Genomic DNA, 57671 nt, shown 5'->3' with positions numbered 1-57671 from the left:
GACTGACGCTCGATGAGCAAAAAAATGCCCTTGAGAATATTCTCATGGAAGAGGACTTGACGCAGTATGGCCTGATGAATGCGTTCACGGCGACGGCGAAGCAGGTTCACTCCTACGCTAGAGCCTCTGAACTCGAAGCGATGGGCTCTAAAATCCTCAACCTCTCTCGCTTTTGATTCTTCGCTCTCATTTTGTCAAAGGTTGCGCTACTCCCCTCGGAGACGCTGTCGTCCTGTCTCCTTAAGAATTTACGCCTGTGCAACCAAATGGTTCATTTTATTGAGGATTTGGCTGATAATTAAAAAACCAAAAAAGAAAGAAAGTATTTATGGAAATTTTTTTTAGAGAAATAAAATATTTTTTTTATCGCATATTACATAATAATCATCAAGCAAATCCAGCAGAAATACTTATTCAGACTATCCAAAATTCAGAGTCTCAAAATGTAATCGCGAGAATTGCAGAGGTAGGTATAGACTCTTGCATGCAAAACGGAGTATATAGAGATATTCCTGTTCTAAGCTCTTTGATTGGGCCAATAAGAGTTTTTATTTCAATTCGAGATTATTTCTTTATCAAAAAATTAATGATATTCTTGACTAGCTATGAATCAATCGATTCGCAATCAAAGGAAACTTTTACTAAAAAGCTTAATTCTGACTCAAGCTATAGACAATTTATCGGAGAACATTTAGTTTCAGCATTAGACAGATATTCTCAAACTGAAAAAGCAGAAGCTTTATCAAAACTTTTTAGTGAATATATTAATGGAAATATCTGTAGAAATGATTTTCTAAGATATTCTTATATCATTGAAACTGTGGATTGGAATTTAGTCCCATATCTTCAATACTTTTACGTCACAAGATCTATTCATGACTGGCACTTTTATAACTCATTGTATGGTGAATGGGTTGATATAAGACTTGTAGATTACTATGAAAAAACTAAACTTTTTGATTATCTCGGATTGCCAGTCGAATTAGATAGTTTTGGTAGAGCTGTAGAGAATTTTGTAAATATACAGAGTTTTGTTTTTACAGGACTAATATCTATGGATTTAGGAAAAGTTGAACGTGGTAGAAGTGATATTGAAAATGGCTATTTTGCTTCTGATATTGTCACACCTGCATCTTATTCTACTAATGACTTTGGAAAAGTTTTTTTGAGTATACTTAAACTTCATATAGATCCTAATAGAATAAAAAACTATTTTGAAAGTAAGAATTTTTGTCTCGAACTCAATGAAAGTCCTGGTTTAATATTCAAGGACTTAAAAAAAATTTGGATAGTAAAAAAATCTGAAAATATGCAAGATTTGTAATTTATTAAGACTATCTTAAAAGTAATCCTAAATGTCGCCTTGAATACACTGAAAATAAGCAGCTTGTAGTCTACTCGAATTGATAGTCATCGGTTGCCATGCCTGCAAAAACTCTATCGTATTCTGCTTCTAGTTCTACCGCCGCTAGGTTTAATAAATTTGATCCATACACGTCTGAACTAGCCCAACCCTCAACAAAAGAGTTCTTTTAGTTGAGAGTTAAACCTGTTTGAAAAGTTTTTGGAAACCCTTATCAAAGCTAGCTTTCAGCGATTTTGACTATTCTGGCTAAAATCCATGTCAGATAAGGCTTCTGGAGAACTTTGCAAACAGGTTCTAAAAGTATGAATTCATCAAAATTGGAGAACAATTATTTTAAAACTTGAAATCATACCTATTGTTCTGAAATCGTTATATAAGTCAAGCTAGTTTTACCTTCATTACTCATAATTTGGATCTTGGGGTCAATTGTATGATCTTTATTATGTAATTTTCTATCATTTATAAGCTAATGATTACATAAGACAACAAAATGTCCCCTCTTAGCCTCACCCAGCTAAAACCCACGATGGCAAAGCTCTCCCCAAACAAAAAACAGCGGTTGCTTCAATGGCTACAGTCTGTGATCGAGAAAGATGGTCTCAACAACAAAACCCCATTAAAGTGCAACCTCAAGAAATGTGCTCAATAAATTCTATTTGTTTAGGCAGAATCGGCCTATTTCTTCCATCAAAGCATTTGTTGGCATAGATACTCATACTTCTTCCGTAAAGCTTAGCGTAAAGGTAGAATAATGCAGGAGCTAAATATTTGTCATCATCTATAGAATGGCTCCAAAATTTCACAATTTTTGGCACTAATGCATTACTAAGTATTTGGAAAATTTCCTCATTGAAACTCTCCCTATATCCATTGCAGATATCTTCAAGAATTTCAGGCATTCTCAGATAGTTATGATTTCCAATTTCTTGGCTTAGGAAAGCAGATTCCCTGACCAGCATGGCATAAGGGCCTGCATGGAAAGACTGTCTTGCTTTTAGATTGTAAAGGTAGTTGCTAAAGCCCTCATTTTTCATTCTTTCCAATCTTGGAAGGTGATGTGTACCTGAGAAAACTCGAAAAACAATATCCCATAGCTTGTCGAGGGAGTCTGTGAGCGGAAGAATACCTTCAGAGAAGTCTTCCTCTAGCAATGTTCTGGTGAGATGAAACCAGTAGACTCGATCAATTGACTGAGGTAATGAACCCATGTACTGCTGAAAAGCTCGAAGGAGTTCTCGATCAGGGGAATCTAGCAGATAATTTTCTTCGTAGTGTTTATCCAAATCAAAATCCTGCAAAAACATTCGGATCTGATCAACTTTAATTTGATAGAGCTTTGAAATTGAAGTAATTGTGGTATTGACATTGGAACAGTCGAGAGGAAACATAAGGGCAACCAAGAGCTTGGGACATATCGATCCAGGCAATAAAACGGTGATTCAGGCACTGGTGAGACCGCAATCCACTTCAACAATTTTGAGCAAAGGTTATAATTATGTACGTAATTCTGTACGCTCAGGATTCCCTGAGACAAATGACAATGACTGACTCTACGATCCTCTCTGTGACTGAAGCGCGACAAACGCTGTTTGGTTTGGTGGATCAGGTCAATGAGTCTCATGAACCGGTGACGATTACGGGTAAAAGGGGGAATGCCGTTTTAGTCAGTGAACAGGATTGGAAGGCGATTCAAGAAACGCTCTATCTCAAGTCGATTCCTGGGGTCTGGGAGTCGATTGAGGAGGGGATTCAGGAGCCTCTCGATGAATGCGCGGATGAGCTGGATTGGTAGTCTCATATGTGGACAATCAAGTATACGAAGCAGGCCCAGAAGGATGCTTTGAAGCTGGCTGCTGCCAATTTAAAGGGACAAGCACAAAAGCTTTTGGATATCTTGGCTGTTAATCCCTACCAATCGCCACCTGCGTTTGAAAAGCTGAAGGGGACGTCTGAACCAACTTTTTCGCGACGAATCAATATTCAGCATCGATTAGTTTATCAAGTCCTTGATGATCAGCAGATCGTTAAAGTCTTGCGGATGTGAACCCACTATGGGGATTAGGGGTTGAGACTTGTTGTGCTAGAAAAGGAGAATACACATAATATCCACTGGTTTTGCTAAAGTTGGGTCTTTGACCAATATTGTCACTTAGGATTATTTCGTCTATCTTGAATTAGTTTAGATTCATTCATTTCACAACTCAATAATTAACGCAATCAATTGTTCCACATGTCAAACAAACAGGAAGATATCAGTGGAAATCAATTTTTCGACTGACGCAGATGGCTTTCTGTCACAAGAGTGCCCTTCTTGCTATCAGCAATTCAAGATTATTTTCGGTGAGGGAAGTGACGATCCAATCTCTTTTTGCCCTTATTGTGGTTATAACGGTCAGCAATGCTGGTGGACCTCTGAACAAGCAACTTACATAGAGTCAGTTGCTGTGAATGAGTTACTAGGCTCAGGATCGAGTTTATCTCAACCTTCAGCCACTCTCATAGAGACTGATGATTCATACGATATCCTACGCTTCTCATGCTGCAATGAAACCATAAAAGCAGCTAAATATCAAAAACTCTTTTGTGTTATTTGTGGTAAAGAGATAGATATGCAAATAAATAGTTCAAACAAAGTATTCCTTAGCCATAAAGGAGTTGATAAAAAGAAGGTCATCGACTTCAAAGAAACATTGAAATTACTTGGATACGATCCGTGGATTGACGATGATGCAATGCCTGCTGGTACAACTCTTGAACGCGCTCTTCTCCAGGGAATGCAAGATTCATGTGGTGTAGTTTTCTTTATAACTCCTGACTTCAAAGATGAAGGTTTTCTGGAGACCGAGGTGAATTATGCAATACAGGAGAAACGTAAAAAGAAAGAAAAATTCGCCATCATTGCTCTACTTTTTCAAGATAAAGAAGGAAAAAAAGGTGAGATACCTGAACTACTAAAATCATATGTTTGGAAGAAACCGAAATCATCTCTTGAAGCATTTCGTGAAATTATCCGAGCTTTACCCATTAAACCAAAACATATTGATTGGCGTGATGAAATTCCTGGTGTAGTTACTACACCATTAGCTAAATCTAATAAAACGGAACTCTCTGATGAAGCAAAAATAATTCTCAAAGAAGCCGCTAAAGGTAATACTGATATTTTTTATTTGAAAGACTTAAACCATATATCGTTATCAACTAATGGCAAGGAGTTTTTTACTGATCAAGATAATAGAACACGGGCACTTTGGGAAGGTGGACTAGAAGATTTAAAGCGTCGAAGACTAATTATTGAAAAACCGAATACAAATGGTCAATATTTAACATTAACCCGTGAGGGTTTTAAAGCTGCTGATGAATTAGCTAAAGACAATGTTTAGATCATTGACAAGCTCACAAACTCCTGGATATCTTGACGGATCCATATTCAGTATCAACTGGTGTATCAGCCTAAACCTGCCAAGAACAGCTCTCTCAAACATCCTACTCTTGTACCCAAACTACTCTTCCAGTGAGATCGGGCTTCCTATCTACTGGGGATACCTCTTGAGATGCTCTCAAAGCACTCTCTGAGCACTACAGCCCATCCATGACAAATAAATCAAGAAGTGTGTCAAATAACTTGATTAACGACAGGTAAACTTTCAACTATCACTGGGGAAACCTAATATCTAGAAACTCCTTTCCAAGATATCGGTCATGTCACTTTTTAAGAATGCTATTGAATCAATACAGATAGGTGTTGAAGACTACAATACTGAGGATAATAGAAGACATGGATCTGCAACAAGAAATATTTACGCTGGAATACTCTTACTTTATAAGGAGAAACTCCGACAGCTATCGCCTTCAGATAGTAACGAAGTCCTAATCAAAAAAGATATTATACCTGTATTTAATAAAGATAAAAATGTAGTTTTTATTGGCAGAGGTAAAAACACTGTTGATGTTCATGACATAAAGAAAAGACTTAATAAACTAGAAATTGAAATTGACTGGAATAGCTTTAGTAATATACAAAGTCTACGCAATAATATTGAGCATTACTATGTGGAAGAATCTTCTGATGCAGTTCTTGAAATTGTTGGAAAATCATTTATCTTAATTCGAGATTTTATACATCACTACTTAGATAAAGATCCTCATGAAATCCTCGGTGAAGAATGTTGACAGAGTCTGTTAAGCACTTCAGAAATATTGAAGACTGAGCAAGAGGTGTGCAAGAACTCATTTAAGGAAATTGGATTTTTAGATGATGAGAATCTCAAAAACTTTATAGATAGCATCGATTGCCCATCTTGTAGTTCTAGCCTTATAAAAGTTTCAGAGAGTATAGATATTTTTCCGCTACTAGCATGTAGAGCATGTGGAGAGAAGTTTGGGTTTGAAGATTTACTCCCAGACAATAAACAATCAAATGGAGAGCATCTATCATATTGCAATAGCTGTGAGCATCCTAGCCCGTGTGTAGGAAAAATAGGAGAAGATTGGATCTGCTTTTCTTGCTTCAGCATTCATTCTGAAACAGAAGTGGGGCATTGTGGGTACTGTAATGAATTTGTGGCAGGTAATTTAGAAGACAGCTATCTATCGGGTTGCTTAATGTGTAGTGGACAAATGGGGCATTATATGAATTCTAGTAATTATGACTAAGCCTTACAAATCGCCTCGCAAATTTTCTATACAACCTGATTACTCTCACATCTTCTTCTATAAAGAAATAATAAATCAATGAAATCAAAAATCAATCGAAAAGATCCTCATTCCCTAGAAGACAATATAGATTTTGTTGAACTAATAGTAAGAATGATGACTGCGCAAGTATTAGATATTGAATTATTCGCAGATATTTTATCAAGCTGCTCAAATAATGGAATATTCATAAAGCAAGGATATTTTCATGATGAAGACTTTAGTAATTATCAGCAAAAGATAGAAAATCGTGGAACGCCATTACCAGTACTTTATAGCTCTCTAACAATCCTAGAAAAAGAAGGAATTATTACTGCAATGAAGCCTGGAAATTCTATATCTAGAGCAAAGATTGTTTATTTTGCCAACCCAAAAGCAATAGAAATTCATAGACAAAAAACATTGAGAAATATTCTGCTGGGGTTTGACTATATCATTCGCAGACATAGAAAATCTATTTTCAAAGTTGTGATTACAAATTCTGATGGTGACGAAAACATTGGGACAGGCTTTTTATTGAACTCAACCTTCTCATCTAGATCTTTAGTTATAACTAATAAACATGTGGTAATAGATGCAGTGTCAATACGCTTATTATGCGATAGTGATGAAGCAGAATCTAAAGAAATACTTGTTGATAAGAAAAATGATATCGTTTTTGATAAGCATAACGATATCGCAGCAATCACCTTAAAAGATATAGACTCAAGTGATGCTCTAATACCCAATACAGCTCCAAAGATATTGGATGAAGTAGTAACACTTGGATATCCAGCAGTTCCTAGAACAAACGACGCTTATTTAGTTGCTCACAAAGGTGAAATAAACTCTTTTGTCAAAGACTATGAGAGCAAAAGCTATTTTCTCTTTTCTGCGAAAACATCTCCTGGGAATAGTGGTGGCCCCATAATAGATAAAACAGGACGCTTTGTGGGAATCGTCACTCAAAATTTCTTCGAGGAAAACTCATTCAAAGAAAAAGGAATCACGCCATATCACGCAGGAATTCCAGCCTCTGAAGTAGTTAGTTTTATAGAAAAGAAATTTCCTAGCAGAAACAGATCAGGTGGATTCATAAGACTGACTCACAACGATTCTGCACTACTCCAATGATCCATAATCTCTGCGATCTCTCCTGGAACTTCTCTAATTAAACCTGCTGAGATTAATTCATCAAGCGTCGCAGCTAATTCTTTGGGATTACGTCGGTTCCGTTGTTGCCAGATGAATTCAAAATCAACTTTAGCAGTTTGCTTGACCAGTAAGAGCAGCAGCTCCACAGCTTCTATACTCAAACCACAGGTTGGCTCATACATTCTTTTAAGTGCTTGAGAAATCTGGCTTGCACTCACTGATAAACTCCTATTTACCAAGAAAATAATTAGACCTGATGGATAACTAAAATGTTGGCCATATTATCAGTCTGCCCTCATCAGTTGCAATGACTGAAGCAGGAGAATCACAATCACAAAAGCAAGAAAATATGATGTATGGATGGCATGAGTATCACTCCCTAATTTCGTATTTAGTGAACAACAGGTACGTCACTCCATTGGGTAGTGTATGCCTGGGTCATCATCCTGCGTTTCATAGCCCAAGTTTGATGCATCCCCTCACTGGCAAAAAACACAGTTTTGCGACCATACTCATCATTAAGCTGATCGACTATCTGCATCAGCGTCGTTGCTTTCTGACTATCTCCCTCACAGAATAAGTTCTGCTGTTTCACATTGGTGGGTGAAATATCCAACAACATGACCCCTGCTTTAGCATAACGAGGGCCTTTTTTATAAATCTGCTTGACGCCACGCTGAGCCGCACAGATTAACTTGCGAGTATCGGCGGTGGCCACCGGAAACCGGACCAAGGCCGATTCCCCAAAAAACTTTTCCTTCGGATTATGGCGGCCTGTACGAATAGAAACCTGAATGGCCCCACATTCTGAGTCTTGCGATCGCAATTTCTCTCCGGCTCGGGTCGCGTGCATCGCTACCGCTTGCAACAGGGAGTCCAGATCCTCTACCCGCTCCCCAAAAGAGCGTGACACAATGATCTGTTTCTTGGGAGCAATCTGATCGATACCCAAACAAGAGATTCCCCGCAGTTCCAAAATCAGGCGCTGCATCACTACGTTATACCGTCGCCGCATCTGTTCATCATCAGCCTCTCTTAGGTCTTTCGCCGTATAAATGCCGGATGCCTCTAACTTTTTAGCCCATTGACGACCAATCCCCCAGATGTCTTCAACCTGGATCGTGGTCAGTATGCCATCCAGAGACTCAGCACTACCGATATTAAAGACCTGACCAGGAATCGCCCACCGCTTACAGATTCTGTTTGCAATTTTAGCCAGTACCTTGGTAGGCCCAATTCCCATAGAGACCGGAATCCCAGTATGACGCTTGGTGGTGGCTACGATCTCCCGCGCATAGGCGTCTAGAGTGGCCAATTCAAAGCCCGTTAGATTTAACCAAGCCTCGTCAATGCTGTAGATCTCTAACTCAGGGGTAAACTGGCCTAGCGTAGTCATTACTCTGGCTGACATATCGCCATAGAGCGCATAATTGCTGGACACAAGTATCGCATCTAGTGCTTGTAACTCCTTTCGATATTTGAAGTAGGGGGCTCCCATTGGAATGCCTGCTGCCTTAAGCTCATGAGATCTTGCGACAAGGCAACCGTCATTGTTGGATAGAACCCCCAGTGCGTGGTCTTTCCAGGCGGGTTTGAAATTTTTTTCACATGAGACATAGAAATTATCACAGTCCACTAAGGCTATCCGGCGCTGAGGATTAGATAAAGGTCTTGCGGAAGACACCTATCACCACGCCCCAAATCACTAGTTCCATATCTTGCTTGATCCGAATGGGTGGATAAGCCTTATTTTCTGGATGCAGCTCAATCACACCTTTTTGCCGATAGAGCCGCTTCACTGTCATTTCACCCTCTAACACTGCCACAACGATGACACCGTGACGGGCCTCAACAGCCCGATCAACGATCAGATAGTCTCCATTTAAAATGCCAGCCTCAATCATAGAATCACCGGAAACCCGCACATAGTAGGTTGCTGCCGGATGTGACACCATAAATTCATTGAGATCTAATCCACTGTCAATCCAGTCTTGTGCTGGAGATGGAAACCCTGCCGGGGCATAAGCACCGAACAGAGGCCGTTCTAGCACCACAGAATTTTTCCAGGCATGAACAGAGTGTACGCGCATGGATCAGAACATATGTACCATGAAAGCCTATCACAGCTTTATGATGAATATCCAGTCAAACTGTATAAAAATCGCTCTTAAGGAATTGTTAGCAAGTGGATAATCTAAGGTTGAAGTGAGTGTGTTACGACTAGGAGCAACTGAGGGAAAAATTTCTGTCACTTCAAAATTGATTTGGGTTACATCGAAATTTACTCAGGCTCCTGCAAGCCTGTCTACCCATGCATACTGCCATTACTCAGCCACCAGACCCTCGGCTTACTGATTGTTCAGATTCCAACACTTACAGCTTTATTGCTGATGTAGATGGTATGCGGTTTGTATATTGTCCTGAGCGTACAAGAGTTGTTCCTATTGCTGTTCAGGGTATACCACTTGCAGCCGTGGGAGTTACAAGCTTTTTTCTCTCCGTTCGGATATGTGACCTTAAAAGCCTTGAGGGGGTACTGAGTGGTGCAATTGAGCTGATGATTCAACATCCCTCTCAAACCATCGAGCAGCGAAGCCTTACTTTGCAGGAGGTACAAGCTCATCTATATCCTATCCGGGCCTGCACTTTGTCTGCGGAGGTTGAACTGTGACAGATGTTGCAAAGGCATCGCGGGTGCGATCGCAGGTTTCTACAACGAGGGAATCCAACTATACCAAGCTTGCTATCTATCTTCCAAAAAGTACAGCCCATAATGCTGGTTGAAGTTCAATGTAGGAATGGAATCTAAGCAGAAAATTGTGAAAACAAAACACAAGAATCAGACTGAAATCTGAGCTACTAAACTACCGCCTACTTTTCAGTGTGATGCTCCGATTCTAAACGCAATAATTTAAATCTTGGCAGTAAAAAATATTTGAGAAAATTTTATGAAAATATTTATTCTTTGAAGCTCTTATCCTTATTCTAGAGGCATGATGTCAAATAGCCTGATTTCATGAGAACTAGATTTGTTCTGCTTCTATTTCTACCGTCCTTATTCGTCTCTTCACCGGTGCTCCCTGCTTTAACTAAAGAGCCAAAAGCTACCGCTGCCAGTTTTTCACCCACTATCTCACCAATTCTTGCACAACGAGAAAACTGCCTTGACTATGACCGCAATGTCAAACCCAGTACCCAAAAGAAAACCGTAGACTTAAAGCAGTTTGGTATTCAAATCAAAATTCCCAAAAATTTCCGCACCATGCTCCGTAATAATGGCGAAGTATGGATCTTGAACCCTGTTGACTACGATCTAATTGCTTGCACAGCTAGGGGTGGATTTGGAGGGCGAGGTCTTTATCATCCCTACATCCGCCGTATACCTAACCCTAATAATTTGCCTTTGCGTCGGTTGGTGATCCAACGAGAAAGAGCGAAGAAATTTAAGGTGGGTAAATGGTATCGAAGCTCTATGAAACCTTATCAATTCTCTGGATTAGATGGAGTTCTTGTTGAATCGGGGGTTAGGTCACTAAGGCCATCCTATTTCATGAAAATCCCTAAGATTGGTCAAGTAGTCGAAATAGGGATTGGGTGTGACTGCGAATTTGATAATACACAGATTTTTGAAGTTTTAAAAAACATTACCTTGCTGTAAACATAAAACGGTTTAGGTTTTTTGATTTGGAAACTCTGTCTTCAAGGGAGCATATGCTTTTCTCCATACCAAAGGAATAATTGCAACTCTATAGATAAGTGATCATCTTATGTAATAAGCTAGAATATATTTAGCCATAAATTTACATAAGATATAAATATGCCCATCGGCCTCACCCAGCTAAAACCCGCGATTGCAAAGCTCTCTCCGAACAAAAAGCAGCGATTGCTTAAATGGTTACAATCTGAGATCGAGAAAGATGATCTCAACACTGAGGTATCTCCAAAAGCTGCTCGAAAAGTTAAGGCTACCTATCGGCATGAATATGTTCGGTGCGGTAAAGATACCTGTGATTGCATGTCGGGGAATGTAGAGGATATGCACGGCCCTTACTGGTATGCCTATCAGCTAATCGATGGAAGGTTGGTCAGTAAATATATTGGGAAAAAATTCAAAGAGCTAGATTAAAATCTATGTAGATAAATATAATATTCTAACTTATTAATCTTCCCTATCACATAAATATACAAGAAAAATATTTCGATGAATTAAATTAATGATAAAGTTCGGAAATCCGTACAAATAAACATAGCAGCATCATTTTTCTTAAGCTATTAATAGTTTGGGAGTGAGGATTAATCTAACAAGGGATTGTTATGTCTGCAAATATTTCTTTTTTTCCAGTTGATAATGGAGACATGACATTAATTAAGCTTGATAGTGGTAAAACTATTCTTATTGATGTCAAAATTCGTAATCTAGAAAATGAGGGCAATAATGTTATCCCTGATGTAGAAGCAAAGTTAAGAGAAAGAATTAGAGTTGACGATCAAGGTCGCCCATATGTCGATGTATTTCTTCTAACTCACCCAGATCAAGATCACTGTCTAGGTTTAACGAATACCTTCCATCTAGGTCCACCTGAACAATACAATACTAAAAACAACAAAATCTTCATTAGAGAGCTATGGTCATCTCCAATAATTTTTCGCAGAGCTGGCCATAATAATCTAGTTCTATGTGAAGACGCTAAATCTTTCAACACAGAAGCTAAACGCCGAATAAATCTCTTCAAAAAATTTGGGGCAAGTCAATTAGTTCATGGAAACCAAATTTTGATATTAGGTGAGGATGAAAATGGAAAAACTGACTCCTTACAAGAAATTCTTGTCTCAATCGACTCTAACATAACTAAAATCAATGGAAGGTTAGATCCATCAGCATCAATCTATCTACTCGGTCCATTGCCAAAATCTGATATCGAAGATGAAGAAGAAGCATTAGCAAAAAATAGATCAAGCGTTATCCTATCCATCTCGCTAAACGTAAATCAAGTTCAAGATGTTTGTCGCTTCCTCTCAGGTGGGGATGCAGAGGTAGCTATCTGGGAGAGGCTATTGAGTAAACATAAGAATACTGGCTATCTCCAATACGATATCCTTCAATCACCACACCATTGTTCCTGGCACACTCTTTCTCACGATAGCTGGAGTGAGTTAGGAGAAAATGCCGTAGTCAGTAGAGATGCACTGCTAGCTCTTTCACAAGCAAGACATGGAGCACTCATCATATCTAGCAGCAAGCCCATTAGCGGTATAGACAATGACCCTCCTAACATCCGTGCGAAAAGGGAATATATTGCTATCACCAATAATGATCCTAACCGTTTCAAATGTACAGGTGAATATCCTAATACTAAGAATCCTGATGTAATGGACTTTGAAATTACAGAATATGGGCCAAGATTAATGAGTAAGCCAAGATTTGCTAACCTGCCAATAATTGGAAGACAGCCCATAGCTCATGGCTAAAGAAGATTATAAAGCCGTAATAGAAGGTGAGCTTACACTAGTTAATAAGACGGCTATAAAAAGAGCAATCTCAAAGATTGAATCTCATCACCAAGTTGAAAAGGTTTCTAATGTTGTAGCAGACTCCAATACTAAAGATGTTGATGTCACAGTTAATATCAAGTTAAATTTGCCATTTAATTGGCTATCACAAGGGAAAAGTCCCAATGGTGTATTCTCAATAGAACCCGTTACATTTACTTTTCCTTCGACTTACCCAATCAATGCTCCAACGATTAAACTTCGAGATGATTTTGATACTTCTCTAGCTCATATTCAACCGCGAATAGATCAAGGAGCTATCATTCCCTGTATATATGCGGGAGATCTCGATGAACTAATGCAGTCTGGAGGACTTACTGTTATTATCAATCAGGTAATATCTTGGCTTGAGAAGGCAGCATTAAAACAACTTATTGATCCAGATCAAGGATGGGAGCCAATACGTCGTGACACTCTAAAAAACAGAGTTATCGCAGATTGTGATTTCCTAAGAAATTTCGTATCAAGTCAAGAAAAGCACTTTTTTCTTACATTTGATTTTTTAGGAATTGAGTCCCCTTCAAGTGAAGGCAATTTAGACAATTTTTCCACATATGGGATAATTGGAAGTCAGCAAATAAAATCTAAAGATTTAAAAGTTACTTCTTTGGAATACCAGAAGTTTGACAACAATGTCTTTAAAGGAAAGAGCTTAGCTATCTTAGTAACACCAGGGAGACTAACATCATCAGGGGAACCTATAGTTTATGATAAATATCAACCTGAATACGTTAAACACTTGTATGAGTTATCAAATAAGGCAAATGAATATGGTTGCATTAATGAACTAACTAACGGACTTAGGAATTTACAAAGGTATTTAAATAATTTACATTTACCAAATAACTTGCCTCTTGCTATCATTCTATGTGTTCGCCGTCCTTATAATTTAATAGGTGAAACCAGCAATATAGAACTTATCCCTTATATTATTTATATTGATCGCCCAGATCAATTAAATTTAGGAAGCCGTACATCAGTATTTCCAGCGTGCCACCAACAATCTATAACTCCCCAAATATTACAGAAATTATCAGGAAAGTTACTTCATTCGGAAAGCAATAGTACTATTTTGCTTGGTTGTGGAAGCTTAGGCTCAAAAATTGCTCTGCATCTAGCTAGATCAGGCAATGCACCCAATAAAGTTATTGATAGAAAGTATTTATCCCCTCATAATGCTGCTCGACATGCATTATGTCCAATTTCTAGCAATCAACTCGTATGGATTGATAATAAAGCTGCAAGCTTAGCTTATGCAATTAAAGGTCTAGGCCAATGCTGCAAAGGATTTACAGAAGATATTACTAAGATAATCAGCGACAAGAAACTATTTCATAAAATAATTCCAAATAACTCTTGGGGAATCATTAACTCTACAGCCTCACACTCAGTAAGAGAAGCACTGACATCTAAAAACATTAAGCGACTAAAGACAAGGATTATTGAAGCTTCACTATTCTCAAAAGGACTCATTGGAACACTCACCGTAGAAGGCCCACATCGTAATCCTAATTCATCAGATCTTATTGTCAGTCTCTACGAGCATCTAAGACAAGATGATGTAATGCAAAGTATCTTCTACGGTAAAGAGAACATACTTCAAGAAATCTCTATAGGGCAGGGATGTAGCTCAATTACAATGGTTGTTTCGGATGCCAAAATATCATTATTTGCTGCATCCATGTCTGAAGCAATATCAAAGTATCAAAACGAGGGTCTACCAACAAGCACAGGAGAAATTCTACTCGGGCAACTTACCGAGAACAATCTAGGTCTGAAGTGGCGTTCCATCAATATCCCTCCTGTTCATATAATTCCTACTACAAATGATCCTACCTGGACTGTGAGACTTTCAGAATACGCCCATTCAAAAATCGTAAATGAATCAATGAGTTACCCTGATGTGGAGACCGGAGGTATTCTCATGGGAAGAATTTCTGAGTGTCAGCAGTCATTTTTAGTAGCTAATGTTCTCAGTGCTCCACCTGACAGTGTCCGTTCTCAATCTGAATTTATCCTTGGTACACATGGGCTAAATAAACAAATTCAAGAATATATGTCAGCCTGCAACAGCACTTTATATTGTTTGGGTACTTGGCACAGCCACCTTGGGAATTCTCATCCATCATCAACTGATTTAAATACAGCTTCAATACTTGCCAACTCAAATGACGATCCCTTAATTATGCTCATTAGAAGTCCAAAGGGATACTCAGCTATTCTCGCCGATAGAAGCAATTGATTTTAATTTAAAATTAACAATGAAGCATATATATTAAGATGAGTAGTTCTCAAAAGTCATTAAAGCAAGAAAATGAACCAAAGATAAATATTTTTGTATTTATTAATATCTTGTTTTTTTTAATTTTAATTAATGCTTTTAGTGTAGACAATCAACTTAGCCTAACTATAGGAGATTTAATTGTATCTATTCCAGATAAAGTATACTCATCAATCATCTGGTCAACTGCTATAGGACTTATTAGCCGAATTTTATGTGGTCAACTAGGAAATGAGTTTAAATATTTTCTGATTTTTTTAAGGCAAAAATATCAATTGCCTGCTTGTCGAGCTTTCTCTCAGCATATGAATAAAGATCCAAGGATTGACCCAAAAAAAATCAAAAATTATTTGCCCAATTTACCTACAGAACCAGATGAACAGAATCGTGTTTGGTATACGCTCTATAAAGTTCATGAGGATAAGCCTTCAGTTCTTAATGCTCACAGGAATTTCTTGCTTATGAGAGAAATAGCTAGCTTAAGTTTTATTTTTTTAATTACTTTTGGTCCTTCAAGTTTTGTATTTGCATCAAGTCTCAAGCTTTGCATTTCATATATGATTGGCCTTTCAATTATATTTTTCCTTGTTTCTCAAGCAGCAAGAAATTATAGCATCCAATTTGTGACAAACGTACTAGCTGAAGAAAGTGCAAAATAATTTAAATATCAATTTATTCTCTTAAACAATTCATCTTCTCTACTTTTACCAGGAATGATTAAGTACTGACGCAACACCATAACTTCTAAATATTTAACTTAATGCCATAGGCTATAGACCTCTTTCCCATCATTAACTCGCCAAATTTTGACATTCCCTTTATGGCTTCCTGAAACAACATACTCACCATCAGGGCTAAACTGCATACTATGAACCTCCCTCGTATGAGGGGACAAAGTACGGATTAAACGCCCACGAAGCGCATCCCACAGCTTAATCGTTCCATCCCAACTACTGGTGGCCAACATATCCCCATCAGGACTAAATTCAACATTACTAACCCTTTTCTTATGAACCCGTACAGCTCGGATCAAATCTCCATTATTGGCATTCCAGAATTCAATTTCATGTGTCCCTTTTGCAGCCACTAAAACACGTCCACCAGGATCAAAGCTCAACCCAGTAGTCAATCCTGGCCCCCGCTTAACAGTGCGAATCAATCCACCTGTCTTCGGGTTCCAAAATTTAATGGTCCCACCAGATCCACCTGATGCCAGCACTTGTCCATCACGGGTAAAAGCAAGACTATCCACATAGGCTGGATGCCCTTCTAATGTCTTGATTAATCGCCCATCTACAGACCATATTTTAATTGTCCGATCAAAGCTACCTGATACCAGTGTCTTTCCATCAGGATTGAACTTCAAAGAATAAATCGATCCTGCATGTCCCTCAAGGGTATTCAGCAATTTCCCAGTATTGACATCCCAAAGCTTAATAGTGTCATCACTACTACAAGTTGCTAGAACTTTATTGTCTGGGCTAAAATCAACACCTAGAACCTGTGCAGAATGGCCTAATAAGGTCTGAATAGGTTCTGCTTCTCCAACCTTCCAGATTTTTACAGTTGTATCATCATTTGTGGATGCGATCAGTTTTCCATCAGAGCTATAAGCAACCGCCCATACTTGACGAAATTGTGATGGTTTTTGGGCAACAAGATCCCCACTTAAGCTTTTTCGATGAACAACTTCGTTGGCTATAACCCGTGTTTCTTGGAACTCTGAGAAAGACAAAAAAGAAACTAAAGCAGCAGCAAATGAAGTCAATAGCAAAATCTGGGATTTTTTCATCAATCAACCTCCGAGAAGCCTAAGATCACTCTATTAACGCATAAATCCAACCAGCAACCTTGAAAACTAGCCAGACTAAGCCCGATCGCTAATCGATTTCCCTCGTTTGTAATTCCCTGCCCTTTTTCTCAGTTCACTCCGATCAACTGCCAGGGCCAACACAACATCCCTTAAATCAGCATCGTTCTCAACCTGCAAGAACATTGCCTCTATAAGAGCTTCCCGAGAAAGTTTTGGGTCACTATTTTTGCAAAAGTTCGACAAGCGCTCTGCAATATTCTTCTCAATCCTCAGCGTTGCTTGGGATAGTTCAAAATTTCGATAATCATCTTCGGGGAGTAGATCATCGTCCGTATCCACTGGACTTTCTACTACAGTCAGGCTCACAGGGTTATCTTCTGTGATCGATTCAGAGGCCACTTGATCAGGAACAATCGCAGTCCTTCTCGATACCTTAGTTCTCTGACGATTATTAAGCCGCTCTGCTAGATCCGACATTTTCCACTCCTAGTTTTTCTACAATCTTCTCAAATGGATATTGCAAATCTGCATACTTGCAATCCAGCTCATCCAGCAAAATCCCAGCTTTCAGTGCAGCTTCAAACTGATCCGATTCACGGATGGATGGCAGCAGATCTACCTTATAATCCTTGGCCAATGACTTAAGTCGCTCCAAAGCCTCGCGACTTTTGATGGTTAGATTGCGGCCAGCCCATTTTTCGCGGAAAGGGACAATCCCAAGGATTTCGCCGGACCAGACCCTTAAGGCAGCAAGCTCTTCCAGGAATTGAAAGGTATCAATCCCTGAAGCATGACCTTTCGTGTTCGCTTCACAAGGAAGGATGAAGTAGTTTCCAGCTCCCACACAGGTGATAGAAAGCTCTGAAGAGGTGGGTTGGATGTCAATCACTGCATAGTCAAAATGCTCGTGAAAGGGCTCCAATCGAATCTTCAGAACGGTAGCTGCTGAACCTGATGAAGCAAGGTACGGCTTTGCCTCCGACAACATGCGATCACAAGGGATGATAAACAGGTTTTCGTAAGGTGTTGTGTATACCGCATCCAAGGGATCTTTGAGCTGATTCTTCAATAACTCCAATAACGTAGGGTCATCTTCTTCAGCTTCACTTCTCAGATAGAGTGAGAGATCAGCTTGCGGATTGCCATCTATGGCTAATACCCGCGCACCATTCCTTGCTAACAATCTGGACAACATATAGGAGCTGGTCGATTTACCCTGACCGCCCCCAAGACTTGTAAGAACAATGGTTTTCATGGATTACAACCTATGGATAGAGGTTTTATGACTCTTGAGAAATTAATGCTTAATTATTTGAAACTTTGGTCTTCACTTCTTCAGTAAATCAGTCCTGTTTACTTATTTCTAATTTCGCTGAGTGAAGATAACAAATATCTTTATATAGCAACTCAAGAGTTTTTGATACTAAAACTTATAATTAGTTAATATTTAACTCTTGATTTATTGACTCTAGAGTCTTTCACTAAAGAGTCTTTAGACCAAAAGCTATTATCTTCGGACTAGAAGCACCATAGAACTTTCGACTAATTTAAAATGCAAGTAGATTCTTTAGCTAAAGAGTCAGTAGTTCTAGAATCTTTAGCCCAAAATCCTTAAAGGCAAGAAGACAGATACAGCAGAGAATCGGAAGATTAAACGATTTACCACATCAAAAAACTATCTATTCAGCGATTTAGTGTTCATTGTTATTCTTCAATCACTCACTTGGTTAGTGTTCTGCTGAAATACGGAATGAGAACAGCTTAATTTAAGTAGAGGCTTAAATTAAAGAGTCAAAGCCTCTAGAGTCATTTATTAAAGAGTCTTTAATAAAGTCAACTGCTTTGCTTACACTGCTCAGGTTATAAAGGCCACAACAAATCAAACACCCCATTGCTATCGCTCAGAATTAACCTCCGTTGTCCATCAAAGTACTTCCATTAAGTCTGAGACAGTGCAAAGAATCTGCCAAAGGATAGCTAATCTCGAAGACTTACACTAAACTTACACTTTATTATGGGAGAAACTAAGGCTCACCCATGCCAAGACCAAGAACTGAAAAACGTGGAAGGCCAAAAAACAAGAAGTGTGGGGCTTGTGCGCTCCTAGATATCGATGAATGCAAGCGAATTCACGGCCCTGAAGGTGATAACTGCTTCGATGAGTCTGTTTGTCACCGTCGCCGGTCGTATCACCGAAACAAATCTAAGATCAACAGCGACCTTCGCAGGGCCAGACGGAAGGAAAAATTCCCGGAACCAACCAAGCCCCTATCACCACCAGACACAAAGGGAATTTATGGAGCTGTGCTGATTTTATATCAGGAACACTCTGACAGTCCCGTACATGCGATCGCAGCCGAGATCTGGGAAGGGGACAAATTGATTCAAAGCGTTGGGAAGCATTCAATGGGGATGTATAGCCCTGATGCAGTGAATTACATTGCCGAACTACTCCAACTCATCAACGAAGAATATGGAATTCGCAGATTCGAGCCCGAGGTTAGCTCAAGAAAAATCGAAGAATGCCCTTACCGCCCCTGCCCCTACCACACCGAAACGGCTTGAAAAAGCAATCAAGCTAGCTGAAATCGATCCTTGGAGAACAGACTGCATAATACTGGAAAGTTCCCTGGAAAGAATTTTGGAAGATTTACCACAGGCCGAAAGAATGACCTATGCGGCTAGGATATTTCTAGCCATCACAGATATTTTGCTGAGAAAAGCAAAGTTGTTTACCGACCAAATTCTGCAAAAAGATCACTCTGGACCTATCCTGACCCCAGAAATGCTGAGCCCTTTCTTGCGCCGCACCATGGACTTGAATTTAGATCAACTGATCGAAGCTTCACCAATCTTTAGCAGAAGTCCTCATACCAAGAAATTAAATCAGTTCACAGAAATAGATAAGGAAGAACTGCTTAATTGGGTCGAAGCTCAGAACACTTCAGTGGAAGAAATCGTTGAACAGATGACCTATGAAGAAGATCACTCTATCTGGCTAGAGCGAATCAAAAAATTAATCGATAAAAATCATGGATCAATTGAGCTATCAGCTATTGTTAGTGAATTAAGAGTCTCTGTTGGATCAGTTTGGATGGTTCTGCTGCTTGGAGGTTTTCAACTTAGAAAGAAAAAGTCTATAGAAGATTTCTACTCTAGTGAAATTACAATCAGTTGCCTAGAATAATGAACAGACAATTTTTAAGCCTTGTTGGATTAGGGGTTATTTTCTTTCACTCTAATTTAGTCCTAGCAAATACAAGTCTCAATAACATAATTGCTGATAAGCAAGCCCAAACAACAAAAACCACAACAATAAATATCGATCACAATACTCCTTCCTTTAAGAAAAAAATCACTGTTGGTGATATATCTGCGCTCGTATCATATACAGAATCGCCGCCCCCGAAAATCCATCTTAAACCTCCAGGGGACTCCCGCTAAGTGCAAAGCACTCTAGCGGCGAGGGGGATAGGAGCGCCAGCTTTGCTGGCAATAGTGAAATATTTCCGCTAGAAGTATAGATGTATTGCGGAAAACTCAAATGCTTTTGAATCAAACCAATCGCCTCCGGTTGGATAAACAACAATCTGACGCACTCAAGCAGATGTGCCACTTGAGCAAAAACATGTTCAATGTGGGACTTTATAACGTGCGCCAATACTTCTTTCAAGAGCGTAAATACCTCCACTATGAAGGCAACTATCATTACGTTAAGGAGAATGAAAACTATAAAGATCTGCCCACCGATATTGCTCAGCAGACTTTGAAGATTGTAGATAGGTCGTTCCGGTCCTTCTTCAAGCTGTTGCAATTGAAGCAGGCAGGTGGGTATCAAGCTAAGGTCAGCATTCCTGGGTATCTGCCTAAAGACGGGTATTTCCTGCTGACAATACCGATACGCCCCCGTGACTGGGCTAAATTGCCTAGTAGAGATTGGGTTTTCAATATTCCTATGTCTCGGCCTTTTCGTCGTCAGTGGGGTGTCGTACCGATTACTATCCCTGAGCGCTTGAGAGATAAGGTGGTCAAAGAAATTCGCATTCTTCCTAAGTTGGGAGCGCGATACTTTGATGTGTCTTATGTCTATGGGGCCGAAGAGGCATTGCAAGTTGAACAAACGGGTGAAATGCTGGGCATTGATCTGGGATTGGACAACTTTGCTACCTGCGTTAGCAGTACGAAGCAATCCTTCATCATGGATGGAATCGCGATTAAGTCGATTAATCAGTGGTACAACAAAGAAAATGCCAGGTTGCAGTCGATTAAAGACTTGCAGGGTATTTCTGGACTGACCCACAATCAGGCTAAGCTGCTGGACCGTCGCCATCATAGAGTTAATGACTTTTTGAATAAGTCGGCTCGATATGTGATTGATTGGTGCCGTGACAATGGCATCAGCAAGATTGTTATTGGCTACAACCCGGACCTCAAACAAGGGGTCAATATGGGCAAGCGAAACAATCAGAAGTTCACTCAAATTCCGATTTTTACCTTTAAGCGCAAGCTGGAAAGCCTCTGCGAACGGTATGGGATTGAGTGCATTGAGCAGGAGGAATCCTACACCTCTAAGTCGTCTAGTTTGGATAGAGATATATTGCCAGCTTGGAATGCTGACAATAGGCCAAAGCATCAATTCCAAGGCAAACGCATCAAGCGTGGACTGTACCGAACAGCTAAGGGTTGGTTGGTCAATGCTGACGCTAATGGGGCTTTGAATATCCTTCGCAAACATACAAGTAAGCTCGATGATTTACTCGGAGAGTTTAGAGGCTGCTTGGCACAGCCAGTAAGAGTCAAATGCTCTTAAGAATCTCCCGTTAGATCCGCAGGGTTAGCGGTGAGAGCTGTCAAAGACTAAAATATCAACTTTTGCACAAGGGTAAACCCATTCTTTCCGACAGTGAATACCTATGGATGATGGGCAATGTGTCTATAACAGATCTTGATGCCGATGGAACTGCTGAAGTAATCATTCAACGCTATAGTGGTGGCGCACATTGCTGTACAAATACTGTAGTTTACCGATGGCATAACAACACTTTCGAGAAAACTGAGACAGGGCCATTAGACCATAAGGGAGGAACATTCGAGGATCTTGATGGAGATGGAAAAATTGAGTTCGTAAGTAGTGATAATAAGTTCAACTATGCTTTTAGCTCTTATGCAGGCTCATATCCTCCCACTGCAATATTCAATTACAAAGATGGTGAACTCCAGCCAACTACCATGAAGTATCCCAAAAAACTTCGTGAGAAATTAGAGAAAATGTATCAGACATTCCGTGAATACCAGAGTGAAGGTTTATCTGCCAATGGAATCCTTGCTGGATATGTCGCACAGAAAATACTGCTGGGTGAATTCGAAGAAGGCTGGAATTTTATGGTAGCTAACCAAGATCGAACTAAAGACAAGATCTTTGCAGGCAAACGCATGGGCAAGAACTCAGATTTTCCTACGGAGTTGCGATCGCTGCTGATCGAACGAGGGTATTTAGACGGTAACGGTAAACCAACAAATACTTCCCCTTAACTACTGGCAAGAGTTCGAGACAGCAACATACTCACGATTTTTGTGTGAAGCAACAATCTCTTCAATGCGTTCAATCGTTTCTGGTGGTCGCAGCTCAATCACTTGCAAAATATCGAACATGTCCTCTAATTCGACAGCGCACTCCCAGCAAAACTCAGGAGTTGCAAATGTTTCCCTCATAAAAGGCTTTCCTATCTCCGCCACAGTAATCCAAAATTGCCCAGCACTATTCCTAGCAATGGCCAGATACTCCAGCTCACCTCGCGTCCTTGTGGCTTGCTCAAACAAATCCTTCTGACTCAGCTCCAGATTCCTGAATCGGCGCTCCAGTTCCGCCGAAATTCTCGGAGTTTGGGGTCTGCTAGCCGGAGGTACTTCTGGGGATATTGTCTGAGGTCTAGACTCAGGTTTGGTTGGCCGGGTCGTTCGCCTAACACTACGTCGTCTCTCTTCCAACTCCCCATGCCCTGGTTCCCGCTTGGGTGGCCGGGTGCCTTCGGGTGCTTTCTTGGGGAATGCTGTCTTTGCTATGAGTTTAGGAGTGGAGACAACGGACTTGGGTGGTTGTGGGATGGTCTGGGGAATAGGTTTGGGTTTGAGGGCGACGATTGTAGATTCCAATGCAGATATCCTCAACTAATGCCACAGCCAGTTTAACGGCAAGGCATATTGAAAAGAGAGGGATTGTTGCAAAACCTTACGGGTACGGCTGATCTAGCCACCCGGCAAGGTGGTGAAGAGTTTGCAGTCCTGTTACCCAATACTCCACAATCAGGTGCTGTGCATGTAGCCAAGTAAATTCGTCGCGCTGTGAAAGCTTTGGCAATTCCCCATCAGCACTCTCCTAATCGAGATCGCATCACGATCAGCTTAGGGACGGCTAGTGTCATTCCCCAATATTCAGTTGATGGAGGCTGAACTCTTGCTCCAAGCCGCAGATCAAGCCCTGTATCAAGCCAAGGCTAAAGGACGCAATCGGGTGATAGTGGATCTGTCTCTTGACCAATCTTGAGCGTCAGCGTCGGAAGAAATCAACAAGCAGATGCCACGATCTTTCTAACTGAAAAAGAGGGTGGAGCAAATAAGAAAACCCCCTTACCAATCTCCATATGCTCTCCTGATATTGCAAAGGTACTTCCAGCAAAGTAGTCTGTCAGCCTCTGAGCCAGATTAGATTCCAAAGTCGCCAAATTGACTAGAAGCATATCATCCGCTCTCATCATGTTGATAGCGTCCTTGGCATCTTCAAATGACTTAGGGTGGCACACCCAGATTTTATGGGGTGATAACCCCCCAAAGGGAAGAAGATTGTCCATATGCCAGTAATCCTTTACTACCAAATCCAGGCACAACCTCAGTGTTTCGAGTATACTCCAGGCATTCTGTTCATACATGCTCAAGCATTGGATCACCTGATTGGTTACTCCCCATGACATCAGAAGGAGCCAATAGTTCCGCAGCTACCGCATTAGTCCCAACTCCAGACGGTTCGCTAGCTCCTCTGCAAGTGGAATAAAAATTTGTTTTCTCTGTTCCGCTTGTGGGTCAAACCCGACGCTTGCTAACTCGTACTCAATCAGCGTTTGATTGTTTTCATGTGGTTTGAGGATGATGCGGCCCAACATCCCTAACTTCTGATGGTAGAAGTTATAGAAACTGTTCTCTCCCCTAACCTCTTTGCGCATCTTCACTCCAGAGGGAAGCTTAATAGTAGTCTGCTCCACCTCTTGAATTTCAACCAGATCCATCTTGCCTGCTGCTGTTACATGGTACAACTGAGCAGTCGGGGGAACGACCATGACTACCACTGCTTCTTGATCAGGGTAATATTGCTCAACCACTTTAGCCACCTTACGCTTCATGGAGACGGCAGTCATCCACAATGCTATAGCGATATTCTCCTGCTGGACATACACAAACTTTTTGGAACTGGGATTCTGCACTCCCAGAATGACTCCTCTGCCTTCCGATGCATACTGTGCGATCGCAACTTGACGGGCTGCTCTGCCGAACTTCTCCATGAAGGGAAGATTGGGATCAGTAATCTGATCCATCTGCTCATCAATCAAATGGTTGATGGGGTCTGAGGTCGGTCCTTGGTTATTAGCGGGGGTTTGCGAAGGCACTGGAAATGCTGTGAGAGAGAATGATTACTAGAATACTGGCCGACAGTGACATCGAAAAGTACACCATTCCACAATCTTCTGATGCTCAATGGTAGAATCTCAGACCACCAAACCAATATTTTTTAGAAATCACAATATAGTTCAGACCGCTGGATCAGTTGCTGAAGCTCATCGCATTCCATTCCTTGGATAGCCAGTGCCAGCCCTGCATGAACAAGTCCTAACTTTTGTCTTGCTACTGGGCTCAAGTCTTCAGCAGCTTCTTCTGCGCACTCAAAGATACTCGCTGTCATGTTCAAGTTATCAAAGGTGATTGCTAATGCTTCGGCCAACAAACTGGTTAACATGGTTTCTGTGCTTTGCTCCTGAGTTCTTCTATATCATCAGGTAAAGTCATTAAGAGTAAAACAGCGTTTTCACCGATTTATAGCAATAGATCCACGCTAATCTCTAGTGGTTTCCCCTAATAGCGATATTACAGAGTTTGAGAAATGCTTGGGAGCAATCATGCTTGCATGAAACGCTCTACTTAACAAGGATTTAGATGGCTTGTGGATTGTCGAGGTGGGTAGGTTAAAGCTGCAATAATCAACATCGCCAGATCGAACACGATTTGCAAAGTCAACACCAGTAAATTCTTCAACCCTACCAAAGAACCCATCATCAGCAATTTCAGAAGCGTAACACCTGCTTGGGCAGCCGATGAAGATTTGAAGGTTACTAATTTACCTGGCAAGAACAAAAATAGGGATAAAGCTAAGGCATTGACGATCAACACCCCCAAAAGCAAGTAACCTCCGATGCCTGCCAGAATCGACCCCTTGTTAATCGAAGGTAAAAGCTTGATCAACACTGTCAGGAGGCCAAGCATACTTAAGGGAGCTAGCCAACTAGGAAGCTCAATTCCCGCAATGAAATGCTTCAGCATGTGAAATCCTTTGTTTAAGACCAGCTCAAGCCAATCATCATTGCGATCAAACATTGCGTATACCCAAAGTCATTGCAGACATGTTAGGCATACTTCTGGTTTTGTCAATGATTTTTGATAAATATCTCTGCTCTATGTCGCTAAACCAAACTACAGGCAATACACCAAGAGTTCAAGGAAGCGATCCTGGACAAAGCAGGTGGTCAGGTTGGAGGGTGGTTGGGAGTGGGCATAGGATAGGAGGTAGCTGGCGGGTTTGGATACAATAGTCTAGAACAGTGCATTGATTCCCATGCAAACCACTACCCTCTATGACCAAGACTTTCACGCCTGGACCCAGCGCCAGGTAGAGCTGCTGCAAACACAGCAGTGGGAACAAGTGGATATCAAAAATTTGATTGAGGAGATTGAATCGTTGGGTAGGCAGGAACGGCGGGAGCTTTGCAACCGATTGGGAGTACTGCTGGGACATCTGCTTAAGTGGCACTATCAGCCAGAGGCGCGCTCAAAGAGTTGGTTTTACACCATCAAAGAGCAGCGGATCAGAATTGTCCGCCACATACAGGAGAATCCTAGTCTGAAACCCTATCTGAATGAAGCGATCACCATTGGCTATGAGGATGGGCTACTACTAGTCGGGAAAGAAACGCCCCTTGATCCTCAGCAACTTCCTCAATCTTGCCCCTTCTCTAAAGCAGAAATCTTTGATGAGCCTGTGGAGTTGGATCTGTAACCCCACTTCCCAGGCACCCTTAGTTCAACTAACTCTGCAGAGCTTCCACACCCACCACCGTTACCATGCTACCCTCACGCTGGCACTCGAAGTGGTATAGCTTACGACCCTCTAGCTTTTCTAGGCAATCCTCGCGTACCAGGGGTGATAGCTGTAAAATCCTCCTGTTGCTATCCTGCTTGCGATCGCGCTGGACTAACACCCTTTGCTGATCTGCATCCCAAACCCCGATCAGCAGCCAGTCTTCAGGTTTATCAGGGGTAATGTCATTGGTTCCGCAAAACTGTGCTAAAGCTATTTGACCATCAAAAATCCGGGGATAGCATCTAACCATCAAGGGTTGATCCAAGGATGCTTCAATCAACTTCGCGAACCGATTCTTTACGCTCAAGGGAAGCTGATGACCATCAATTTCAAGGCAGTATGCGGGTCGCTCCCCCTCCTCCTCCGATTCCTGCGCTCGGATGATTCCCGGAATCCGGCACCAAGCGCGGTGAGTGCCATTACCAGGGAGAAGGGGTTGCTTCTGGTTACGACGATCTTGCTGCTTGGATTTAGCTTCAGAAGTCTTGGCGGTTTGCTGTTGTTGGGATGTTACTTTTGTCTGAACCTGATTTATAGGGGTGGAGTTCTTGTTCTGGAGAGATGTGTCAGTCTGTTGTTTGGGGTTGTCCTGAGTAGTGGGCTTCTCACTCTGGGCCGTAGCGTCAGTCAGTTCTTGTGACCTGTCTTGAGTTGGCACTGTGGCCTTTCCATTCCGGGATGTTGCGTCAGGCCGTGGCTCCACTTCTTTATTTGAAGGGGGTTTCAGTGTCGTTCGTTGTTGTTGCGTTGCTTTCCGGTTGGCTTCTCTCTGGGATTTTTTGAGTGCAGACTTTCGCTCGGCTATCTTGGAAGATTTGGCTTTAGCTGCCTTGGCCTGAACCTGGCCTGGGTTGAGCTGGGCTTCGAGTTTTGCGATCGCACTTTTGAGCAGCTTAGCCACCTTGGGATTGGTGCAATCTTGGAGCTGCGCTCGGAGTTGGTTCAGCTTTTCTGAAGTGGCAGAAGGCATCAGGAAAAGGTCACTGGGACAGACTTGCGGACACTCTAGTGTAGAGTGGTGGGGTTTAGGGGGAATCCAAGGTTTTTGCAATGAAACTTCACTGAATTCTTAGTCAGGGCTTAAGATCAAGATTATGAACCAAGGAATTTGTGAAGCAGCAAGCTAGTCTAATCGTTGAGAAGATCAACCAGATTCATGATCCTTGTTAATTACAATTTGTCCATGACTTGACTCCCATACGGAAGGTAGGAAGTTCATGGTAAGACGTGTTAGGAATTCCATAAAGCTTTGGCTCAGTTATTCCTGCATAAAGCGGATACCTGAATTTAATTTACCTGAATACATTAAAAATCTGCCAACACATTCACAAAATGCTTCTGCCAATCATATGGTTTTAAGTGAAGGAACTAGGAAAATGAATGAATCTTCCAGACGGACCCCCCAAGCCATCATTTTTCGAGAGATTTTATAGAATTTTCAATCCTCTGGAGTTCCTGCATGACTGCTCAGACAAGTATGGTGACATCTTCACCCTCTCCAAATCGAAGAGAGGAACCCCTATAGTTTTATTTAGCGATCCTGAAGCCATAAGACAAGTATTTGCAGATGACCAAAGTAATTTCACTATCGACAAAGAGAATGAAATAATCCGTCCACTGCTTGGTGAACATTCACTAATGCTCCTTGATGGTGAAGAGCATCAACGCCAGCGAAAGCTACTAATGCCAGCCTTTCATAAATCAACAATGGAAAGCTATGGACGCATTATCGTTGAGGTGACCAATGAGGTGATTGAGTCATGGCCCATCAATAAGCCATTTGAAATCCGTTCTTCCATGCAAGGAATTTCCTTGGAAGTGATATTAAGAGCTGTTTTCGGACTCAAACCAGGACCACGCCTTAAAGAGCTAAGACGTTTGATAGTTAAACTTCTGGAGTCAAACAACAACCCTTGGATTAGTGTTGCTTTTCTCCTTCTTCCATTTCTTCGCAACGACTATGGATCGTGGAGTCCTGGAGGGCAGTTCAAAGAACTGAAGCAAAATATAGATCGATTGATCTATGCCGAAATTAAGGAAAGACAACAGAAACCAGACCAACAGCACAAAGATATTTTGCAGTTATTGGTTACTGCTGTTGACGAATCAGGTCAAGGAATGACGGATGAAGAATTGCATGATGAATTAATGACTTTGTTGATTGCAGGGCATGAAACGACAGCAACGGCAATGTCTTGGTCACTGTATTGGGTGCATCAACAACCAGAAATAGAGGAAAAAATTCGGGCTGAGCTAGCCAACATCCCAGACCCTGATCCTCTGGAAATATGCAAATTGCCATATTTGTCAGCAGTATGCAGCGAAACTTTGCGGATATATCCCCCTTTCCTAACCACGCTAGCTCGAATGATCAAGGCAGAGCCGTACTCTTTGATGGGCTATACCTTTGAGCCAGGGACAATTATTGCCCCATCTATCTATTTGACTCACCATCGTAAAGATATATACTCTGATCCAGAACAGTTTAAGCCTGAGCGATTTTTAGGAAAGCAATATTCTACATACGAGTACTTACCCTTCGGGGGAGGGCATCGTCTCTGTGTCGGTATGGTCTTGGCATTGTCAGAAATCAAGGTTGTTCTCGCAACGATACTTCAAAAATATCAAGTTCAACTAGTACCCGATCAGGACATTAAACCTGTTCGACGAGGGGTTACGATTTCACCCCCTAGCCAGATGAAATTTATAGCTAAATGAGTAGTTATGCAAAACTTGTTTTTAATTGGCACGATGGCCTTTACGGGCCTGATGGCTAACTGCGCTTTTGCACAGGTTTCACCTGACGCAACCTTGTCCACAACCATCACCCAGCAAGGTTCAGTTATTACTATTGATGGTGGGACTAGCAAAGGTAGCAATCTCTTTCATGGTTTTACTAACTTTTCTCCTAGTCAAAATCAAACTGCCTTCTTTAACAACAATCTGAATGTCAGAAACATTATTGCTCGTATTTCCGGGGGCACTCGTTCTGACATATTTGGGACTATACAGGCCAATGGTTCAGCCAACTTATTTTTAATTAATCCTAGTGGGATATTCTTTGGCCCAAATTCCAGACTTAATATTGGTGGATCATTTTTTGGCACTACAGCAACAAGCATTTTTGCGGGCAACCAAGAATTTCTTATCGATCAACTTAGCCCTGCTAACTCATTTTCAGGAGATCCTTCAGCCCTAAAATTGACAAGTGAGTCTGGCTCAATACGGATTGAGGGGCAAGGTCATGTATTAACAGGGAACCTGACGAGGGCTGTTGCACCTACAAACATCTATCCCCAAAGCCTAAGTGTTTCGCCTGGAAATACGCTATCTCTAATAGGCAACGGATTGTCTCTCGATGGAGGGGTTTTAGCTGTACCCAGTGGTAGGGTCAGCCTAATCAGTGCCCGAAATGACACAGTAAGTCTGACTCAAGATAATTTGGGCTTTGCTCTAACCCCAACCCAAAATGCACTATCAGACATCACATTAACGAATGCATCCCTACTTGAGAGTGTAGGAATGGGAACGGGATCGATTGAAGTAATTGGGAAAACGGTTGATATCAATCGAACATCGAAGCTATGGTCCCAAACCTTTACCCCAAACCCTGGAAGTGACATCACAGTAGACAGCGTTGACTTTGTGCTTAGTAATCCAGCGATTGACGTAAACTCCAGATTTATTGAGACTGGCATTTTTAACAATACAGTAGGGCTTGGGCCAGGGGGTAACATCACTGTACGCACTAACAACCTATCTGTACTGCCTGGTGCTGGAATCTCCACGGCTACCTATGCCCCAGGAAAAAGTGGAGATATTAATTTCCAGGTTGCCAATACAGCCAATATTGTCGGCACTGATATCAATAACTTTACAGCTAGTGCAATTGGAATCGTCTCATTTTTTGGGCCAGGAGGAGAATTTAACTTCAATGCGGATCGGATAATTCTGAGTAATAGGGCAGTACTCAATACAGCAGGCTTTGGCCCTGGTGACAGTGGGAACTTAAATGTTACAGCTCGGCAGATTGAGTTATCAGGTGGGTCAACACTGGGCACCATCACCCTTAATTCAGGAAATGCGGGAGATGCAGTCATCAAGGCCGACTTCATTCGCGTTTCTGGTGAATCACCTACAGCCCTAACGCCTAGTGGAATTTCTGCAACTACCTTGGGAGAAGGTAAAGCTGGCAATCTTTTAATTGAGGCTAATCGCTTAGAAGTACTGAATGGTGGAAGTATCGGAACAACAGCAGTAGCTCAAGGTGATGCTGGAAACTTAGATCTTAATATCCGAGATTCAATTCTCATCTCAGGAGTTGCGCCCATCACTAATAGCCCTAGCAATATCAACTCAGCCGTAACTAGAACACCAACACAATTCTCTCCTGTTGCTCTGAGGTTCTTAAATATCCCTGAAATTCCATCCGGTCGATCTGGCACTGTCAGAATTAAAACTAAACGGATTGATATTGAAAAGGGTGGCTCAGTTTCAGTTCAAAACAGCGGACCTAATGATGCAGGTGCTTTAGTAATCAAAGCTGATCGAATCAATCTCAATAAAGGTTTTATCCTTGCAACCACAGCTTCAGGGAAAGGGGGGAATATTGATCTGAGTGCAAAGCTACTAAAGGCAACTAATAGTGAAATTTCTTCTTCTGCAATGGGTAATGGTCCAGGGGGAAATATAACCATCGATGCTGATCTAGTTTTGCTTATTGATAAAAGCAACATTTTTGCTAATGCCGAAAATGCCCAAGGCGGTAACATCAGAATCAACACCACTGGCTTCATCAAGTCTCCAGATAGCCAAGTCACTGCCACTTCCCAACTAGGTGAGCAGTTTGATGGCAATGTTGAAGTAGAAGCCGAAATAACGAATTTTAGCCAAGATCCTGACCTCAATATCACAACTGGCCCCCCAGAGCTATATGCCTCTTGTGGTCCCACTTATCGCGATACCCTAGCTTATTATCGCGTTGGCACGGCTGGGCAGCCCGTAAGCCCAGATACTCTCCCAGATCCGGGAAGTCGTTGGCTCCAAGTCGCCAAAGCACGATATAATCAGCGTCAACTTACCTATGCTGATCCGAAAACGGGCGAGTTAAAGCCACTCAAACGGGTGGTGGGATGGAAAACTAATCCTAATGGAAAAATTTCTTTTGTAAACGATCCACGAAAAGCGGACCAATTCGCCCCCGCGATCGCATCCATCCTCCAAGCTTGCCAACCGGATCAGACTGCAAAAGCTGGTTAACTCCACTAACAATGAATAAAACTCTACCCATTCTGCTTGGATTGGGCCTGTGCTGCTGTAGCACCCCGCAGCTACTCGCACAGGAAGCTCCCATCCTTCCAGATACCCTACCCCTCCCGGAACCACCCCCTGACGAGCCACCGCCGACCCTTCCACCTACTGCACCTCTAGAAATCAATCCCTTTCGGCTTCCCTCTGGCCTTGATCCTCGACTAGATCAATCTATGACTCTCACCCCCATCCAGTTCATTTTTGAGGGTAATACTGTCTTCACAGATGAGGAATTACGGGCCGAGGTCGCGGAATTTATCGGCCAGCCCCTCACCATCGCTGACCTGCTCAAAATAGAAGAAAAAATTACCCAGCGCTATGTGGGAGAGGGGTATATCAACTCCGGGGCAAATATCGCCCTCAGTGAAGAAATTGACCCCTCAAATGCAGAAATCACCATTGAAATCATAGAGGGGCGGGTGACCAACATCGAAATTCAGGGGGCAGATCGGCTAGAAGGTTACATAAGAGCTAAAGTTGAGCCTGCGACTGAAAGCGTTCTCAGAGAGCAAGATATCCAAGAAGCGCTCCGATGGCTGCAAGTAGATCCGTTGATTACGGGCCTCAACGCTCAGCTCACTCCCGGTGCCGTCGTCAGCCAAGCGACCCTCACCCTTGATGTCAATCCCACTAAACCCTTTAGCCTGGAGGTTTTTGCTAACAACAACCGTGCCCCCTCCGTAGGCACCTTTGAGCGAGGAGCCACAGCTACCTACCGCAACGTCACGGGCCTGGGGGATATCGTTGATCTCACCTTTCGAGATACAGACGGCAGTAATTTAGTTTCCATTAACTATGCCGCTCCCATCAACATCAAAAACGGCACCGTGGGCATAAGTTTTACTTATGGAGATAACAAGATTGTTGAGGAACCCTTCAACCTTATCGACCTCAATATCAATGCTTTTCAACTAGAAGCTTCCTTTAGACAGCCTATCTTCAGAAAAATTAGTGGTAGCCAAATCCAAGAATTGGCCCTTGGTGTCTCCCTCTCCCGACTAGAAAGTGATGAGTTATTGTTTGATATTCCCTTCCCGCTAACGGAAGGTGCAGATAATGAGGGTCGGACTAATTCCACCGTCCTCCGTCTTACCCAAGAGTGGAGCAATCGAGACCGCAATGGCTTAATTGCTCTAAGATCTCAATTTAATATTGGTCTACCCATCAGCGCCAGTAACGCCGATCTCTTCGGAGATGGCACGTTTTTTGCCTGGAGAGGTCAGGTTCTCCAGGCACACCAGTTTTCTAAGTTCACTTGGGTGAATCGCGGTGGCGTACAGCTCGCGGATGGACCCGTGATTCCCTCTGAGCAGTTTAGCCTGGGGGGAGTCTCCACCGTGCGCGGCTATCGGCAGGATGGCCTTACCCGCGACAGCGGCCTGTTCCTTTCCTCGGAGCTAAGAGTTCCCCTGTTTTCAGGCTCAGCAGGCACACTTCAGATTGTTCCCTTCTTTGACGTGGGACATGGCTTCAATCAAGGACAGCGGTTCTTACCAAACCCCAGTCAAACTTTAGCCTCAGTGGGGTTGGGGCTGCGCTATGACTTATCGGATCGCATCAGTGCCCGGATTGATTTCGGCATCCCCTTACTGAATCGACCAGATCGCCGACCATCCCCCCAAGAAGAGGGGCTATACTTATCCATCACTGGGAGGCTTTAACAATGAAGCACTTTGCCAAAATCCTACTCCTATCCCTACTACTCATCCCTAGTGCCAAAGCAGCGGATCTCACACCCTTGGAAAAAGCCGATGCTCTCACCGTCCAAGGCAATCAACAGCTTGATAGGGGGAATCCCAGTGCAGCCCATACTTCCTTTGAAAAAGCACAATCGTTTTATCAGCAGATTGACAACACGGATGGCATCAAAGGATCACAAATCAACAAGGCGCTGGCCTATCAGCAGCTCGGTCAGTACCTCAATGCTTGTCGGGTAGTGAGTCAGGCACTGAATGTTGAAGGCTACTGTCAGTCAGACGCCCATGTAGCTCCTCTATCTGATCGGAGCTTCGATGACACGGATCTCATTGCATTGCAAAACCTGGGCAAGATCCTGCAAGAGCTGGGCCATTTACAGCAATCAGAGAAAGTACTCACCCTTGCGATCGCACAAGCAGAACAACAAGGGAATCAGGCCCAACGTTTAGCCAGTCAACACACCCTCGCCAATACCCGGACCTTTCAGGTGAGGGCATTGATTCAGAAGTTTCAACTCTCCGGTGAGGGCCGCGTACAGGCCAACAGTGTCAAGGCAGCAGAGAAAACAGCCCTACAAGCCTTTGCTGATTATGAAGCCTTAACCTCTAGCCAAGCGCAACTCGGCTGGCTCAGTCTGTACGAAGACCTTGACCAATGGGTTCAAGAAGATGGCCGGGGAATCTTTGAGATTGCAGAATTGCGGGATTCACTTCAACCCAAACGAGCGGAAGGCTTGCAAGCGCTTCTCCAGTCGGACCTGAACGAATTATCCCCTGTTGCCCGTATCTATGCCCATTTGAAGCTGTCAAAATTCCTGGCGAAACAGTCGGGGAAACTTGCGGGCAAACATTCCCTGGTCGTGGCCTTTGAACAGGCTCAGGCTGCTCAGAAAGAGGCTACGCAACTCGACAACTATCGGGCCTTATCCTTTGTCTACGGCCAACTAGGGCGGCTCTATCAGCAGAGTGGTCAAAGCGACCTCTCCATGCGTTCCTTTGGGTTGGCCGCCCAGTTCGCCCAGTCCATACAAGCTTGGGATGCGCTCTACCAATGGCGTAGTACTCTGGCAAACATGTACCAGGAGCAGGGGCAAATGCAGCAGGCGATTACATCCTATAAGATTGCGATTACGGCCCTTGAGCATGTGCGCTGGAATCTATTGCCCATCTCATCCGATCTACAATTCAGCTTCAAAGAAGAAGTCGAACCCGTCTACCAGCGCTACATGGGGCTTTTGCTTCAGGAAGATAACCCAAATTTAAAACTGGTGTCCCAAACGAATCAAAGCTTAAGACTGGCTGAATTGGAGAACTTTCTCAAATGTGGAGAAACGAATTTAGTACCGCTTGCAGATCAAACCCCCGTTGATAAGGTCGTCGTTCAAATCCTAGATTTGGGAAATCAAACCACAGTCATTGTGGGTGATGTTCACTACAGTGTGGACCACGCCCAGCTCAAGCAACAGGTGTTTGAACTAACGGATCGCATTCAGGATGCCAACTTTTACACCTTCACTTCAGACCAATATTTACCCCAGGCGCAAGCCTTGTACCAACTTGTTTTGGGGCCAGCGATAGATCAGGGATTAATACCAGAAGACACAACAATTCTCTTCCACCTAAATGGCCCATTACAAAGCATTCCGATGGGAATGCTCCATGATGGCGATCGCTATCTCATTGAACGCAACCCCGTTACTCTATCCAATGGTTACGTTTCCCGGACACAAATTCAACAGAAACAATTAGGTGCCGTCATTGGCGGAGTCTCGAAAAGCAGCCCTAGCCTAGAAGAAACATCACTAGAGCCTTTGCCAGAGGTCGCAGAAGAAGTAAATGCGGTAAAGGGCAAATTCTCCGATGTTCGGCTACTCCTCGACGAAGATTTCACCCATCAAAAACTTCTTAGTAATGTCGAAGGGCCATCATCGAGAATACTTCACCTCTCCACGCACGGTCAGTTTAGCTCTGATCCTAATCAAACCTTCCTGCTGGCCTGGGATCGGCCCTTAAATGTGCAAGACATTTCGGGTGTTCTAGAAGCAGGGAATGGTGGGGGACTGGAGCTGCTATTCTTGAGTGCCTGTCAGAGTGCCAAAGGTGATCCAAGATCGTTCCTAGGATTGGCGGGACTCTCCGCGCAGTCTGGGGCAAAAAATACCATTGCCTCCCTGTGGTCTGCTGATGCCTCTGCCTCCATTTTACTCTCCAAAGAATTTTATTCGCAGCGAAACCAAAACCCTGCTGCTGAAGCGCTCAGACAGGCCCAACTCAATTTACTGGATTCACCGGATTCACCCTATGCTCACCCCTATTTTTGGGCGAACTATGTCCTCGTTCAACTCTAGTGCAAGGATAGAGGCTTGTTTTTCTTATTTGCGAGTTCGGCTGCTTTTCTGCTGAACTGATTAGATAATTCCGTCTGGCCTACTTCCTGATAAATCAATGCCAGTTGTTGATAAACGTCAGGCTCTTGCAACGAAGTTAATGACTTTAATTGGGTGGCAGCGGCATCCAATAGTTTGGCATGGTAAAGCAATAAGGCTTTATCCATGCCTCGCGCTAGTTCATTCCTAGAATTTCCATGGACTTGAGCCACAGTCCGATCAATGTCTCTCAGGATTCCAGGATCAGCTATTTGTAGGACTTTGGAATCCTCGGCAACAGATTGATCGTTGATCAGCGCAGCAACGTTTACTTTGTAAGCCTTTCCAGGTTGAAGGGACTTGGGAAGCTTAACAGCAGAACTTTTAGTGGTATGGGACCAGAGCCATTCCCCTCCTTGGGTTAAGGTCACACGATAGCTTGCGTTCTCGATGGGTTGCCAAGCAATATCTGGTTGTGCAGTAATCAGGGTATTGCCTAGAGGCTGAATAATAGCGAACTTTTCTGTCGCTCCTTTAATCTTAGGTACAATTCGTTGGCCTTTCGCATCAAACCGATAAGCTGCATCTTTGGAGACACACTGATCAAGGTTCAATAATTGATTCAGAGGAATAATTTTATTGACGATAAAGCACAGAATACCCGCATTTCCATTTCTGGCTTTTTCCTGCTTGAAGCCCTTCAGCTCGTGAGTGCAGTAGGTCTTCTTCGACTCCAATGATCGGGCTACAGGTACACAGTCTTTTACTGGGTTCGCATGACTGGGAAGCACGAAAAATGTAGCTTGCGTAGAACTAATAACTGCGATCGCACATCCCAAAAAACTACTATAAAATGATTTATCCATACATATTTTTCTATGGCTAGGGTATAGAATACCAGAAAATAATCTCAGAGTTTTTGCTCAATTCCCTCAATGATATCTTGTCGCCATTCTCGGACTTCAGCTTGATCTGAAGGTAGGCTGATACAGGATTCCTTATGCTCTGAGGATGGTGTGATTTGGTTGAGTAGACAATAGGGATCAGCGAAATCTGGATTGAATGAGATAGCTTGATTGAGATCTTGATCGGCTAATTCGTTCTTCCCTTGAAGGAGCCTGGCCCAACCCAAGTTCTTGTGAATTACAGCTTTGTCGCTGGGTCGATTGGCTAATGAGAGGGCTGTTTGAGCATACTTGAGTCCTGCATTTACATCCTTCTCTAAAAGAGACAATCTCGCTAAATTATTCAACGGTTCCAAGGCTTCAGGATCTTGGTTCTGAGCTTTTTGGTATAGCGCTTTGGCTTTATCATAAAGCGCTTTGGCTTTTTGATATTCCTGTTGCTCTCGCTCTTGACCTGCAAGATCATCGTATAGACTACCGAGGGCAAAGTAGTTATGCCAATTTTTTGGGTTAAGGCGAATGGCGATCTGATAATGCTCCTCTGCACAGGAGTAGTCCTGAACCCCTGTGCAGGCTAACGCCAAGTAATAGTGGGCTTCATTATCGTCTGGATACTTTTGAATAATGGCTTTGAAAATATCCTGAGCCTCTTTCAATCGATTATCCGCCAGGTGAACTAACCCCTCTGCCATCGTTAGCTCGGACTGACTATAATCCAAGGCTGAATTGACGTGATACCCTCCCGCTATGCCAGCGAGTAATACTAATAATCCGATCCCAGCTCCGATGGGGGTCCACTTATGTTTGAAAATTCCTACCGGGCGCTCATTGGAGGTTCCATAAAAGGTTTGGAGAAACGTAGAGCGTAGATTCGCTGTATTTAAGGGGCGTTTACCCGGAGTGATAGCCATCAGCCGATCCAAAAAACTGACGAGAGATGGTTCAATTTGCGGGGCGTGCTCTCGCCAGATTAATTCCCCAGATTGTTCATCCACGGGTAGCTGTCGGGGATGGATACCCGTAACTAAATGCACGAACGTTCGCCCTAAAGCATAGAAATCACTTTGGGGCAGGGTTTTGCCGTCGATTTGTTCCGGGGGCGCATAGCCAATCGTGTAGATACCTGTGCCCTCAAAGGAGCCAGGGGACTGATGTTTGGAGTGGGAGCTAAGCCTAGCCATATAGGTAGGTGTGATGTCCCGTACTGCACCGAAATCAATCAGTGCCAGTGAACCATCCGGTTGCAACAATATATTTTCAGGTTTGATATCCCGGTGAATGAAGTCTTGATTGTGGACCTCATGCAGACAGTGACACAGTTGTTCTAGCCAATCTAGGGCTAGGTTTTGGGACAGGGGATCATGGGAATCTAGCCACTGGTCTAAGGTCTCCCCTTCCATCTTTTGAAGAACTAAACAATAAATTTCTGGGGCTACCTCCGATGCTGGGAGGACGAAAAAACCTTCCTTTGGTACCTTGGGAATCGCAAAATGATTAATTTGTCGCAGGGCTTTGTTCTCTCGCTGAATAAACTCAATCCGCTTCTGGTCCCGCATCTCGTCTCCTGAGAGAGGCATCACTTTCATGATCTGATGCGTTCCGGGTTGAACTCCAAGCCCGCCCAACCTATCGACAACCTCAAAGACCTCTACTCCTTGGGGTCCATCGAGGGGTCGGATTAGGGAAATCAACTGATACCGATCCTTCACCAGCAGCGAAGTACCACAGGCCAAGCAAATGTCTGTGGTGTCCGGGTTCTCCCTCGAACTACATTTGGGATTGATACAGTAGCTCACGCTGTCATAGTCCTGCTCATAACCTATGCCGCGAGGGAGTTATGAATAATGCCTGAAGGATCTGTGAGAAGGTACTTCTTGATTACAGGCTGTAGGGATAGCATTACCTCACTATCATCTGATTGATTCCGCTCTAATAAAGACCGATCGCACAAAATTTCTATCGCTTCCATCAATTCAGTCATAGTCTGAATCATGCCTCTATCCTTCAAGGTCTGGTACACCTGGCCAAATGCGATTTGTTCCGATTCTTTTAAATCGTCTGCTAAATACTGCATCAAGCCACGCTCCAGATCTGACCAAGGGCCAATCTTAAACTGAGTATCAAGGGCTTGTTTAAGTGGCTCTCCCATCCAGGTAGTTTTGCATTTCAGAAAACGACTAACTCGACCATTAAAAAAACTGTTTATACGACTCGCTACCATCTTGAGAGACAAAGGATTGCCTCGGTAGATCTGAATCAGTGTCCCCCAATCATCTTGATCTGCCAATTCTTGTGCTTTAAGGAGCTTCTTGGCATCTTTACCCAGACCGTCTAATCGAATAATTCGTGCAGATTGCCCGGTTTCATTCAACCAAGTCACCTCTGTCAAGGGCTCTCTACTAGTCAACAGAATACAAGATTGATGAACCTCAGTTGTAAGAGTGCGTATAAACCAAGCGTAATCACCACAATCTCCATATGGCTGTTGAGGGTCTTTTCCTTCCAGTAATCGATCCACACCATCTAATACCAATAGGATGCGATGCTCTTTCAAGGATTCAATTAACTGGTCAACCTGATTTATCAAGTCTTCATCCTCAGATTGAGAAACATCTAGTAATCCCAACAATTCTGGAACTAACTCACTTAGGGGTGTTGAACTATAGAATGGACGCCAAACAAATATGTCTAGGGTTTGCGGCTCATTTTTCAACTTTTTAACTAGCTGTGCAACTAAGCTTGTTTTACCAATACCTGCTTGACCCAGTACCAGAACACATTGTGTATCGAGGACACTTGCGCGCAATAGAGCCAATTCTGGCGTTCTGCCGTAAAAGACATTATTACTAGGAAGACTGCTACCCAAAATTACTGAGTCAGTAACACTTTTAACTTCAGCATCAGAGATAGTTTCTTGTTGTTGGGGTAGAGAACCAACAGATTGATCTTCAACAATGGAACGTAGTCTTTTTTTAGTCACTTTCTGTCCATATGTCGCAGATAATGCTGCCCATAGCTTTGGGCCTACATGTCGTTGAAGATAAAGATAACTATAGTCCGAGCTTAGAGCAGCTTCTTCATAACTTTGATCCACCCAAGCAGCGGTAATGACAACCTCCTGGGCTGGGCCAAGTTGCTCCCCTGTACAGCAACACAGCTCATAATTAATTTTTTCTATGGCTTCACTAAGTTCCACGATTATTGATATTACCTGATAAGCACAAGAAAATTATAAATCATATTTTCTCGTTTATATTGAGTGTATTTGGTATATTCTGTTTTATAGATCAATAAATTCTAGTCTAAAGCTCATGAATCACAAAAAAATGTACGTGATATTTTAGAAGTTATTCAATGTAATTAGATTTACCCGTGTACTCGATCCTCCTGGATTAGGATATTCATCTAATTTCAAGCAATAAAATAGATATTTGGAATTTATACAATGTCAAGCTCACTCAATCAGCCAAAAACTACCAATAGTATTAAGTCTGGACTGTTTGAGTATGATTCGCTTGATAAAGAGACTCGTAAATTTCTGCTCAAACAAACAAATGCGATAAAAGCTGTATATTCAAGAACCCGTCAAGATGCTTATACAGTCGGTAAAATTCTGTTAGAAGCTCAAGCTAAGCTTGAACGGGGAACCTTCTGCCAATGGATTAAATGCGAGTTCAATGGATCTCCAAGCACAGCTTATAATCAAATGCATTTAGCTGAAGCCTTCGACTTCGCAACCTTAACAAGCACAGATCTTCCGCTCACAATTCTCTACGAATTAGCCAGACCCACTGTTTCTGAAGAAACAAGAGAAGCAGTACTCGCCCTTGCTGAAAAAGAGAAACTAAGCCGACATAGAGTAAAAGAGATCATCGCTCAACAAAACAAACGAATCAAGCAAGATGAGGGAATCGAAGCTACTACTGCAACCATTGATATCCCCAGCATTGAGGTTAAAGAGGTTAAAGAACAGCCGACTAATTTAATTCTATTTAAACGAAAAACCAAAGGGAGTGCTGAGCTACTTCTTGAGGTACAGTCTGTACAGATAAAAACAATTCAGAAGGTTTGCTCAGAATTAGTGGATTATTTCTCGGGGCAAGAAGCATCAGCTAACTAGTTTTTGCAACTGTTGCAAAAAGTCTACTGACTGAGTTCTATACTTAAAGCCAGTTTGATCCTCATCTCTAGCGAGAATTACCGCTGGCTGGCATAATTGCAACGGTTGCAATTATTTGCAAAAAAGCCCTTCCAATATTTTGCAATTTTGATCCACTCGTTTTTTGCAATTGTTGCAAAAACCTCTACCTTAGATTTGCAACAGTTTGCAAATAAAACACCTTGTTTCGCTTGCTGTGACTATGCTTGAGGTATCAATGACGATTATTCACTGAAGATTCCAACGATGCCAAACTTACGAGCCAGTTCTTTTGATTACAGCCAACTGGACGCAGAACTCTCTGAGCGCTTAAAGCAAGAGACAAACAAGATCAAAGATCTTCTCTCTGCCACCATCGACAATATTGTCAAAATTGGTATAAGCCTGATTGAAGTAAAGGGACAACTAGCCCATGGCTATTTCATGGACTGGATCGATGCTGAATTCGAGATGTCAGCACGCACTGCCGATAATTTTATGCGGGTAGCGAGGTGCTTCCATGATGCAAATTTCTCGGAACTAGAAATAGCAAAATCTGCACTTTACCTGCTCTCAGCCCCTTCTGTCCCTGAAGAGGCACGACAAGAAGCATTGGAGATGGCTCAATCCGAGTATGTGGGTAAAAGAATAGCTCGTGAACTGATTGAAATCCATAAAGATGCTGCTGAAGAAGTGGTGAGTGTCCCTACTCCACCCCTTGCCAAGCCCAAAACAGGTAAACGACAAAGAAAGGTCGAAACGAAGAAGAAAACTAAGACAACTCAGAAAGTTAGTCGATTCAAACAGGTGCGTAAAGGAGAGATTTGGAGCATCGGTAGATACCACAGATTATTTTGCGGCGACAGCTCAGCTCTGAAATTCCGAAAAATTCTTCCTGATGAGATTGCCCTGCTGATCAATTTTCCCAACAATGCCAAAGAATGGCCAAAAAGCATACCGGGGAATACCAAAAGTACACTTGCATTCCACACAACCTTAGAAGACTTTCACTTTGAGACTCTTAGACAAACCATTGAAAGCTGCGTTATTGGAACTGCCGATGCGAGCGAGTCAGTCGTAATCATTGGACTCCCAGACCCCTCTTTATTTATCTTGCTAGATCGTCTTGAATGTCAATGCATTTGCTGTGAGCCTAATCCAGAACGTTGTACTGATGCAGTTCTAGCCTGGACGACAGCAACAAAGCGGCAGGCAAAAAGAATTTAAATCACAGTTCTAGCGATCGCACTTTGATCATTCAAAAAGTTTGTTGTAGGATTGCGGTATCAATGAACCATGATTAAACCCTTGAGGGCTCGTGTAAGAATCGGTCCAGGTTTCTGCTATCTATACCATTGAGACCGATCCATGCCAGCCCAAGGAGAAAGAAGGCTGTGACATATCTTCATGTCTCTCTAAGAGGAGAGACCGTAGACTTTACGGTTACAAAATACGCTAAACCCTTGATCGATCAAGCATTTCGGTGTATTTTCAACCCTAATACAAACAGCTAAAAAAGGAGGTAAAAAGAAGCCCATAAACGACTAAACCCCCTTACCTGTCACAGTCGGGGGAAGAAGCCGTTCAAACAATTTATTTGTCGAAGGGTGGGAGCCTAAAGCATTAGCAGCGCGATGGGTGTCCCGGTTTCGTTGTGCCTAAATTTTAGACTACTCTTGATAACATTTCAAGAGTGTGCTCAAAATATTTTCACAACTCCCCTCCGACACATAGTCAAAGCACAATATGGGAGTTGTTCAATGAATTCATCTTGCATCCACTCTGATAAGTGGGAGTTAGGTTATGTCTAGCTTTCACTACTACAAGAACAAACTTGGCGACCTTTGCCCCATTTGCAATGGCTCTCGCGGCAAGCCAGATTGTCGAAAGTCAAGTTCAGGAACCTATTTTTGTCGTGGCCCTGAGAATCACTCAGGAGAGTACCGATTTGACGGTTTCGACACTCACGGATTTGGAAAGTACATCACCGCCGAGGCCCATAGCCAGCGTTCCAATCCAACTCAAGAGCAAGAACAGGAACGCTTAGCCCGAGAGAGACAACTAGCTGCTGAACGGGCTCAACGGCTATCTCAACTTCCCAGTATCGAAGAGCGAGACTATCAATTCCATCGTATTGCTGCTAGTGCAGGGCTAGGGTCGCAACAACGCCAACACCTCATAGAGCATCGGGGTCTGTCGAATAATCAAATACATCAGGCCGTTGAGAAACACCTATTCTGGACCTGGCAGGACAACGCCAAACTCCCCTTGCTCCCACTCAATCTCCCAGGGGTAGATCCATCCACTGGATTATTGCGGCGATATTATCAGGGACTTGCGATCGCAGTTCCCAACGTCCATGGTCAGATCACCGGTGTGCAAATTCGCCCTAACTTTGGGGGCGGTTACTTTTGGGTTAGCTCCAGTTCAGATAAATTACCCATCCCCGGCAGCGGGCCGCAGCTCCCAACGGGAGAATCCCCCATCGCCGTTCATAGAACTGACTCTAAAACTATTGGCTTAGTTGATAGCGTTGCCCTCAAACCCTATCTCGCTAGCCAGCAAATGGGGATAACCTTTATCGGCGCGACGGGGTTTAACTTTGCCTCTAGCCCTGAAGCGGTGAAAGAGACCCTAGAGGTGCTACAGCCTGAGCAAATCATCCTCTATCCAGATGCCGGTGATAGTTCCAATCGGTCGGTTTATATTGCGATCGCTAAAACGGCATCTCTTCTACAAGGCTGGGGGTATTCGCTAAGTATCGCTTGGTGGGACCAACATTCCTACGATGATGATAGCGATATTGATGAATTAGACCTCGATAAACAACAACAAATCAGGCTGCTCACACCCAGCACTTACCTGGCGATGAGTAAAGCCATCATTGACGATCAATGGCAGCATCAGTATGAGCAACAATCCCTAAAGATTTGGAAAAAATCACGGCAATTTACGCCCACTCAAACGATTCATGAACAATTTCTGAATCTGCAACCGGCAGATCTAGATGGAGCTGACATCGTTGCGATTAAATCAGGCATGGGGACTGGGAAAACGGAATGGCTAAAAAACTACTTCAGCCAGATTTCAGACGGTGCCGTAGCAATTGGATACCGGAACTCCCTTCTACTCCAGTCCTGTGAACGTTGGCCGGGATTCTATCACCTACATTCCGATTCTGCCCAACCCCTTATCCCAGATCCCCAATCCAGAATCGCCTGTTGCTTAGATTCCTTGACTCGCTTTGAAGACAAGGATTTTGACGGGAAAATCGTCATCTTAGATGAAAGCCTTAGTGTTGTCCTCCACGGGTTGATGTCTGGTACCCTCACTGGCAAAAGAGATAAATGTCTGGCAAAGCTTAAAGCTGCAATCCAACGAGCAAAACTTGTACTACCAATGGACGGTAACAATACTGATGTCGTCGTGGACTATCTCGCGCAATTGAGAGAGGTAGGGACATGCCGTAAAATCCTCAACACCTATCAGCGGCAACAACTGCATATTGAGCTATTGGGGAATACGATTACCGCCGAAGGAAACACGATTGACGAACGTTCACCAGTTCTACAGTTAGCATTTGACACGTTGGCCGCCTTAGATTTAGCTCCATCTAATACCCCGCGTTCAATCGTTTTGTTTTCGGACTCTCAACGGCAATGTCAGATTGCAGAATCACTGTTTCAACAGCGAGGCTATTCAACCCTTCGGGTTGACTCTAAAACCTCTCCGAATAAAGAGGTAAAGCAGTTTCTAAAAGACCCTGACTTTTATCTAGAAGAAACTCAACCCCGAGTCTTGATCTACTCACCAACAGCAGAAAGTGGTTTAAATGTAGGCATTCAGAACTTCTTCTACAAGGGATTTGGTCTCTTTTTCGGTGTGTTGCCAATTTCCAGCATGACCCAAATGATGCAGCGGGTCAGAGCCTTGAAAGAAATAGCGGTCTGGTGTAAGCGATACACGCACACAGAAGATGAAGGGACTCGTTCAGTCCTCCCCCGTCGCCTCCAACAATGGATGACGGATTATCTCAGAGCCGATGCCTTCGCCGCCTTACAAGGATCGGATCGGGAGTCTACAGTCAAAGAGTGGATCAATAAACTACTCAAAACCTATAACGATCCTCACCTTTCCACACACAATATTCTGGCTGCATCCATCAACTATGAGAGAAAGCATACCTGGGACTGCCTTAGACTTGCTCTCCAAGAAGCTGGGCATCGAGTAACCATTGTTGATCTTCCTCAAGTCACCAGCTTAAAAGAAGAAGCTTCTGAAATTCGCGATCAGATCCTAACCACCGATGCACAGGCAATATTTAATGCCAAGGATATTACACTTTCCCAAGCCATTCACATTAAATCTAGGTGGAGTGCAACTCTCGCAGAACGGTGGAGCTGTGATAAAGCGTTCCTCCTACACCGACTTCCTGGATTACATCGAACAGACTACTGGACCCCCGATGTCGTTAAAGCCCTTCTGTTTACGAATCGATCCCTAATTCCTTCCCTCGAACGCTGGTGGTTGATCAATCACCAAACTGCTGCCCAGAACCGAAGCCGCCAGCGCTGGGAAAAACTGATGGAGGATGGCGCAATTCCCTTCTTGCCTGACATTCGTTCAGACTTCGCTCTTATTGAGGCTCTATGCAAGATCAATCTGCTAGCGCTTTTCGAGTCCAACCAATCTTTTAACAGCTCATCCAGTTTAATTCAGCAAATCTATCGTACTTGTAAACGACGAGAAATCGTGACAGCGCTAAAACGCACAGTGGGTAAGCAAAAACCTATGGAGTTTCTGGGGCGTCTAGCAAAACTAATTGGCGGCAAGACTGAAGTCGAGCAAAACTGGCAGCGCAATAGCGAAAGAGGAAAGCGGAGATATTATTTTATTTCTCCAGATAATATAGAACTCAATCATGTGTTGTTGGAATGCATTGAAACTCGATTCCAACAATATATGGAAGCGCCTGAATGCACTGAAAATAAAGGGATTGAAGTGGCTACACCTGCAACTCAAAAATGTATAATTATAAGCAGAGGTGTAGCCAAAACCAAAATAGAGAATACCCAGAAACCCAGTTTGATTACCTTGCCGGTATCTAATCTAAATCTTCCAGACATTAGTCCTGGTGCTTTAGTTAAAAGATGCGGGGATCAGGTCGTCTTCCGGGTAAGGAAAATTGTGAATGAGTTCGCGTGGTTAAGTTGGGTTGGCCAACCTGTTGATCTTGTTGATATCCCCTGCCCGCTCCAGAACCTAGAACCCATACAGAGTTCAGTTAATATTTCAAGTGCTTAAATTCTGTTGGTTATCCGTCTCTGCATGGAAATTTTGTTGCAAAGCCAACAAATGGTAAGAGTCCTCAAGTTCAGCTATTTCGTGCTGCCTAGTGGTCTCTACTTGAATCAGGTCCACCGGTAGTTCATCACTAAGTCGTGATGCTTGAAGTTCAAGCCACCACAGCTTAATTTGTTGGTCGTATTTGTCTTTCAAGATTTCAGCCGAATGCTGTTGCTGCTGTATCAGAGCGATCGCTTTTTCAATGTTCGCTACATTTGGCCCATGGCCATCAATGGTTTTTGTAGATTGCTCAAGCTCTTGCCACTCTGAGAGTGATTGAGCCCGAGCCGTAATCTCTTCTTGAACTCTACTCAGTTTGACTAGTAACTCATGAATATTCCTCATTAACCCTTGCTCTTGAATGATGCTGGCTTCAGATTGCCCACAAAGTCGCTTTTGGTAAGTCTTCATGGCGGTGAGGCCAATGGCAGCACTAAGAGGTACTGCGGAGTATTGCAATAGATTTTTATAGCTGCCGACTGAATTAGAGAGCAAGAGTATCCCAGATAGAGCGATGATTGAGATACCAAGGCCAGCAATTCTAGGCTCCGATTTGATTGTTTTGATAGGTATAGTCGTTTGAATCGTTAGATTACGAATTGCAAACAAATCACTAAAACTTCCTTGCCTATACCTGTGAAATAACGCTATCTTATCCCCAAGAGAGGCAACGTAAGTGTCTCTGGCCAAATCAAATTCAACTAAGTATTTCATTTGCTTTCCAATTTCGCTGGTCAGCGGACGGACACGTAGCCTGTGTCTCCAACTAGTTAAATCCCTATTGTTTTGTTGAGTGGTTATGCTGTCATGGCTTTCCACTTGGACCTGATTAATCTTGCTTGAAAACCGACAGGTTTTGCATGTGATGAGTTGGCTAGGTCTATCTAGCAAAAAATAGATCGAGCTACCGCACAGCGGGCAACATAGCTTATCCAACATATTGGCTTTACTCTGATTAATTGATAGGTAGGACGATGCTATCACATCAAATTTTTACCATCTTGAACGCTCAAGTTAGTACACTACGCCCTAGATTTAGGTATTGTTTACTGGGTGTACTTTTTATCTCTTTGGCGATAGGTACAACTTTCTTTCCGCCGATTCTCCTTATTCCAATTACCTTGTTCACAGCGTGGGCGATCAAATATGAGCTGTCGGTTTTGGAGAAACTGAAATATAGGCGACTGATCCTTGGGTTACTTTCCTTCGCTTCTGGTTTAGGAGTTTTTGGGGCTGCCCTCGATCCGGCTCATGCGATTGAATTTAGCTTTCTATTTTCAAACTCCCAAAAAGTTCTCGATACCTGCCTACTGAGACATATCTCTGGACTGACGATTGTGTCCGGTATTATCTTTGGAACTCTCCGAGTATCGTCAATGGTCGCTTTAGGCGTGGTTGGAGTCAAGATTTTCAATAATCGTCGAGAGGGTCAGGAATTTCAAGAAATTCTGACCATGACGATTGTTGCCATGTTAGTAGTTATTGTTTTGGGCGTTCTTGAACCCTTTATCGTTGGTAAAGGGTGTTGATATGGCACGTAAATCAATAAGAGTTAATCGCGCCCTTAGCAAAAACGCAAGTGTTGGAGTACTTGACAGTTCTCAGATACTGCCTTTTGGCCTTTCTGTCATTTTCGGGTTTGTGGTAGCAATCCTTCTCAAGCTGGATTTTTTATGGACAGTTCTATTGATTGCTTGGCCGTTTCTGACCTGGGTTATCGTTTCAGGTAAAAACCCTAAGCGGTTTATGGCTAAAACCGTACCTGTTCCGAAATGGAATAGAGGAAGGGTTATCCATGTCTATTTACTCAAAAAACCTAAAGTGGGTCGCTTGAGGAAGTAATTTTATGCTTATTCATCACTCTTGTAGATGGTTTCAACACTAAAACCAAAAAAAAAGAAGGCCAAGAAGAAGCCTGTATATGCGCCTCCCTCACAAAGCTTTAAGGCATTTGAGGATGAAATAGATCTGGCCAATATTGTGGGTGTCCGCAAGAATGGCCAGGGTATGTGGGCTATGGTGAATGCTCAAAAGGAAGCCAAGCAGTTTGTCTTTGGGTGGAAATTTGAGCCAATTCATCCATCTCAGTTGAGTGATGCCCTTTACGAAGCTATCGTTTCTGGTTTAAAAGAAATCCCTAAACTTGAGCAGTTCACGGTTATTTCAAAATCCTTTGCAGATGATGAAGAACGTCAAGTTGAATTAGATGGGCTCATAGAGCAATCACCCGCACCCGAATTATCATTCTTAAATTACAGCTCGAAAGCCCGAGTTAGAGACCTAAAAGAGGCAGGGGTTCGTAAGGTTAAGGAATACTATATCTTTTTCACGCACACCGTAGAGTCTGGTGTCCATGAAGCCAAGGATCAGATCGAAGCACTGTTAGCCAAGGCGGGTAAATTTTGGGTGCGGAACATTTCGGGACGGGCAAGTGAATTAGATTATGAGACCACGCAATCCCTTCTATATGATGGGTTTGAGGCGTGGTTAGATTGGTCACAACTGATCTCCACGAAAATGAGCTTAAAAGTTTCTCCTATGGATAAGGAGGACTTTTGGGCTTACCTCTACCGGCAAATTCATGGGCGTAAGCCTCCAATGCTCTGCCCTCACTGGCTTATGCAGGATGATAGGGGCCTTCGTCAAGAATATGCGCGAGATCAATCAACCCTTCCCTGTGCTATTGAGCCAATTGATGGGTCTGAACTCCATATTTCCTCACATCTAATCCCGAATAAAAACTATATTCCTCAACCCGATAAAGAATGGGTGTACCTGCCAGCTCGGGAAAAGTACGTTGGGGTTGTGACGTTTGAACAGCCCCCTGATGGTTGGCGGAGTGAAGACGCTCGGTTCACTTGGCTCTGGGATGAAGTTATTTCTCAAGAGAAAGTTGTGGATGCGGAGATCATTACCCAGTATTCATGGGTAAATCCGAGAGACAGCTTAATGGCGCTTCAGCGATATACGCAACAGCAAAAAGGAGCGTCTAGTACAGCAGAAGAGAAGAAAAAAGTTAATAAACATGCTGATCTGCAATTGGAGGAGGCAGAGGAAGCCCAAGAAAGTCTGATGAGAGGGGATGTTCCCGTTTTTGTTGGCATCGCTATATTGGTTTATGCAGATAGTCTTCAGGCGTTAGAGTCTTCTCTCCGGTATGTGAAAAACCGTTTTAGGCTTCCTGCTGTAGTGATTCAAGAGCAAGATTATGCGTGGCGAGTGTGGCTCCAAACCTTGCCATTGAAGTGGGAAGGGCTATACCTTCAGCCTTACGATATGCGGCTGAAGCTAAGAGCCAGCGATGCTTTGGCATTTGCTCAGTTTATGGGAACCAAAAGTCGTAGTGATGGTGGTCCTGAGTTTATCGCTGAGAATGGAGGTTCCCCGATCTTCGTTGGTTTAGAAGATACGCTAGGCAGTCCTAGACATGGTGTTTTCTTTGGTAGAAGTGGTTCGGGTAAGTCAGTTCTAGTCGCGATCTACTTACTCTATGCCCTCTCTATCGGGATGCAGGTAACCATGATTGACCTGCCCAAAAATAATGGTTTAAGTACCTATACTTGGCTGGTTAATTTTCTGGGTGGTGCAGAGTTTGATACCGGAAAATCCTCGAATAACCTTTTTGAGTTGATTGATGTGAGGGGTCTTGAGCCAAAATTAGCTGAACAGCGATTACAAAGCTTTTATAAAAGTGCAAATAATATCGTTAAAAGCTTGGTCTTGGACAATCGTAGTGATTCCGAGCCATTACCGATTACGGCAATTGAGTCGTTGATCACTCTTGCAGTTTCAGCATTCTATAGAGACCCCACCATACAAGAGCGGTGTGCTAGTGCTAGATCCGCTGGAATAGGAACCCAGGAATGGGAGGCTTGGCCAACCCTAACAGATTTATATCCTTTCTTTAACCACCAACGCCTCAACTTAGAGGATTTTGGAACAGATTTAGATAAAGCAATGAATTTCATTCGCTTACGGCTCCGGTACTGGATGGATTCTCCCTTGGGGAATGCCATCAACAAGCCTTCTTCGTTTGATGGCAGCTCACCCCTGACAATGTTCGCGCTTCGAGATTTGAGCAGCAATGAGGAAGCAGGTTTATTGGGGCTATCGGCTCAAACTGCGGCAACCCGTCGGGCGTTATCGGCACCCAGAAGCTTGTTTTACGTGGATGAAGCGTCCGTGCTACTTCAATTTGCAGAACTAGCTAAAAGTGTTGGCAAGTTAATGGCCATTGGTCGTGCGGCTGGTCTATCTGTTTTACTTGCAACCCAAGACCCAAACATTCTAGAGGAATGTGCTGCTGGTCATAAGATTCGTCAAAACATCAGTTTTCGGGTTACAGGACGAATAAACAAAGATGCGATTGAAACGTTTGGACGGATGTTCGGCTACGAGGAGAGCGAAATTAAGCCCAACGCAGAGGAAGAATTTTTACCCAGCCTCGATCAGATCTACAGTCGTTGGTTAGTTGATGATGATGGCCTGAAGACTCCCTGCCGATATTATCCACCGCTTAATTTACTAGGAATAACAGCCAACGACCCAATTGAGGTAGAGATTCGGTCGTTATTTCAACAATGGTATCCCACCAATAAATATGAGGCACTTGGCCGATTTAGTCAGTACATGGCGAGTGTGTTCAGGCAAGGAAAGGTTTTGAAACGTTTACCCGAAGGAGTTCGACTATGAAGAAAATTAAGCTTATACCACCACTGGTTCTGGCGGCTATCCTCTCAATTGGAATTAACCGTCCTGCCCATGCGATTACAGGTACATTAAAGAACTTTTTTGAGTCAACCTTGGACTCTACAGTTGGAATATTTACCAATGAACTTCAGGGTCAATTGCAGCCCCATATTGAAAAATATGTGTCAGATACCTTGGGCGCTTTAGGTATTCCTGATCTTGACGAGGCAAGAGAAAACATTGAGGCAGATGTCGAGGCAGAAAAAGGGTCTATCTCCCGAAACCCAGAAGTTGAGAAAGGGATTCGTTCCCAGGACTTAGAAAATAGCGTCAATGATTCAATTGTCGAATCAACCTTGGGAGCTGATGCTCAAGAGGCTTCCAAAAAAGACACAGAAGCCGTTTCATCGAATTTGGATAGTATCTCTAAATCATCAACAACCGCGTTAAAAACGCCTATCACTCAGCGCAAAATGGATGCCTTTATCCAAAATCAGGCTAGAACTGCTGGGCTGATAGCCCGACAGGGAGAATCCATCAAGGCTGGTAATCGTATCTCGGCGGGGACGTTAAGGGCTGTAAACCAGGCGAACAAACGCAACTCTAGGATTGATAAAGCTGAACAAGAGGGTGGCATTGGTGAGTCGCAGAAGTTTCTGCTTGATGACGCTGCTTCAAGTGGAATGTGGGAAGCCCTTGGAAAATAAAAATGATTCTGTACCTGTTAGCGCAAGCATCCCAATCGGGTGTTCCATTTCCAACATCACCTAACCCAACATCTACTAATCCAATTGATCAGGAAACAGCCAAGGTTGGTATCGAGGTCGCAAAGCAACAGGGTGAGGCGATTGCCCAAGGTTTAGATGGATTATGGGACATATTAATCACTCCCAATAGCCCGTTGTATAGCGCCCTAATTAAAGGGTTAGCCCCAATAGTAGCTCTAGGATTCTTATTCTGGGGGAGCATCTGGGCGCGAGACATGAATCAGCAGGGTCTCTCTATGGAGTCCTTGCAAAAATTGATATGGCCCTTAATCGTCATTGTCTTGTTAAATAACAACGGTGAGTTTTTAGCGCTAGCAACTCGGGGCAGTGCATTTATTCCCCGTGAGCTTTCAAAAAAAGTCCTTACAGCGTCTTATGGGAATGTCACTGGTATAGAAGCTATCCAAAAGAAAAACCTAGATCAGGCCAAGCGTAGGGCTATTCAGGAAAGAGTTTCAGTTTGTGTGAACCAAGAACCGAAGGATGTTGAACAATGCACTATCGATGCCACTAAAAAGGTAGAAGCAGAAACAAGAGCAAATGAGAGAGAGACGCAATTTGAAGAAGAAGTATTAGAGATCGAAAATGGTCAATCTAAAGTAGTTCGACGTAAGCCCAAACCTGTAACTCGTGGAGGCAAGAAGGACAATTTTGGTGTCTTTGGTAAGGCATTTAACGATGCGTTACGAGGTGTCTTTATCTTCATCATGGCTGCATTCAACACAGCTTTCGCCTGGTTTTACAACTTTGCCATGATCGTTTGGGCCACTACTGGCCCTTTATGGATATCAATCACGCTTTTGCCTTTCAAAACAAGAGGAGTCGTGATTTTCTTCTCTGGAATTATGGGATTGGGGATGACCAATGTTACGTATTCCGTTTTAAATGTTGCATCAGCACTCGCGTTAGCGAGTGCCCAACATCCCAATGATCTGTTTTATCCAATTATCACTGGCTTATTGAATCCGTTGTTGGCCTTTGTTATTGGCGCGGGTTCTGCGATCGGTGTGTTTGTTGGCACTGGTACGGCAGTGGCTTGGTTATTGAAAGGTGGGAGGTTGAATTGATGAGATTTATTGACGCCTATATGGGTCTAAGTCTATCTATAGCAACACTTTTGGCTAGATCGGAAGGCAAAGGATATGCCCACGGTTTTTACCCAAATACAAGAATGAAGAATATCCGAGGGTGTGATTTTAGGTATGCCATTCTTGAATTAGCTGACTTCTATGATGCAGTTGGAGGATTTTCGGTACTCAGACCAACACTGTTGGTTCTCAGCGTAGCGTTAGCCTTTGTTGTGGCTTTTAGTATCTATTCCTCACTGCCAGAAGACTTGTTAGACCTATCAGTGGGCAGCATTTCTCTGTTCCTATTAGTCTTTTTAACCTTTGCCTCTTTGTTCTGCAAAACGCTACTTTATTTACTGTATTTGGGAGTTCGGCCAAAGAAAGAACGTAGATTCTTTCTGCCACGACATCTTGTGAGTATGCCAGTTGCTTTCCTGCCTCCCGCTTTGGTGATTGCTTTCCAACTGTTCCTCCTTGAGAAACCTTGGCAAGCGATGATGACGGGACTTGAGATATTCGATTTGCTGGTCGTAACCGCTGTTACCGGAGTGATTTTGGTTGTTTTTGTATGGCGAGGCTTCTCAGATCTCTTCCTTTTTCAAACCTCCTTCGATCATGCAGTTTTAACTCGTGCCAATTTTAGAGGGGCTGATTTACGAAACTGTAGCTTTAAATTTGCCGATTTGAGCTATGCAGACTTTACAGGTGCAAATATCCAAGGAGCTGACTTCAAAGGGGCGAAAACAACAACAACAAAAGGCTTGGGGGCCATCTCATGACAATATATTTGGACTCTAAAAAAACGGCACGAAGCTTTCGTAACATCAACCTTCTTCCTTACATTGCAGTGGGGGCACTTTGTTTTAGTGTGGTATCCATCGTGTTGAATCTAGTCATCGTTGGGCTTCAGGTATCGCTCATCAACAAACCATCTCCTACCCTTGTGGAAAGGAATGACGGAATTTCAATGCGAGTCGAGCCTATTGGCCATTTGGACAGGCAACCTGAAGCAGTCAAGAATTTTGTTGCTCAGAAAATGGTTCAGTTGTTTGACTGGCGACCTTACCTGACGGACCCCAACTTACCTGGAGAACCCCAGCTCGATCCTGGTGTGGAAATCGGCTCAGAACAGGAGCGAATTACAACCAAAACATGGCAGGCTGGTTTCGGGCTGGCCGCGCAAATTAGGATTCCCTATTTGCAGATGATAGCTAGACTGACGCCTGATTCAGTATTTGCGCCAGAGGAGCAGCAAAGAGCCCAAGGTGTTCTGGTGATTGAACGGATCGGTCAGCCTGAGAAAATTAAAGCAAATGAATGGAAAATTAGCATCGTATCTAAACTCCTAATTTTTGAGAATGGGGACAATTTAGGAGAACCCATACCTGTCAATAAGCACGTTTTTGTTCGCTCCGTTACCCAGCCGATATTACCTCCCGATCCAACCCCCGCCCAGCAAGCAATTGCTGAAGCTCGGAAAGCAGGCATGGAAATCTATGCTCTGCAAGACATTCAGTAAAGCAAAGAGAAAGATCCATGGCGACTACACAAGAAAATATCCAAACCTCAACAACTGATGAAGAACTTCAATTCTATTCAGGATGGGTGAGTTCAGATCAGGAATTAGCTTCTTCTGAGATAACCAATGGTAACCAGTCTGGTGATTCATCGGCAGATCCTTCTGAAGAGGAATGGGTTGAAGACTCCCTACATTCAGTCGAAGATGAGGTAGACATCGCTAAAGAAGACAGCATCGGGGGCACAGAAGTCGAAACGGTTGTAGATGAAAATATAGATTCTCAAGGTGATACCTCTGAAGCCGATGGCTCTGATGAAGCTCCAGAAGAGTGTCTAGAAGAGGTCGAAGAGGTTGAAATTGAGACCACTAAGCGCCCTATTTGGACTTCCCCCATGCTGAAATTTGGGGTGGTGGGATTTTGCTTCTTCCTTGTGGTTATTATTCTAGCTGCCGTATTTGGCAGTGTGGGTACGGTCGATTTGGGCAAACAATCACAAACTGAGCAAGCGTTAAACGACTCGTCTTCAGAATCGGAAACGATGGCTACCCCCACCAATGAGGCGGATCAGCAAAAGATTGGGGAGTTGGAGACTCAGGTTGCTTTGGGTTCACAGGCTGATGCCATGGAGCAGCTACGGGAACGTAAACAACAAGCGCAAGCCAATGATCCAAGTCAGCAAACGCAAAAATCTGCAAAGCCTAGCAGTATCAATGTTGGTAGACCGCCTACAGAGAGTAATACTGTCTCCAGTCCAGTGTCACCCACTTATGGTTCGGTTCCCAGAACACAATATGTTCCGCCTTCTCGCATTTCACCCGTAGCGATTAAGCCACCATCTCCTGCACAGATACCTTTCCCGGCAGCATCACCTTCGCCATCTCCTGAAACCGATTTAGTTGAAGAGACTCCAGTTGAACCTGCCTCCTATGGCCAGCTTCCTACTAGTGAACCTCAACCTCAGCAGAGCCCACAAATCAACACTGATAGCTCAAACCCAACGCTTGCAGCAAATTCTTTATCTCGATATACCCCAGTTGCAAACGTCAATCCTTCAGTAAATCCTTTGATAGCTGAACAAGAAGCTTTTTTACAAGGACATAAACCTGTTGTCGTGGAACCTGGAACTGCAAAAGCAGTTGTTGAAACCAACGGTATTTTCAATGGTCCGGTGACGCAGTTTAGGGTCAGACTGGCCGGGGATTTGAAAAATACAGATGGTTCTACTTCTCTATCTCAAGGGACTCAGCTACTGGTTCAAACTCAGGGTATTTTACCTAATCGAATGGTAGAGGCCAGCGTTGTGGCTATCATTGACGGACAGAACTTAAAGTCAGTCCCTGCTGGTGCTATTCAAGTGGTGAGATCAGGAGGAAAGCCTTTAAAGGCTAAGTCCTCGAAATCTGGTGGTAGTAAGTTCTTAAAGCAATTCTTGCTCGGGGCTGTAAGTCAAGGTTCACAATTCATTACCCAAGGAGATCAGCAATCCTTTTCCAATGCGAATGGCTTTTTTACGTCAAGCTCCAAGCCAAAAACCAATATAAAAACTATTGGAGCTTCTTTACTGCAAGGTGGAACACAAGCTCTTTTACCCCAAGTGCAGAATGGTCAATCTGAAGCCGAAGCTCAACCAGAGATATTTATGATTCCCACTGGAGAAAAAGTCCAGATCCAAGTAATTGATGCCTTTACTCTTTAATCGCCAGAACCATGAAACTTATTCCATCCCTGCTTTTAGCTGGAGCCTTGCTAGTCCCAACTGTGGCTATGGCTTCACCCAGGCTGAATGTTCCATCATCCGCTGCAAAAGGCTACCGTAGTGCTATTCCTGTCATTCCGTTAACGCCAAGTCGTGGCGTTAACGTTGACTTTTCTCAAATAGAAGAAAAAGTATATCAAGTATTATCTGACAACAAAGCATTACTACATGTTGAAGCTGCTCCACCGCTTGAACAAGGTGCTTCACTAGTACATTTAACCGCCCTTCGAGATACCGGAAACACATCGATTACCTTTATCACGCTAGATAAGTCTGGAGAAACCAATCATTATGTGTTCGAGGTGAAATTAGGGTCGCCTGGGCCTTACTTCATCGCTATTACGCCAGATGCAGAACCGCGTTTTTCACCGACACCGGCAGCTCTGACTACCAAGGCATTCACTCAGCATCAAGAAGGTATCAACGCAGTTCAAGCAGGAATGCGAGTCGCTGTTGGCCAAGGGCTCTTAACAAGAGGCAGTTCCCTATGGCAGGCACTGGAAAAATTTATTGCCCAAGTCAATCAGGGGGTCCATCCTAGTGAAGCCGCTCGAAGTGTTGGTATCAAACAGTCAGTTTTATCCCGCCTAATCCAGATGGGGCAAGGGTCTTTAGAGAAATTCCCTGCCCCATCTGTTCCTACTCCTGAAGAACAGGAGATGGCTGTCTTGCCCCACCCCCTACTGCACCCGCCAGTAAAAAAAAACAATTTAGTCCAAAAAAGAAGACAACTCCCATTCCTGATAAAAAGGTGGAAATTGAAGTACAGCCTCCTCCCACGTCAAAACCACAAACTCTAACCAAAACAGAATCTATCCCATCACAGAAAGCGGCAGTCAAGGTAGAGAAAAAGGCCAAAGGCCGAAAGATCACTACCCATGACCAAGCCAATGCGATCGCGCGTGGACTGCTAAAAGCCCACGATGAAAACATTGTTAGGTTTCGATCTAATACCTATTGGAAAACCCAGGACGTAATCTATCTCCTCCGCAAAGGCCACAACCGTCAATATGCCGCTAAGAGAGCCCGTGTGCCTCAAGCCCTGATTGAAAAGTTGCTCACGCTAGGTGGGTTACCGCCAGCGCAATCCCAGGTCTCCGTGAAATAAAGGAAAAAGAACAATGAGACAAAAATTACTCAGAAGAGCGATATTATTCCTGCTCTCTTGTTTTTTATTCATTGGCATTCATGCTCCATGGGCCATGTATGCCCAAAATCTCAAGCCAGGGAATGTTTTCAATGACAGTGTCAATCCTTTTTCCTTGAGACCCGATCAACATGCGCCTGAACAAATCGCGCCAGCTTCCCCAGAAGGTGTGCCTTTGACCCCTCCAGAGTTACCGCAGAAAGATGGTGCTCCTGACCTTGATCAGATATCCTTCAATGATTTGAAGTTTGAAAATACGAAGTCTATTCCAATCACTCCTGAACTTGAGCAAGCCCTCAAGCGAGAAGGACCGATTACGTGGAATACAGGTGATGCTGCATCAGATGTCCTGACTCTTGAAGATGCCAAAGAGTTTAAAGTTGCAGATTTAACCCTAGCAGAGGCGCACGACCGATCTAAGGGCAAAGAGGGGATCGACTTTAAAACGGTTGGAATCAACACAGCTAGAATTGTTTCTGCACAAAGTATCGATGGCATTGTTGATACGGTTCCAGGTTTAGGCGATCTCCCACTGGGAAAAGTGAGTCCGATCTTCAAGGTGGTTGATAATGCTGCCAAAAGCTATGCGAAGGGAGTCTTAATTCCCCTTGTGGATAAAAAGATAAAGGATATCTTAGGGGCCAACCCAGCGATTGGTGAGTTGAGGTTAGACAGTATTTTAAATCCAGGTAATATTGCCGATATACCCGGCTTACAGGAT

The 57671-nt window shown here is 43.2% G+C and carries 54 protein-coding genes (2 of these 54 only partly in view); 37 read left to right on the top strand and 17 right to left on the bottom strand.

Features of this window, described 5'->3' with window-relative positions; all coding sequences use genetic code 11:
• Both ON05_RS32120 and ON05_RS32115 read left to right on the top strand, forming a co-directional pair.
• Nucleotides 1–176, top strand: partial view of a DUF932 domain-containing protein gene (locus tag ON05_RS32120; RefSeq protein ID WP_039780550.1) — the 3' portion only. The gene continues 835 nt to the left of window position 1, outside the view; 176 of the gene's 1011 nt are visible here — the last part of the coding sequence; its start codon lies beyond the left edge, outside the window; the stop codon is at nt 174–176.
• Nucleotides 177–328: 152 nt separating this feature from the next.
• Entirely contained in the window at nt 329–1324 is a 996-nt protein-coding gene (locus tag ON05_RS32115) for a hypothetical protein (RefSeq protein WP_010474915.1), read from the top strand.
• Nucleotides 1325–1995: 671 nt separating this feature from the next.
• Here the strand turns inward: ON05_RS32115 and ON05_RS32110 are convergent.
• Nucleotides 1996–2754 (bottom strand): hypothetical protein, encoded by a 759-nt coding sequence (locus ON05_RS32110; protein WP_010474914.1) that lies wholly within the window; start codon nt 2752–2754, stop codon nt 1996–1998.
• 152 nt (nt 2755–2906) lie between these two features.
• Here ON05_RS32110 and ON05_RS32105 point away from each other — a divergent pair, with 152 nt between their 5' ends.
• The 5 genes from ON05_RS32105 to ON05_RS32085 all read left to right on the top strand — a co-directional run bounded on the left by ON05_RS32105 (nt 2907) and on the right by ON05_RS32085 (nt 7171).
• Entirely contained in the window at nt 2907–3158 is a 252-nt protein-coding gene (locus tag ON05_RS32105; protein ID WP_010474913.1) for a type II toxin-antitoxin system Phd/YefM family antitoxin, read from the top strand.
• A 6-nt stretch (nt 3159–3164) separates the two neighbouring features.
• Nucleotides 3165–3410: a Txe/YoeB family addiction module toxin gene (locus ON05_RS32100; protein ID WP_010474912.1), complete on the top strand. Its 246-nt coding sequence runs from the start codon at nt 3165–3167 to the stop codon at nt 3408–3410.
• 211 nt (nt 3411–3621) lie between these two features.
• A complete protein-coding gene (locus tag ON05_RS32095) occupies nt 3622–4746 on the top strand; it encodes a toll/interleukin-1 receptor domain-containing protein (RefSeq protein ID WP_010474911.1) in 1125 nt (374 codons plus the stop codon).
• Between the two features lie 319 nt (nt 4747–5065).
• Nucleotides 5066–5536 carry a hypothetical protein gene (locus ON05_RS32090; protein WP_010474910.1) on the top strand — a complete coding sequence of 157 codons (471 nt, stop codon included), beginning with the start codon at nt 5066–5068 and terminating at the stop codon, nt 5534–5536.
• Nucleotides 5537–6097: 561 nt separating this feature from the next.
• Nucleotides 6098–7171 carry a serine protease gene (locus tag ON05_RS32085; RefSeq protein WP_010474909.1) on the top strand — a complete coding sequence of 358 codons (1074 nt, stop codon included), beginning with the start codon at nt 6098–6100 and terminating at the stop codon, nt 7169–7171.
• Here the strand turns inward: ON05_RS32085 and ON05_RS32080 are convergent.
• From ON05_RS32080 to ON05_RS32070, 3 genes are all read right to left on the bottom strand, one after another.
• Nucleotides 7144–7410 carry a hypothetical protein gene (locus tag ON05_RS32080; RefSeq protein WP_039780587.1) on the bottom strand — a complete coding sequence of 89 codons (267 nt, stop codon included), beginning with the start codon at nt 7408–7410 and terminating at the stop codon, nt 7144–7146. The two genes, ON05_RS32085 and ON05_RS32080, sit on opposite strands and share 28 nt — an antisense overlap.
• A 173-nt stretch (nt 7411–7583) precedes the next feature.
• A complete protein-coding gene (locus tag ON05_RS32075; protein ID WP_236618993.1) occupies nt 7584–8828 on the bottom strand; it encodes a Y-family DNA polymerase in 1245 nt (414 codons plus the stop codon).
• A gap of 22 nt (nt 8829–8850) precedes the next feature.
• On the bottom strand, nt 8851–9282 hold the full coding sequence (locus ON05_RS32070) for a LexA family transcriptional regulator (protein WP_050857487.1): 432 nt from the start codon (nt 9280–9282) through the stop codon (nt 8851–8853).
• A gap of 221 nt (nt 9283–9503) precedes the next feature.
• Here ON05_RS32070 and ON05_RS32065 point away from each other — a divergent pair, with 221 nt between their 5' ends.
• The 6 genes from ON05_RS32065 (at nt 9504) to ON05_RS32040 (ending at nt 15682) form a co-directional block, all read left to right on the top strand.
• Nucleotides 9504–9863 carry a hypothetical protein gene (locus tag ON05_RS32065; protein WP_010474904.1) on the top strand — a complete coding sequence of 120 codons (360 nt, stop codon included), beginning with the start codon at nt 9504–9506 and terminating at the stop codon, nt 9861–9863.
• 345 nt (nt 9864–10208) lie between these two features.
• On the top strand, nt 10209–10850 hold the full coding sequence (locus ON05_RS32060; RefSeq protein ID WP_010474902.1) for a hypothetical protein: 642 nt from the start codon (nt 10209–10211) through the stop codon (nt 10848–10850).
• Between the two features lie 159 nt (nt 10851–11009).
• On the top strand, nt 11010–11318 hold the full coding sequence (locus ON05_RS32055; RefSeq protein WP_010474900.1) for a DUF6788 family protein: 309 nt from the start codon (nt 11010–11012) through the stop codon (nt 11316–11318).
• A 188-nt stretch (nt 11319–11506) separates the two neighbouring features.
• Complete coding sequence (locus tag ON05_RS32050) at nt 11507–12661, top strand: hypothetical protein (protein WP_010474898.1); 1155 nt, start codon at nt 11507–11509, stop codon at nt 12659–12661.
• A complete protein-coding gene (locus ON05_RS32045; RefSeq protein ID WP_010474896.1) occupies nt 12654–14984 on the top strand; it encodes a Mov34/MPN/PAD-1 family protein in 2331 nt (776 codons plus the stop codon). The genes ON05_RS32050 and ON05_RS32045 overlap by 8 nt, the downstream gene beginning before the upstream one ends.
• A 38-nt stretch (nt 14985–15022) precedes the next feature.
• Nucleotides 15023–15682, top strand: coding sequence for a hypothetical protein (locus tag ON05_RS32040; RefSeq protein ID WP_262562509.1), 660 nt, complete (start codon nt 15023–15025; stop codon nt 15680–15682).
• 98 nt (nt 15683–15780) lie between these two features.
• On the opposite strand, the gene ON05_RS32035 is transcribed toward ON05_RS32040, so the two are convergent.
• From ON05_RS32035 to ON05_RS32025, 3 genes are all read right to left on the bottom strand, one after another.
• Nucleotides 15781–16815, bottom strand: coding sequence for a WD40 repeat domain-containing protein (locus ON05_RS32035; protein ID WP_010474893.1), 1035 nt, complete (start codon nt 16813–16815; stop codon nt 15781–15783).
• A 75-nt stretch (nt 16816–16890) separates the two neighbouring features.
• Complete coding sequence (locus tag ON05_RS32030; RefSeq protein WP_010474891.1) at nt 16891–17313, bottom strand: hypothetical protein; 423 nt, start codon at nt 17311–17313, stop codon at nt 16891–16893.
• Nucleotides 17288–18091, bottom strand: a complete 804-nt coding sequence (locus ON05_RS32025) for a ParA family protein (RefSeq protein WP_010474889.1) — start codon at nt 18089–18091, stop codon at nt 17288–17290. The genes ON05_RS32030 and ON05_RS32025 overlap by 26 nt, the downstream gene beginning before the upstream one ends.
• A 1218-nt stretch (nt 18092–19309) precedes the next feature.
• Here ON05_RS32025 and ON05_RS32020 point away from each other — a divergent pair.
• From ON05_RS32020 to ON05_RS32010, 3 genes are all read left to right on the top strand, one after another.
• Nucleotides 19310–20023 (top strand): hypothetical protein, encoded by a 714-nt coding sequence (locus ON05_RS32020; RefSeq protein WP_139025844.1) that lies wholly within the window; start codon nt 19310–19312, stop codon nt 20021–20023.
• 357 nt (nt 20024–20380) lie between these two features.
• A complete protein-coding gene (locus ON05_RS32015) occupies nt 20381–21646 on the top strand; it encodes an RNA-guided endonuclease TnpB family protein (protein ID WP_010474886.1) in 1266 nt (421 codons plus the stop codon).
• Nucleotides 21647–21765: 119 nt separating this feature from the next.
• A complete protein-coding gene (locus ON05_RS32010; protein ID WP_139025842.1) occupies nt 21766–22368 on the top strand; it encodes a VCBS repeat-containing protein in 603 nt (200 codons plus the stop codon).
• Here ON05_RS32010 and ON05_RS32005 read toward each other — a convergent pair whose 3' ends face one another.
• Nucleotides 22369–22989 carry a hypothetical protein gene (locus tag ON05_RS32005; protein ID WP_029315273.1) on the bottom strand — a complete coding sequence of 207 codons (621 nt, stop codon included), beginning with the start codon at nt 22987–22989 and terminating at the stop codon, nt 22369–22371.
• 66 nt (nt 22990–23055) lie between these two features.
• Here ON05_RS32005 and ON05_RS32000 point away from each other — a divergent pair, with 66 nt between their 5' ends.
• Both ON05_RS32000 and ON05_RS31995 read left to right on the top strand, forming a co-directional pair.
• Nucleotides 23056–23166 carry a diguanylate cyclase domain-containing protein gene (locus ON05_RS32000; RefSeq protein WP_010474884.1) on the top strand — a complete coding sequence of 37 codons (111 nt, stop codon included), beginning with the start codon at nt 23056–23058 and terminating at the stop codon, nt 23164–23166.
• Nucleotides 23167–23251: 85 nt separating this feature from the next.
• The gene (locus ON05_RS31995) at nt 23252–23380 is read left to right on the top strand and encodes a hypothetical protein (RefSeq protein ID WP_010474883.1); all 129 of its coding nucleotides are present in this window, start codon (nt 23252–23254) and stop codon (nt 23378–23380) included.
• Between the two features lie 19 nt (nt 23381–23399).
• Here ON05_RS31995 and ON05_RS31990 read toward each other — a convergent pair whose 3' ends face one another.
• The 4 genes from ON05_RS31990 to ON05_RS31975 all read right to left on the bottom strand — a co-directional run bounded on the left by ON05_RS31990 (nt 23400) and on the right by ON05_RS31975 (nt 25476).
• Nucleotides 23400–23684 (bottom strand): cell division protein SepF, encoded by a 285-nt coding sequence (locus ON05_RS31990; RefSeq protein WP_262562508.1) that lies wholly within the window; start codon nt 23682–23684, stop codon nt 23400–23402.
• Nucleotides 23685–23828: 144 nt separating this feature from the next.
• Nucleotides 23829–24494 (bottom strand): hypothetical protein, encoded by a 666-nt coding sequence (locus ON05_RS31985; RefSeq protein ID WP_010474881.1) that lies wholly within the window; start codon nt 24492–24494, stop codon nt 23829–23831.
• Between the two features lie 122 nt (nt 24495–24616).
• The gene (locus ON05_RS31980; protein WP_010474880.1) at nt 24617–24841 is read right to left on the bottom strand and encodes a hypothetical protein; all 225 of its coding nucleotides are present in this window, start codon (nt 24839–24841) and stop codon (nt 24617–24619) included.
• A 182-nt stretch (nt 24842–25023) separates the two neighbouring features.
• A complete protein-coding gene (locus ON05_RS31975) occupies nt 25024–25476 on the bottom strand; it encodes a hypothetical protein (protein ID WP_010474879.1) in 453 nt (150 codons plus the stop codon).
• A 238-nt stretch (nt 25477–25714) separates the two neighbouring features.
• Between ON05_RS31975 and ON05_RS31970 the strand changes: the two genes are divergently transcribed.
• Complete coding sequence (locus tag ON05_RS31970) at nt 25715–26155, top strand: DUF29 domain-containing protein (protein WP_010474878.1); 441 nt, start codon at nt 25715–25717, stop codon at nt 26153–26155.
• A gap of 28 nt (nt 26156–26183) precedes the next feature.
• Here the strand turns inward: ON05_RS31970 and ON05_RS31965 are convergent, their stop codons facing one another.
• Complete coding sequence (locus tag ON05_RS31965; protein ID WP_262562507.1) at nt 26184–27290, bottom strand: MSCRAMM family adhesin SdrC; 1107 nt, start codon at nt 27288–27290, stop codon at nt 26184–26186.
• Nucleotides 27291–27619: 329 nt separating this feature from the next.
• On the opposite strand from ON05_RS31965, the gene ON05_RS31960 reads away from it, so the two are divergent.
• Genes ON05_RS31960 through ON05_RS31945 form a run of 4 tightly spaced genes read left to right on the top strand, consistent with a single transcriptional unit; the run spans nt 27620 to nt 35594 of the window.
• Complete coding sequence (locus tag ON05_RS31960) at nt 27620–28957, top strand: cytochrome P450 (RefSeq protein WP_010474876.1); 1338 nt, start codon at nt 27620–27622, stop codon at nt 28955–28957.
• A 6-nt stretch (nt 28958–28963) separates the two neighbouring features.
• On the top strand, nt 28964–31498 hold the full coding sequence (locus ON05_RS31955) for a filamentous hemagglutinin N-terminal domain-containing protein (RefSeq protein WP_010474875.1): 2535 nt from the start codon (nt 28964–28966) through the stop codon (nt 31496–31498).
• A gap of 11 nt (nt 31499–31509) precedes the next feature.
• Nucleotides 31510–33210 carry a ShlB/FhaC/HecB family hemolysin secretion/activation protein gene (locus ON05_RS31950; protein WP_010474874.1) on the top strand — a complete coding sequence of 567 codons (1701 nt, stop codon included), beginning with the start codon at nt 31510–31512 and terminating at the stop codon, nt 33208–33210.
• 2 nt (nt 33211–33212) lie between these two features.
• Complete coding sequence (locus tag ON05_RS31945; RefSeq protein ID WP_010474873.1) at nt 33213–35594, top strand: CHAT domain-containing protein; 2382 nt, start codon at nt 33213–33215, stop codon at nt 35592–35594.
• Here the strand turns inward: ON05_RS31945 and ON05_RS31940 are convergent.
• From ON05_RS31940 to ON05_RS31930, 3 genes are read right to left on the bottom strand one after another with little or no spacing between them, the layout of a single operon-like run.
• Nucleotides 35591–36478 carry a hypothetical protein gene (locus tag ON05_RS31940; protein ID WP_010474872.1) on the bottom strand — a complete coding sequence of 296 codons (888 nt, stop codon included), beginning with the start codon at nt 36476–36478 and terminating at the stop codon, nt 35591–35593. The two genes, ON05_RS31945 and ON05_RS31940, sit on opposite strands and share 4 nt — an antisense overlap.
• A 44-nt stretch (nt 36479–36522) precedes the next feature.
• Nucleotides 36523–38313 carry a protein kinase domain-containing protein gene (locus tag ON05_RS31935; RefSeq protein ID WP_010474871.1) on the bottom strand — a complete coding sequence of 597 codons (1791 nt, stop codon included), beginning with the start codon at nt 38311–38313 and terminating at the stop codon, nt 36523–36525.
• A 23-nt stretch (nt 38314–38336) separates the two neighbouring features.
• The gene (locus ON05_RS31930) at nt 38337–39713 is read right to left on the bottom strand and encodes an NACHT domain-containing protein (RefSeq protein WP_010474870.1); all 1377 of its coding nucleotides are present in this window, start codon (nt 39711–39713) and stop codon (nt 38337–38339) included.
• Between the two features lie 249 nt (nt 39714–39962).
• On the opposite strand from ON05_RS31930, the gene ON05_RS31925 reads away from it, so the two are divergent.
• From ON05_RS31925 to ON05_RS31915, 3 genes are all read left to right on the top strand, one after another.
• The gene (locus tag ON05_RS31925) at nt 39963–40637 is read left to right on the top strand and encodes a DUF3102 domain-containing protein (protein WP_010474869.1); all 675 of its coding nucleotides are present in this window, start codon (nt 39963–39965) and stop codon (nt 40635–40637) included.
• A 285-nt stretch (nt 40638–40922) separates the two neighbouring features.
• Entirely contained in the window at nt 40923–41882 is a 960-nt protein-coding gene (locus ON05_RS31920) for a DUF3102 domain-containing protein (protein WP_010474868.1), read from the top strand.
• A 576-nt stretch (nt 41883–42458) separates the two neighbouring features.
• The gene (locus ON05_RS31915; protein WP_010474867.1) at nt 42459–45959 is read left to right on the top strand and encodes a plasmid replication protein, CyRepA1 family; all 3501 of its coding nucleotides are present in this window, start codon (nt 42459–42461) and stop codon (nt 45957–45959) included.
• On the opposite strand, the gene ON05_RS31910 is transcribed toward ON05_RS31915, so the two are convergent.
• Nucleotides 45948–46496, bottom strand: coding sequence for a hypothetical protein (locus ON05_RS31910; protein WP_262562506.1), 549 nt, complete (start codon nt 46494–46496; stop codon nt 45948–45950). The genes ON05_RS31915 and ON05_RS31910 overlap by 12 nt on opposite strands.
• Nucleotides 46497–47161: 665 nt before the next feature.
• On the opposite strand from ON05_RS31910, the gene ON05_RS31905 reads away from it, so the two are divergent.
• The 11 genes in view from ON05_RS31905 to ON05_RS31855 are tightly spaced (at most 27 nt apart) and all read left to right on the top strand, a layout consistent with a single transcriptional unit that may run on beyond the window.
• Nucleotides 47162–47530 (top strand): hypothetical protein, encoded by a 369-nt coding sequence (locus ON05_RS31905; RefSeq protein WP_010474865.1) that lies wholly within the window; start codon nt 47162–47164, stop codon nt 47528–47530.
• 1 nt (nt 47531) lies between these two features.
• Nucleotides 47532–47843, top strand: coding sequence for a hypothetical protein (locus tag ON05_RS31900; protein WP_010474864.1), 312 nt, complete (start codon nt 47532–47534; stop codon nt 47841–47843).
• A gap of 27 nt (nt 47844–47870) precedes the next feature.
• Nucleotides 47871–50693 (top strand): hypothetical protein, encoded by a 2823-nt coding sequence (locus ON05_RS31895; protein ID WP_262562505.1) that lies wholly within the window; start codon nt 47871–47873, stop codon nt 50691–50693.
• Entirely contained in the window at nt 50690–51397 is a 708-nt protein-coding gene (locus ON05_RS31890) for a hypothetical protein (RefSeq protein WP_010474860.1), read from the top strand. The genes ON05_RS31895 and ON05_RS31890 overlap by 4 nt, the downstream gene beginning before the upstream one ends.
• A gap of 2 nt (nt 51398–51399) precedes the next feature.
• On the top strand, nt 51400–52524 hold the full coding sequence (locus ON05_RS31885) for a hypothetical protein (protein WP_010474858.1): 1125 nt from the start codon (nt 51400–51402) through the stop codon (nt 52522–52524).
• Nucleotides 52524–53306, top strand: coding sequence for a pentapeptide repeat-containing protein (locus ON05_RS31880; RefSeq protein WP_236618991.1), 783 nt, complete (start codon nt 52524–52526; stop codon nt 53304–53306). The genes ON05_RS31885 and ON05_RS31880 overlap by 1 nt, the downstream gene beginning before the upstream one ends.
• On the top strand, nt 53303–54046 hold the full coding sequence (locus ON05_RS31875) for a hypothetical protein (RefSeq protein ID WP_262562504.1): 744 nt from the start codon (nt 53303–53305) through the stop codon (nt 54044–54046). Before ON05_RS31880 ends, ON05_RS31875 begins: the two co-directional genes overlap by 4 nt.
• Before the next feature lie 17 nt (nt 54047–54063).
• Nucleotides 54064–55743: a hypothetical protein gene (locus ON05_RS31870; protein WP_010474854.1), complete on the top strand. Its 1680-nt coding sequence runs from the start codon at nt 54064–54066 to the stop codon at nt 55741–55743.
• An 11-nt stretch (nt 55744–55754) separates the two neighbouring features.
• Nucleotides 55755–56603, top strand: coding sequence for a hypothetical protein (locus ON05_RS31865; RefSeq protein ID WP_262562503.1), 849 nt, complete (start codon nt 55755–55757; stop codon nt 56601–56603).
• Nucleotides 56555–56911, top strand: a complete 357-nt coding sequence (locus ON05_RS31860) for a hypothetical protein (RefSeq protein WP_262562502.1) — start codon at nt 56555–56557, stop codon at nt 56909–56911. Before ON05_RS31865 ends, ON05_RS31860 begins: the two co-directional genes overlap by 49 nt.
• Before the next feature lie 13 nt (nt 56912–56924).
• Nucleotides 56925–57671, top strand: partial view of a M23 family metallopeptidase gene (locus ON05_RS31855; RefSeq protein ID WP_010474851.1) — the 5' portion only. Its footprint extends 1623 nt past the window's final position; only the first 747 of its 2370 coding nucleotides appear in the window; it begins with the start codon at nt 56925–56927; its stop codon lies beyond the right edge, outside the window.

It is taken from the genome of Acaryochloris sp. CCMEE 5410 (genome assembly GCF_000238775.2).
In the GTDB taxonomy this organism is placed as follows: Bacteria; Cyanobacteriota; Cyanobacteriia; order Thermosynechococcales; family Thermosynechococcaceae; genus Acaryochloris.
Note: the sequence above shows the minus strand (reverse complement) of the source record. Positions and strands in the feature narration are given on the sequence as shown.

What these genes read in the sequence shown, in the direction of transcription:
- ON05_RS32115 (WP_010474915.1), top strand. Translation starts at nt 329, where the DNA reads ATGGAAATTTTTTTTAGAGAAATAAAATATTTTTTTTATCGCATATTA.
- ON05_RS32110 (WP_010474914.1), bottom strand. Translation starts at nt 2,754, where the DNA reads ATGTTTCCTCTCGACTGTTCCAATGTCAATACCACAATTACTTCAATT.
- ON05_RS32105 (WP_010474913.1), top strand. Translation starts at nt 2,907, where the DNA reads ATGACTGACTCTACGATCCTCTCTGTGACTGAAGCGCGACAAACGCTG.
- ON05_RS32100 (WP_010474912.1), top strand. Translation starts at nt 3,165, where the DNA reads ATGTGGACAATCAAGTATACGAAGCAGGCCCAGAAGGATGCTTTGAAG.
- ON05_RS32090 (WP_010474910.1), top strand. Translation starts at nt 5,066, where the DNA reads ATGTCACTTTTTAAGAATGCTATTGAATCAATACAGATAGGTGTTGAA.
- ON05_RS32085 (WP_010474909.1), top strand. Translation starts at nt 6,098, where the DNA reads ATGAAATCAAAAATCAATCGAAAAGATCCTCATTCCCTAGAAGACAAT.
- ON05_RS32070 (WP_050857487.1), bottom strand. Translation starts at nt 9,282, where the DNA reads ATGCGCGTACACTCTGTTCATGCCTGGAAAAATTCTGTGGTGCTAGAA.
- ON05_RS32065 (WP_010474904.1), top strand. Translation starts at nt 9,504, where the DNA reads ATGCATACTGCCATTACTCAGCCACCAGACCCTCGGCTTACTGATTGT.
- ON05_RS32060 (WP_010474902.1), top strand. Translation starts at nt 10,209, where the DNA reads ATGAGAACTAGATTTGTTCTGCTTCTATTTCTACCGTCCTTATTCGTC.
- ON05_RS32055 (WP_010474900.1), top strand. Translation starts at nt 11,010, where the DNA reads ATGCCCATCGGCCTCACCCAGCTAAAACCCGCGATTGCAAAGCTCTCT.
- ON05_RS32050 (WP_010474898.1), top strand. Translation starts at nt 11,507, where the DNA reads ATGTCTGCAAATATTTCTTTTTTTCCAGTTGATAATGGAGACATGACA.
- ON05_RS32045 (WP_010474896.1), top strand. Translation starts at nt 12,654, where the DNA reads ATGGCTAAAGAAGATTATAAAGCCGTAATAGAAGGTGAGCTTACACTA.
- ON05_RS32040 (WP_262562509.1), top strand. Translation starts at nt 15,023, where the DNA reads ATGAGTAGTTCTCAAAAGTCATTAAAGCAAGAAAATGAACCAAAGATA.
- ON05_RS32035 (WP_010474893.1), bottom strand. Translation starts at nt 16,815, where the DNA reads ATGAAAAAATCCCAGATTTTGCTATTGACTTCATTTGCTGCTGCTTTA.
- ON05_RS32030 (WP_010474891.1), bottom strand. Translation starts at nt 17,313, where the DNA reads ATGTCGGATCTAGCAGAGCGGCTTAATAATCGTCAGAGAACTAAGGTA.
- ON05_RS32025 (WP_010474889.1), bottom strand. Translation starts at nt 18,091, where the DNA reads ATGAAAACCATTGTTCTTACAAGTCTTGGGGGCGGTCAGGGTAAATCG.
- ON05_RS32020 (WP_139025844.1), top strand. Translation starts at nt 19,310, where the DNA reads ATGGAATTCGCAGATTCGAGCCCGAGGTTAGCTCAAGAAAAATCGAAG.
- ON05_RS32015 (WP_010474886.1), top strand. Translation starts at nt 20,381, where the DNA reads ATGCTTTTGAATCAAACCAATCGCCTCCGGTTGGATAAACAACAATCT.
- ON05_RS31990 (WP_262562508.1), bottom strand. Translation starts at nt 23,684, where the DNA reads ATGGACAATCTTCTTCCCTTTGGGGGGTTATCACCCCATAAAATCTGG.
- ON05_RS31980 (WP_010474880.1), bottom strand. Translation starts at nt 24,841, where the DNA reads ATGTTAACCAGTTTGTTGGCCGAAGCATTAGCAATCACCTTTGATAAC.
- ON05_RS31975 (WP_010474879.1), bottom strand. Translation starts at nt 25,476, where the DNA reads ATGTTTGATCGCAATGATGATTGGCTTGAGCTGGTCTTAAACAAAGGA.
- ON05_RS31970 (WP_010474878.1), top strand. Translation starts at nt 25,715, where the DNA reads ATGCAAACCACTACCCTCTATGACCAAGACTTTCACGCCTGGACCCAG.
- ON05_RS31960 (WP_010474876.1), top strand. Translation starts at nt 27,620, where the DNA reads ATGAATCTTCCAGACGGACCCCCCAAGCCATCATTTTTCGAGAGATTT.
- ON05_RS31955 (WP_010474875.1), top strand. Translation starts at nt 28,964, where the DNA reads ATGCAAAACTTGTTTTTAATTGGCACGATGGCCTTTACGGGCCTGATG.
- ON05_RS31950 (WP_010474874.1), top strand. Translation starts at nt 31,510, where the DNA reads ATGAATAAAACTCTACCCATTCTGCTTGGATTGGGCCTGTGCTGCTGT.
- ON05_RS31945 (WP_010474873.1), top strand. Translation starts at nt 33,213, where the DNA reads ATGAAGCACTTTGCCAAAATCCTACTCCTATCCCTACTACTCATCCCT.
- ON05_RS31940 (WP_010474872.1), bottom strand. Translation starts at nt 36,478, where the DNA reads ATGGATAAATCATTTTATAGTAGTTTTTTGGGATGTGCGATCGCAGTT.
- ON05_RS31925 (WP_010474869.1), top strand. Translation starts at nt 39,963, where the DNA reads ATGTCAAGCTCACTCAATCAGCCAAAAACTACCAATAGTATTAAGTCT.
- ON05_RS31920 (WP_010474868.1), top strand. Translation starts at nt 40,923, where the DNA reads ATGCCAAACTTACGAGCCAGTTCTTTTGATTACAGCCAACTGGACGCA.
- ON05_RS31915 (WP_010474867.1), top strand. Translation starts at nt 42,459, where the DNA reads ATGTCTAGCTTTCACTACTACAAGAACAAACTTGGCGACCTTTGCCCC.
- ON05_RS31900 (WP_010474864.1), top strand. Translation starts at nt 47,532, where the DNA reads ATGGCACGTAAATCAATAAGAGTTAATCGCGCCCTTAGCAAAAACGCA.
- ON05_RS31895 (WP_262562505.1), top strand. Translation starts at nt 47,871, where the DNA reads ATGGTTTCAACACTAAAACCAAAAAAAAAGAAGGCCAAGAAGAAGCCT.
- ON05_RS31890 (WP_010474860.1), top strand. Translation starts at nt 50,690, where the DNA reads ATGAAGAAAATTAAGCTTATACCACCACTGGTTCTGGCGGCTATCCTC.
- ON05_RS31885 (WP_010474858.1), top strand. Translation starts at nt 51,400, where the DNA reads ATGATTCTGTACCTGTTAGCGCAAGCATCCCAATCGGGTGTTCCATTT.
- ON05_RS31880 (WP_236618991.1), top strand. Translation starts at nt 52,524, where the DNA reads ATGAGATTTATTGACGCCTATATGGGTCTAAGTCTATCTATAGCAACA.
- ON05_RS31875 (WP_262562504.1), top strand. Translation starts at nt 53,303, where the DNA reads ATGACAATATATTTGGACTCTAAAAAAACGGCACGAAGCTTTCGTAAC.
- ON05_RS31870 (WP_010474854.1), top strand. Translation starts at nt 54,064, where the DNA reads ATGGCGACTACACAAGAAAATATCCAAACCTCAACAACTGATGAAGAA.
- ON05_RS31865 (WP_262562503.1), top strand. Translation starts at nt 55,755, where the DNA reads ATGAAACTTATTCCATCCCTGCTTTTAGCTGGAGCCTTGCTAGTCCCA.